This window comes from Agrobacterium sp. rho-13.3, assembly GCF_033957765.2.
GTDB lineage: Bacteria > Pseudomonadota > Alphaproteobacteria > Rhizobiales > Rhizobiaceae > Agrobacterium.
The window spans coordinates 731368-787601 of the sequence record NZ_CP192774.1; the positions used below are offsets into that span (position 1 = coordinate 731368).

The following is a 56234-nucleotide window of genomic DNA, read 5'->3' on the forward strand; positions in this document are numbered from 1 at the left end:
GCGGGCGGCATCATTTGCCTTGGCGGCGCATCGCTTATTCTGTTTGGCCCAAGAGGATAGGGACATGTGCGGACGCTTTGTTTTGAATGCATCGCCGGAAGAGATCGCCGATTATCTGGATCTGATTGGCCTCGAGGATTTTCCGGGGCGTTTCAACATTGCGCCCACGCAGCCCATTCTCATCGTGGTGGAGGGGACGAAGCCTGAGCCGGGCAGCAACCTGCCCAACCGGCAGGCCATGCTGGTGCGCTGGGGTTTCATGCCCGGCTGGGTCAAAGACCCAAAGGAATTTCCGCTGCTCATCAATGCCCGGTCGGAAACGGCCATCGGCAAGGCCTCGTTTCGCGCCGCGATGCGCCACCGCCGCATTCTCATTCCGGCAACCGGGTTTTACGAGTGGCGCAGACCGCCGAAAGACGAGGGCGGCAAGCCACAAGCCTATTACATCAAACCGAAAAACGGCGGCATCGTCGCCTTTGCCGGGTTGATGGAAACATGGTCATCCGCGGATGGTTCTGAGGTCGATACGGGCGCAATCCTCACCACCTCTGCGAACCGTTCCATCGCGCGCATTCACGACCGTATGCCGGTGGTGATTTCGCCTGAGGATTTCACGCGTTGGCTGGATTGCAAAACGCAGGAACCGCGTGAGGTTATCGACCTCATGAAAGCGGCGGACGAGGATTTTTTCGAGATGATCCCCGTGTCGGATAAGGTCAATAAGGTCGCGAATACGGGGGCGGACCTGATTGAGCCAGTGGCGCAGAGGCTGGAGCCTGCGGCAAAGGTGGTCAAAAAAGACGATGGGCAGATGTCGTTGTTTTGATGGGGTGAGACAACCTTAAAACTCGTTTTCCGTCATGCCGGGCTTGACCCGGCATCCAGTCGCAGCGCGTCTGCGCTGCGGAAAGAGTCTTTTGCGATCAAGGACTTGATCGAGCTGGATCCCGGATCAAGTCCGGGATGACGGAGTGATTTGAACAGTCAAATCAAGCCGTCTTCGGCTCCTTTGGCTTGCGCGTCAGCATCATCGCTGCGGCGGCCACGGCCTTCAGGCCGAGTGGGCGGTAATGGCTGTTGAGATCAGGCTTTGCCGGTGCCTCGGTGGTCTTTGTTTCCGTCATTTTCAGTCTCCGAAATTCCCCTTGAAGCCGTCGACTCGACGGCGTTCTTGACAGTCTCTCTCCTGGGAAATCGTGACAAATTCGAGGCGAATTTGATCAATTAAAAATTGCGTTCTGCGACATTTCGTGTGCGGTGAACGCCATCAAACAGCCGTAATGAAGCTGGCGGTTGCCTTGACCTCAAATCCCGCGATCCAGTCCATCACCATGGTCATCTTCAATGGTCAACGTGCCATAGCGCTTGTGCCACAGGCGGGCGCTGAACGGCAGGAAGATGAGATACACGACAACGGTTGAAACCAGCACTTCCCAGGTGAAGCTCATCAACAGCGCGACATAAAGCACAACGGCCAAAATGGCGGGCAGTACCAAGTCGCGACGGATGCGGCTTTCGGATTTGCCAGACCAGACCGGCAGACGGCTGATGAGGAGGTAACCAATCAACACCGTATAAGCGCTGCCGATATAGGCGAAGGTTTTGGTGGGTTCGATGCCGAGAAAACCGAGATAGACCGGCAGAAGCACCAGCATGGCACCCATGGGGGCGGGCACACCGACGAAGAACTCGTTTTGCCATGGCGCTTTGACTTCACGTTCAATCATGACGTTGAAGCGGGCGAGGCGAAGACCTGCGGCGATGACATAGATCAGCGCAGCGATCCATCCGAAGGACGGGGTGTGATCCAGCAGATAGGCGTAGACCACCAAAGCCGGCGCCACACCAAAATTGACGATATCGGCCAGCGAATCCATCTGTGCGCCGAACTTCGATGTCGCCTTCATCATGCGGGCCAGCCGCCCATCGACGCCATCAAGGAAAGCCGCCAGCAGCACCATGCCGACAGCCAGTTCAAACCGGCCTTCGAAGGCAAGCCGAACGCCGCTGAGGCCCGCGCAGATGGCGAGGACAGTGACGAGATTGGGAATGACGAGACGGAGTGGAATTTCCCGCAGGCGAGGACCGCGCCCGCTGTCATTGCTGATCTCGTGTTTGCCGTTCGTGCTTGGCTGAGGCGTCGGCGTTTCCATGGCGTGCTTCCCCTTATTCAGTATCAGCCGCGGCGGCTGACGACCGCGCCCTTGGCTGAACCGAATTCTGCCAGAACGGTTTCACCGGCAATGGCAGTCTGGCCCACGGAAACGCGCGGCTGGAAGCCTGCTGGCAGGAAGATATCGAGACGCGAACCAAAGCGGATCAGGCCGAAACGCTCACCGGCATCCACCGGCTCGTTCGGCTTGACCCAGCACACGATGCGACGGGCAACCATGCCGGCGATCTGCACGACGCCGACCTTGCCATGCGCTGTTTCGATGACAAGGCCGTTGCGCTCGTTGTCTTCGGATGCCTTGTCCACCTCTGCGTTGAGGAAGAGGCCGGGGCGGTAAGCCACGTTGATGATGCGGCCACGCACGGGGGCGCGGTTCACATGGCAGTTGAACACGTTCATGAAGACCGAGATGCGAACCATCGGCTCTTTGCCGAGTTCCAGTTCCAGCGGCGGAATAACGCTCTGAATGGCGGAGACCTTGCCATCGGCAGGGCTGATGACGAGATCGTCGTCCTGCGGGGTCACACGTTCCGGATCACGGAAGAAATAGGCGCACCAGGCGGTCAGAACCAGACCCACCCAGAACAGCGGTTCGGCTATCCAGCCAAGCACCAAGGAAGCCACGAAGAAGGCTGCGACGAAAACATAACCTTCCTTATGGACGGGAACGATGGTGTTGCGAATTGTGTCGAACAGGCTCATTGATCTTTCTTCTCCGAATTTATCTTATCGCTTGCCTATATAGTCGCTGCGCGACGATATACATGTCCTGACGCGACAAAACACGCATTGGTGACTACAGGCAAATAGTCTCATGGGCAATGTGTTGCAGCGCTTGAGGGCGGGTTATACCCGTCAATGCGCTGGTTCACCGCGATCCACGACACCCAGATCGTCCTTCTCACGCACTTCGCGCAACCGCTCTTCGGCCTGAATGGCCTCCCGCTGGCGGCTCCACATGGACGCGTAAAGCCCACCCGCCGCAATCAGCGAGACATGCGTGCCGCGCTCGGCAATGGTGCCATCCTTCAAAACGATGATTTCATCCGCGCTGATGACCGTCGAAAGCCGGTGCGCGATGACCAGCGTGGTGCGATTTTTGGACACGACATCCAGCGCGCTCTGGATTTCCTGTTCCGTGTGCGTGTCGAGCGCCGATGTCGCCTCATCGAGAATGAGAATGGGCGGGGCTTTCAAAATCGTGCGGGCAATGGCAACGCGCTGCTTCTCTCCGCCGGACAGCTTCAAGCCGCGTTCGCCCACCATGGTCTGAAAACCGTGCGGCAGTTTATCGATGAACCCGCTGATTTGGGCGGCTCTGGCCGCGGCAATCACTTCGGCGTCCGTCGCACTGGGCCGTCCGTAGCGGATGTTATAGGCCAGCGTATCATTGAACAGCACTGTATCCTGCGGAACCATGCCGATGACGGCGCGCAGGCTCTTTTGCGTCAGATCCCGTATATCCTGCCCGTCGATGGTAATCGCGCCGTCCTGAATATCGTAGAAGCGATAGAGGAGGCGGGAGAGGGTGGATTTTCCAGCGCCGGAAGGGCCGACGATGGCCACGGTTTTGCCTGCGGGAACGTCAAAAGAAATGCCCTTGAGGATGGGGCGTTCCGCATCATAGGCGAAATGCACGTCGCGAAAACAGAGTGCGCCAGCGCCGATTTGCAGTGGTTTGGCATGGGGCGCATCCACCACTTCGGCTTCCACTTCCAGCAGATCGAACATCTCTTCGATATCCGTCAGGCCCTGGCGAATTTCACGATAGACGAAGCCGATGAAGTTGAGCGGAACGGAAAGCTGCAACAGCAGCGCATTGATGAACACGAAGTCACCGATGCTCTGTTCGCCGCGCTGCACGGCCATGGCCGACATCACCATCATGACGGTCGAACCAATGCCGAAGATCACGCCTTGGCCGAAGTTCAGCCAGCCGAGCGATGTCCAGATCGCGGTCGCGGATTTTTCGTACTTCGCCATGGAGCTATCGAAGCGGCGGGCCTCCATATCCTCATTGCCGAAATATTTGACGGTTTCGAAATTCAACAGCGAATCGATGGCCTTGGTGTTGGCGTCCGTGTCGCTGTCATTCATGGAACGGCGTATGGAGATGCGCCAATTGCTGGCCTTCACCGTAAACCAGATATAGGCCCAGACCGTGACTGTGGTGATCGCCACGTACCAGAACCCGTAGGACAGCCAGAAGATTACGGCGGTCAGCAGGAATTCGATGAAGGTTGGGGCGGTGTTGAGAATGGTGAAGCGGACGATGGTTTCGATACCCTTCGTGCCGCGCTCTATGATGCGCGACAGCCCGCCCGTCTTGCGTTCCAGATGAAAGCGCAGAGAAAGCTTGTGCATATGCACGAAGGTTCTGTAGGCCAGTTGGCGCACCGCATGTTGACCCACGCTGGCAAACAGACTGTCGCGCAACTGGTTCAAGCCCACCTGAATAAGCCGCGTCAGATTATAAGCGATGACCAGTGCAACGGCACCCAGCAGGAAAACCGGAACGAGGCCTGCAATATCCATTTTGCCGTTCAGCGCATCCGTTGCCCATTTGAAGAAATAGGGAACGGAAATCAGCACCAGCTTTGCAAGGATGAGAAAGGCGGTTGCCCAGATCACACGCATCTTCAGGTCTGGCCTGCCGTCTGGCCACATATAGGGCCAAAGATTGCGAAGCGTCTGGGTCGGATTGCTGGAATCCGCTGAAATCGTCTTTTTGTTATTGCTCATGCTTTGCTCCGGCGTCTGCGGGGAATGCAGACAGCAAGACGGCGGCCCACATGTGTGCCGCCGTCTTTTACGTTAGATAATATTCGCACATCGCCTTTGCAATGCCGCGCAGGTTGAGATCACTGTCCGGTCAGGCGCTTGCGGTGCAGTTCTTCCGCATTCGGCAAGGCATTTTCAGGCACACCGAAAATCTGGCCGGGTTCGATCAGGTCCGGATTTTTGATCTGGTCCTGATTGGCGAGATAGATGGTGGTGTAACGCACACCCTGACCATAAACGCGGCGCGAAATCTGCCACAGCGTGTCACCACGGCGAATGATGACCGCACTGTCGCTGTGGGCCAACGGTGCCTGTTCGAAGGTTTTTGGACCTGTCGTGGTCTGCGCCGAGATCGGTTCGGCCGTGGCCGGTAGCGCAGCATTCAGCTCTGCAAAGCGACCGGTGAGGCCAGCAATCTGCTTGCCAATCGCGGCAACATCATTCGGCAATCCATCGATGACCGACAGCAAGGCGCGGGCCTTGGCAGCAATATCCCCCACGAAGGCCGTGAAGGCAGCATCTGCCGTTGCCGCGGTGCGGAACTCAGACAGCGAGCGAAGTGCAATCGATGTTGCGGATTTCGCAGCGGCAACCTCATCCAGCGCCGGTGTTTTGCCATCCTTGTAGAGACCGGAAAGAATGGAAAACGCCTTCGTCACTTCAACCCGCAAAGCTTCGAACGCCGTGCGGTCGCTGACAACGCCGGGAACGGATGGCGCGTTTGTCGCGGGTGCGGACGGCGCCTGTTGCATGGCAACGGTTGCCTGATCCGTGACGGGGCGTACAAATGGCACGCGAACGCGCATGGTCACATTACCAGCCGCATCCAGCGCCTCAGCCGTCACGATGTGGTTGCCGACGGTGAGATCGACATTGCCTTCGATCACGAAGCTGCCGGAGGCTTCGGCCTTGGCACTGCCAAGCGGCTTGTCATCGACCAGAACGCGGACATTGGTGCTTGCAGGCGCGGAACCGGCAACGAAGATTTTCGAGCCTTCAAACTCCACTGCGACAACGCGGATGGACGGAACCTCCGCCTGCACGGGTGCGGCAGATGGTGCCGTTTCGGCGGGTGCAGCGGCTGCCGTCTGAGGCTGTGTCGCTGAATTTTGCGCAGGAACCGTAGCCGGGGCCGGGGTCGCGGCTTGCGGCTGTAGCGCTGGCGGTGCCGCTTCCGGCATGGTCAGCACGCGGCTTGCCTTGCCCGGTGTGGTCACCATGGCAAGAAGTTCACCGCTTTTCTGTGCAGGCACGGAAACCGTTGCGATTTCCTGAGACTGTGCAGCCTGACCATCCTTGCCCGTGGCGCGAAGAATGATTTCATGGTCGCCGGCAGGAAGAGGATTTTCGAGCACGGCAGCAAAATCGCCGCTGCCTTGAACCGTCGTCTGCGCAATCACCTGACCATTGTTGACGATTTCCAGCTTCGATCCCGGTGCAGCCTTGCCCGCGATGACAGCGGAGCCATCCGGCTCGACGCGAAGAACATCGAATGTGGGGACTTGCGCAGCGTTGGTGGGCGCAGGTGTTGGGGCTGTTGCGGCAGCAGGCTGTTGCGGCAACACAGCACCATCGTCCGTTCCCGTGAATACACCGGCAAGGCGGCGTACCTGAGCCGCAGCGGCCGTTGCATCTGTCGGCAGGCCGCGCAGGAAGGCGATCGTTCTTTCCGCCGCCGTGCGGGCCGTGGTAATCAGGCGCGAGGTTGTTTCATCGAGAGAGTCCGGAATATCGACGTTTTCCAGCTCCTTCAAAGAGTCCTCGACCTTTTTGCGGTCGGCAGCAAACTCTTCATTGGTGGGAACCTTGTTGTCTGCAAACCGGCCCGTCATGTCCTTGATGGACTGGGTGGCCGATGCAGCCAAGCGACCGACCTTGTCGGCAATATTGGCGGTGTCCTTGGCGGCATCCGACAGCAGATCGCCCGCTTTTTCGCTACCCATTTCCACGCTGTTCTTGACTGCGTTTCCGGCCTGATTGATGGCATCACCAATCGGCTTGTCGTCGCTGGACAGACGTGGAAGAACGAAGAAGACCATCAGCAGCGTCGCGACGCCAAGCACGATAAGCGCCAGCAGTCCGGCCCTTTTGTTGTTCATCATCAATCTCCGGGTAACTTTCCTGTTTATAAGTTGCGATAGCTAACGTTTAAGTCGTGCGCGCACAAGCGGCAGCCCCGCAAAAGCAGCGTTTCCAGCCTATGATCCACCCAAATTTTCTTTGCCGCCATTTTTTAGGCAGCCAAATTTCTTGACGAATTGCTCTGCCCATAGTTCCTTCCCTTCATGACTGAAGAAAATACAACGATTCGATCCATCTGCGTCTATTGCGGTTCCCAACCCGGACGTGACCCTGCCTACATGGACGCTGGCCGCGCGCTTGGAAAATCCATCGCCGAAAATGGCATTCGCCTCGTTTACGGCGGCGGTACCAAAGGCATCATGGGCGCTGTTGCCAGCGGTGTTTTGGCCAATGGCGGCGAAGTCACGGGCATCATACCGGAATTTCTGGTTGATATGGAGGCCACACGCCATTCTCTCGGACAATTGAACGAGCTGATCATCACCCAGGACATGCATGAGCGTAAGCACATGATGTTTGAGCGGTCTGATGCATTCGTCACCTTGCCGGGCGGCATCGGCACGCTGGAAGAGATCGTCGAGATCATGACCTGGGCGCAGCTCGGACGTCACGCCAAGCCGATGGTCTTTGCCAATATCAATGGTTTCTGGGATCCGATGCTGGAACTGATCCGCCACATGCGCGATCAGGGCTTCATCCACCGCGCCCACCTGCTCAACCCGCTGGTGATCGATGATGTGACGAATATCGTGCCTGCGATCATCGAGCGCGCCGCGTCACAGCAAAACCCCGAAGGCGACCCCTCGGTGATTTCACAGCTTTAAACGATCGAGCGTGGCGAAGTCGGCTTTCGGCCTACTTCGCCACCTTGTTTCGCATCAGGCTCGGTGCCGTATAGATCACCAGTGCTGACCAGATCATGATGAAGGCAATCAGCCGCACCGTGTCGAACTGCTCCTTGAAGACGAAGATCGCGATGATGAAGATGATCGACGGGGCGATGTATTGCATGATGCCGATGGTGGAGAGTTTCAGCAGTTTTGCACCATTGCCGTAAAAGATGAGCGGGGTGGCGGTGACAATGCCGCTGGCCGCCAGGAGCCATGTATCGACTGTGCTTTCAGACAGGAAGTGCGCTTGCCCGCTGAGGCCCAGATACAGAATATAGGCCAGCGCGATTGGCGACAGCAGCAGCACTTCCAGCAGAAACCCTTGAGTGGGGCCAATCGGCAGGGTTTTGCGGAAGAAGGCGTAAAAACCCCATGAAACGGTTAGCGCAATTGCCACCCATGGCACAGTGCCAGCGTGCCAGGTGAGCAGCGCCACGGCCAGCACCACAAGCGAAATGGCCGCCAATTGTATGCGGGAGAGTTTTTCTTTCAGCAGCACGGCGCCCATAAAAATGCTGAAAAGCGGGTTGATGAAATACCCCAAGGCAGCGTCCAGCGCATGGCCGGAGCCAATGGCCCAGATATAGACACCCCAATTGAGGCTGATCAGCGTTGCCGTGAGGCACGCCATGGCCAACATGCGTGGCGAGGTCAGCGCCTGCTTCACTTCAGCCGTACGACCAAGCGCAATCAGCACACATGCGGCAATTGGCACAGACCAAATGACGCGGTGCGCAATGACCTCAAATGGCGAGACATGCGCGACGGCCTTCATATAAAGCGGCAGAAAACCCCACAGGATATAGGCGGTGAGCGCATAGGCGAAGCCGTGCAGGCTATCGCGAGACTGCGGGGCCGGAATTGTCTGGTTCATTGCCATGGAAAACTGCCAATCTGACTGGAATTGCCCCGGACTATTCCTCTTTGCGGTTATACACCAATTCATTTCAGTGAAGCTTGTGATGAAAAAAGCTTCATTTGCTGAAAAAATGACTACGCCGCCTGAATCAAAATATCAGGCGGCGCACCGAAAGCATTGAAAAGGCGCCTTTTATTTCCCGGCAAAACGGTCCGTCGCACGAATGAGCTGGTCGAGAATGCCCGGTTCGCTCATCGCGTGACCCGCCGCCTCGACAATCTGCAAATCGGCCTTCGGCCACGCCTTTGAAAGCTGCCAGGCATATTTCAGCGGGCAGGGCATGTCGTACCTTCCATGCACGATAACGCCGGGAATATCCTTCAGTCTATAGGCATCGCGTTGCAGCTGACCCTCTTCAAACCAACCGGCATTGACGAAGAAATGGGTTTCGATGCGCGCAAAAGCGATGGCATATTGCTCCTCGCCAAAATCATCCACGCGGCTCTGGTCCGTCACAAGCGCAATCGTCGCACCTTCCCACTGGCTCCACGCCTTGGCGCATTCCAGCTTCTTTTTCTGGTCCGTGCCGGTCAGATAGCGGTTATAGGCCACCATCATCTCGCCGCGCTCTGCCTCAGGAATGGGTGCGATAAAGGTTTCCCAGCGATCGGGGTACATTTCCGAAACGCCGAACTGGTAGTACCAGTCCAGCTCCGGCTTCGTCAGCGTATAGATGCCGCGCAGCACCAGTTCACTGACGCGCTCCGGGTGCGTTTGTGCATAGGCCAAAGCCAGTGTCGAACCCCAGGAGCCACCAAAGACCTGCCACTTGTCAAAGCCGAATTTCTCGCGCAGTTTTTCGATATCCGCCACCAGGTGCCATGTGGTGTTGGCTTCCAGATGCGCGTGCGGCGTGGAGCGGCCACAGCCGCGCTGGTCAAACAGGATCACATCATAAAGCGCAGGATCGAAAACGCGCCTCTGTGTCGGGTTGACGCCACCACCGGGACCGCCATGCAGGAAGACCGCAGGCTTGCCACCCTTGGTGCCGACGCGCTCCCAATAAATCACATGCCCATCACCCACATCCAGCATCCCGGTCTCGAAGGGTTCGATCTCCGGATAAAAGCTGCGCAATTCTTCACTCATGCTGTCTTTTCCTGTGGTGGCCAATGCTGTGTATCATGGTCTGGATGCTGGCGGTTTTTGACGGTCTGGCCCGCGCCATCCGCCGGTTCCGGCTCAACGGACAAAGTATCGAGATGAGAAAACCAGCTCATCTTGTTGGAAAGATTCGATTGTGCCTGCGGCAACACGCTCTGTGGCTCATCCAGTGAACCAAGCGTGACATTGATGAAATCCAAGCCGGGACTATCATAAAACAGGGGCGTGCCGCATGAGGCGCAGAAGCCGCGCCTGATATGGTCGGACGATTGAAACCAGTTGGGCTCGCCGCGTGTCAGCGTAAAGCGGTCACGACTGCTCGCGCCCAGCGGCAGGAAATAATTGCCGGATGCCTTCTGGCACATGCGGCAGTGGCAGACATGCGGATACCGAAGATCTCCGTCGATCCTGTAACGCACCGCCCCGCATTGGCATCCGCCGGAAAATGCCTTTGCACTCATTGGTTCACATTGTCTTCAGGCGGCCAGACGTGCGTATCGTGATCCGGGTGCTGGTAGGAGAGGATGCTTGCCGGATCGACGCTTTGTTCTATTAAAGGCTTCTCAAACAATGTCTTGATCCACGGCAATTGCAGATGCGCATTGACCTGAACCTGCGGCTCGATCTGTTCGGGATGGTCGAATGCACCGATGGCAATCTCCACGCCGCCGGGGTGATGATAGGTCAGCGGCGTGCCGCATTTGTTGCAAAAACCGCGATGGATTTTGGCCGAAGAGCGGAACAGGCTCGGCTGGCCGCGTGTCCATGTCAGATGCGCCTGATCGGCTGTGACCAGCGCGCCGAAGAAATTGCCGAAATGTTTTTGGCACATGCGGCAATGGCAGATGGAAGGGCGGCCAAGCTTGCCCGCATGAAACCGCACCGCGCCACACTGGCAACCGCCGGAATAACCTGCATCGCTCATTGATTCTTCTCCTGGGGCCAACTGTCCGTATCGTGATCCGGGTGCTGATAAGACACAAGATCGGCCAGATAGTCCACCGACGTCAAATCCTCTTCCGTTGCTACTGCGGGTAGGGTGTGCAGACTGTCCACAAAGCCGATCTTCTTTTCAACACCCCACTGCATGACCGGCGGCAAAGCGGACGGATCATCAAATGCGCCCGCAGCAATCGCCATGCCATCTGGTGCTTCATAGGTCAGCGGCGTGCCGCAATCTGCGCAGAAACCCCGTTGCACCACACTGGAAGATTGAAAACGCTTAGGCTCCCCTCGCGTCCATTTGAAATCCGTCCCGCGCACGGAAACCAGCGGGGCATAATAGGCACCAAATGCCTTCTGGCACATGCGGCAGTGGCAAATAGAACTGTCTTCCAGCTCAGCCTCGACCCGAAACCGCACAGCACCGCACTGGCATCCGCCGGTGTGAATTGTCATGGTTGGTCCTCCTCTATGACCCGCAGAATATGGAGGCAAACATTGTCGATGTCTTTGAGAATGTCATCGTTCCAGAAGCGGATAACGGTCCAGCCATGTTGCTGAAGATTGGCGGTTCTTTGACGATCATAATTCATGGCAGTTTCGTCCGCATGTTGAAAACCATCGAGTTCGACAACCAGCTTATGCGAGGGACAAGCGAAATCAACGATATATCCGAGAATAGGCAATTGTCGCCTGAAGCTTAGTCCTTCAAGCCTGTGGGCTCGAAGCGCATTCCACAATTTTACCTCCGCATCCGTCATGCTCTTTCGCATCTTACGTGCGTTTGTGCGATGCTGCGGCTTTACATCTGTGTGGGGCATGAACGGCTCGCCGGTTTGGGTTGTAACGAGAAGTTCTTACACGAGCGCACAAAGCGCAACAGGGAGATTGCGGCAAGGCACCCCCCTCTGTCCTGCCGGACATCTCCCCCTCAAGGGGGGAGATCGATATGCGGCTGCGTTCCTGCCCAACTCGACTGTCGCAAATGAAGCGCGGTGCGTGCGTCTTGCTAATCTCCCCCCTTGAGGGGGAGATGCCCGGCAGGGCAGAGGGGGGCGAGCTTGCTCCGGCGTTAAAGTGCAGGATGCTGAAGGAATGTGATCGAAGTTTACCGCTTCAACTCCCAAGTCGTAACCCGCTCGCCGCTATCCTTGTCCTTGCCGTCCTTCAGCTGAATGCCCTTGGCGGAAAGATCGTCGCGAATGCGGTCGGCCTCGGCAAAATTCTTGGCTTTCAGCATTTCCAGACGCATAGCAACCAGCGCATCCACTGCCGCGACAATCGCCTCATCCATCTCCGCCTTTTTTGGCAGAACGCCAAGAAGCGCGGCGCTGGCAGCGAAGCTTGGTAGTTGTTCCGGGTCGGCATTGGCGGTCTGTGCCAACGCATGAAGCGCTTGCACTGCGGCAACCGTGTTCAGGTCATCGGAAAGCGCATCCAGAACCGTTTGATCCGGCTCTGCATCGCCAATGTCAGCCGCAGGCCACTTTGCCAGCAGACGCTCTGCCTCTTCCAACCGCTTGACCGAAAAATCAATCGGCTCGCGATAATGCGTCATCAACATAGCCAGCCGCAGCACGTCGCCCGGCCATTGGCGACCGCCGAATTTATCCGTGTGCAGCAGCTCATAAATGGTGATGAAGTTGCCGTCGGACTTCGACATCTTGCGGCCTTCGACCTGCACGAAACCATTGTGCATCCACACATTGGCCATGACGTGCGTGCCATGGGCGCAACGGGATTGGGCGATCTCATTTTCGTGGTGGGGGAAGATCAGATCCAGCCCGCCGCCGTGAATATCGAAGGTCTCGCCAACATAACGCCCGGCCATGGCAGAGCATTCGATATGCCAGCCGGGACGACCAAGGCCCCAAGGGCTTTCCCAGCCCGGCTCGTTATGGCTCGACAATTTCCACAGCACGAAATCCTGCGCGTTCTTCTTGTGCACATCGACGGCGATGCGCGCACCCGCCTGCTGCTCATCCAGCGGGCGCTTGGAAAGCTGGCCGTAATCGCTCATCGATTTGGTGTCGAACAACACTTCGCCGCTGGCGACATAGGCGTGTCCGCGCGCAATCAGCTTTTCGATGATCTCGATCATTTGGGCGATGTTGTCGGTGGCGCGGGGCTCAATGGTCGGCTCAAGGCAGCCGAGTGAGGCCACATCTGCGTGAAACTGCTGTGCCGTCTTTTCCGTCACGGCGTGAATGGCATCGTTCAAAGGCAGGTGGGGGTAATCCCGCAGCGCACGCGCATTGATCTTGTCGTCAACGTCGGTGATGTTGCGCGCATACGTAACCTGCGCATCGCCATAAACATGGCGCAGCAGGCGGTACAGCACGTCAAAAACGATGACCGGGCGCGCATTGCCAATGTGGGCAAAATCATAAACCGTGGGGCCGCAGACATACATGCGCACATTGTCGGCATCGATCGGCTGAAAGTCAGCTTTTTCGCGGGTCAGTGTATTGTGGAGTTTCAGGCGCAAGGACATGCGGAATTTCCTTCGGGAGATAAGTTTCCCCAACCGGAGCGTTTGTCTGCTTTTGACCTTTCGGGAGACGAAAACGATCTGGCCGGATGTTAGACCAGCAAAATTAGTTTCAGCAACAGGTGCAGATCGTCATTCTCATATCTTGCCTTATGGCGCGGCGCGCAATTTTGGTCAAGAGCGCTGCGCCATGAGGATGCATGGAGCGTGGCGTTATTCCGGTGCGCGGTAACTGACGAATTTCTGGTCCCGAACCACGTAAATCTTGCCTGTTTCCGTCAGCTCCGGTGAAGCCAGCGGCAGCAGGGCTGCGGCAATTGAGGACGGATGGGGCAGGGTGTCCGGGTCTTCGCCGGGCATGGCCTGCGCGCGCATGGCCGTGCGGGTAGCGCCGGGGTTGATGCTGTTGACCCGAAGCGCGGTCTGTTCGGTTTCCGCAGCCCACGTGCGGGCGAGCGCTTCAACGGCGGCTTTCGAGGTGGAGTATGCACCCCAGAATGGACGACAGGAATGCGGTGCGCCAGAGGAAAGAATAAGCGCACGCCCGGCATCGGATTTTAGCAAAAGCGGTTCGACCGAGCGGATCAGCCGCCAGGTGGCGGTGACATTGATGGTCATGACCTTTTCGAATACCTTGGCTTCGATGTGTCCAACCGGGGAGATGACGCCGAGAACACCAGCATTGGCAACCAGAATGTCCAGCTTGCCCCAGCGCTCGTTGATGGACGCGCCCAGCGCATCGATGGCATTCATATCCGCCAGATCGAACGGCACCAAAGTTGCCGTGCCGCCCGCAGCTTTGATCGCATCGTCCAGATCTTCGAGGCCGCCGACCGTGCGCGCGCAGGCAATCACATGCGCCCCCGCCTTTGCCAGTTCCAATGCGGTGAAATAACCGATGCCGCGCGATGCGCCGGTCACGAGTGCGATGCGGCCTTTAAGGTCTGTCGTCATTTTCCCCCCGAGAATGATTTGGTCATGCGTCTGCCGTCTTATGAAGCGGCGGAAGATACAGCAATGGGCCAGAAGGTCGCATGAAATATGCGCAAAGAAAAAGCCCGCACGGTGATGTGCGGGCTGTGTAAGATATCAGCCGTTGCTGGCCAGCATGGAAATCTTGTTGCCCATCGCTTCGCCGTTCTTGTCGAGAAGGCGGGTCGGGTATTCACCGGTGAAATAGTGGTCGGTGAACTGCGGACGTGCCGGGTTGCGGTCAACGCCGCCAACGGCGCGGTAAAGCCCGTTGATGGAGAGGAAAGCCAGCGAATCCACGCCGATAAATTTCGCCATGTCGTTGACGTCGGCATACTGGTTTGCCAGCAGCTTGTCGGCATCCGGTGTGTCGATGCCGTAGAAATCCGGGTGGAAGATCATCGGGCTGGCAACGCGGATATGAACTTCCTTGGCACCCGCTTCGCGGATCATCTGCACGATTTTCACAGACGTGGTGCCACGGACGATGGAATCGTCAACGAGAACAACACGCTTGCCTTCGATCATGGCGCGGTTGGCAGAATGCTTCAGCTTCACGCCGAACGCACGAATGGACTGGGTGGGCTCGATGAAGGTACGACCAACATAATGGTTGCGGATGATGCCGTATTCGAACGGAATGCCGCTTTCCTGCGCAAAGCCGAGTGCGGCGGGCGTGCCGCCATCCGGTACAGGCACAACCACATCCGCTTCAAGCGGCGCTTCCTTGGCGAGATTGATGCCCATGTTTTTGCGGGTCGTATAAACGCTACGTCCGCCGACAACGGAATCGGGACGGGCGAAGTAAACATATTCGAACAGGCAGAGGCGTTCAGGCTGTGGCTTCACAGGCTTGCGCGCATCGATGCTGATCGAACCGTCCGGCTGGATTTCGCAAATGATGACTTCGCCATTCTCCACGTCACGGACGAACTTCGCACCGATGATGTCCAGCGCACAGGTTTCCGAGCAGAAGATCGGCTTGCCGTCGAGGTCGCCCATCACCAGCGGGCGGATGCCCGTGGGGTCGCGGGCAGCAATCAGCTTGGTGCGGGTCATCGCCAGCATCGAATAACCGCCTTCCATCTGGCGGATCGCGTCGATGAAGCGGTCTGCTGTGGAGGAGTGGCGGGAGCGGGCGATGAGGTGAAGAACGACTTCCGTGTCCGAGGTGGACTGACAGATGGCGCCGGTGGCAATAATCTGGCGGCGCAGCGTCAGGCCGTTGGTGAAGTTACCATTATGGGCAACGGCAATGCCGCCGTCTTCCAGTTCGGCAAACAGTGGCTGCACGTTGCGCATCGCCACTTCGCCGGTGGTGGAATAACGTGTGTGGCCGATGGTGATGCTGCCGGGCAGGCGGGCAAGGGTTGCCGGATTGGTGTAATGGTCGCCAACGAGGCCCATATGGCGTTCCTGATAGAAACGCTTGCCATCGAAGGACACCATGCCGGCAGCTTCCTGCCCGCGATGTTGCAGGGCGTGCAGACCAAGCGCCGTCAGTGCCGCCGCATCCGGGTGGCCAAGAATGCCGAACACGCCGCATTCTTCATGCAAGGTATCGCCATCTAGGACTTCGTTGAAACTGGAATGCGAAAGCGGCTCATTCATCTGGCTTGCCTTTGCTTATTGCCAAAAACAAAAACCGAACCGGCGAGTTTTCCGCCAGTTTGGTCTGTCTGCTGCCTATATTGAATATTTAGCACAAATAGCGCGCCTTGCATGTATTGCAAGGCGCGTCTTGACATCAATTTGTTGTCGCCGGTGGATTTGTTGCCGGAGCATCGTCCGCAGGCGTCTGATCCGTGGTGCCCTCAGCCGGTTTGCCGAGGATGCGCGCCCGGATTTGCGGCTCGATATTATCTGGCAGCGCCGCTTCCAGCTTGGCAACGAGGCCATCGAGGAATGGCTTGGATTTCGCCTGCGTGACCCAGGTTGGCTGTGTCTTGACGTCCACCAGCCAGTTCCAGAACGCAACCGCGACGACCAGAAGCAGAATGCCGCGTGCCGCACCGAACAGGAAGCCCAGGGTGCGATCCAGCGCGCCGATGCGGCTGTCGATAATAAAATCGGCAATGCGCGATGTTATGAAGGAAATGATGATGAGCGCGACGAGAAAGATGACACCGGCGGAACCGGCAATGGCGATCTTGTCGTCATCCGTGTAGTTGCGCGCATAGGGCAACAGGACCGGATAAAGATAATAAGCGGCGGCGACGGAACCGCCCCAGCTTGCGATGGACAGAATTTCACGCGAAAACCCCCGCACCATGGCGAGAACAGCGGAGAACAGGACAACGGCGAGAACGATGCCGTCGAAAATCGTAATGGGCATTTACCAACTCCGGGGGCGCAGCACTTCATACAAGGGCCACTGTGCCAATTTGCGATCCTCATACACTAGCCGCTTAGCCAGCGAAAGGATCATTATTCATCTTCAACCTGTCTGAACCGGCTAGCCGAACCCGCAATACGCGAGACGAGGTCCGGCAGGCTCTCGATTTCCGTCCAGCGCCCTTTTGCACCTTTCGGCAGTTCCGCAGAAGCCGAAGGCAAAAATGCGGCAGAAAACCCAAGTTTTTCAGCCTCTTTCAAACGCTGTCCCGTGTGCGAGACCGTTCTGACAGCGCCTGACAGGCTGACCTCGCCGAAATAGACGCAATCGGCAGGCAGTGCAACACCGGCAAGCGATGAAACCAGTGCAGAGGCGATGGCCATGTCCGCCGCCGGTTCAGAAATGCGATACCCGCCCGCCACATTGAGATAAACATCGTGGCTTCCAAGCTTCACGCCGCAATGCGCCTCCAGCACGGCGAGAATCATGGCAAGCCGGGACGAATCCCAACCGACGACGGCGCGGCGCGGCGTGCCGAGCGAGGTGGGGGCGACAAGCGCCTGCACTTCCACCAGCACGGGCCGCGTGCCCTCCATGCCTGCGAAGACGGCGGCACCCGGTGATTTTTCGTTGCGTTCGCCCAGAAACAGTTCCGAAGGGTTGGAAACCTCGCGCAAACCCTTGTCGGACATTTCGAATACGCCGATTTCATCGGTGGGTCCGAAACGGTTTTTCACGGTGCGCAGAATTCGGTAGTGATGGCCCCGGTCGCCTTCGAAATAAAGAACCGCATCCACCATGTGTTCCACCACGCGAGGCCCGGCTATCTGACCATCCTTCGTCACGTGGCCCACCAGAACCATGGTGGCACCCGTCTGTTTGGCAAAACGGATCATCGCCTGAACGCCGGTGCGAACCTGCGTCACCGTTCCGGGGGCAGAATCAGCCGTATCGCTCCACAGCGTCTGGATGGAGTCGATGATGATCAGATCAGGCCGTTTGCCTTCGGAAATCGTCGCCAGAATGTCTTCGACATTGGTTTCCGCCGCCAGCAGAACATCGGTATCTGCGGCACCCAGACGTTGCGCACGAAGCCGAACCTGCGCCACCGCTTCTTCGCCGGAGACATAAACAATGCGATGCCCTCGCCGCGAAAGTGCTGCCGCCGCCTGCATCAGCAGCGTGGATTTACCAATGCCCGGATCACCACCGATCAACACCGCCGAACCGCGCACGAAACCACCGCCGGTTGCCCGGTCCAGCTCGCTCATGCCGGTCGGAATACGTGGGGCTTCTTCGATTTCACCGGACAGCGAGGTGAGGGTGACGGGTCTGCCCTTTTTCGGCGTCTTGCCGGGGCCGGAGCCGATACCACCCATCGGGTCTTCTTCGACGATGGTATTCCACTCGCCGCAGCCCTCGCACTTCCCCGCCCAGCGATTGTGTACCGTGCCGCAGTTCTGGCAAATGAATTGTGTCTTGGCTTTGGCCATTGATGTCAGTTTTCTTCTTGTTCGAAATTTTTTGCAGAAATGTCTTGGTGGCCGTGCAAAATACGCACCACAATGAGTTCTTGGTCGTTGATCAGGAAAACGATTATCCGTTCGCGGTATGCGAAGCTTCGCAGGCCGGTGCCTAGCTCATCGCGTTTTATGCCGGTTAAGCCGCCATGAGAGAAAGACCTGACTTTCTCGTCGATATCGAAAACGAATCTGTCAGCGGCCGCCGGATTAGCTCGGGCAATATAGATATAGTCTTCCAGAAGGTCTTCGCTTGCGGTCGTCGTCCACACAGGTTCACGCGTTTTAATGGCCTGTCCCCGTCTTCATTTGGCGTTCTTTTGCCATGCGCTTGATGTCATTCAGGAATTCATCTGCTGAGCCATATCGATGAACACGTCCTGCTTCGACATCATCCAGTCCTTCCTGAATAAGCCGCTGAAGCTCTACCAATTTTCCTTCTTCGCTGCCCAACAACCGCAAACCGGCTGCCACGACATCGTCGGCGCTCCTGTAGATGCCAGCACTTACCTGCTCATCAATAAACGCACGATCCTGCTCGCTAAGATGGATTTCGGCCATTTCGATCTCCTTTTGTTCTCGTATAGCACAGGTCGATCCGGCTTTCCAAGAGCCAAAAAACAAGCGTCACTCGTCGTCGATCAGATATTGCCGCTCATAGCGAAGTCCAAGGCCGGTCAGCATTTCGTAACCAATGGTGCCTGCGGCGCGTGCCGCTTCATCCACCGGCACATTGGGGCCGAAGAGTTCGATGTAATCGCCAGCGCGAATGGCGTTGGCCGGAACGTCGGTGACGTCGAAGATGGTGAGGTCCATCGTCACGCGGCCTGCAACCGGCACTTCGTAACCGTTGATGAAACCGTAAGCGCCGCCATAGCCCATTTCGCGCAACGGAATGCCGGAACCGGACAGCGAACGGTGGTAGCCATCGGCATAACCAACGGCGGCAATCGCCAGACGGCTGGCGCGTTTCAGAAGGAACGTGCCGCCATAGCTCACCGTCTGGCCTTCGCCAGCCTCGCGAATCTGGATAATGCGCGCTTCAGCTTTTGCCACGGGCCGCATCGGGTTTGCCATCTCGTTGACGGCTTCACCGCCATAGAGTGTGATGCCGGGGCGGGTGAGATCGAAGTGATAGTCGGGCCCGAGGAAAATTCCGGCAGACGCTGAAAGGCTTGATTCGATGCCTTCGAAAGCCTCGCTAACCCTGCGGAATGATTCAAGCTGCACCCTGTTCATGGGCGAAGACGGGGTATCGGCGCAGGCGAGGTGGGAGAGGACCAGAACAGGATCGAAGCTGGCGGGACGGGTAGGATCATCGGCGAGGTAAAGCGCGTCGTCCAGCGGCAGTCCGAGCCGGTTGAAGCCGGTGTCCACATGCAGCGCGAAAGGATGCTCGCCCCGGTCGGCAAGCGTTCCCATCCAGAACGAAAGCTGCTCTTCCGAAGCGATAACCGGCACCAGATCATTGTTGAAAATCTGGCGTTCCTGACCGGGCCAGATGCCGGATAGAACGAAAATACGGGCTTCCGGCGCGTGCGGGCGAAGCGTGACGCCTTCCGCAGCGGTCGCCACGAAAAAGTCCCGTGCGCCCGCGTGATAAAGCGTCGAACCGCAATCCTCGATGCCCAGGCCATAAGCATCTGCCTTCACCACCGCACTGGCGCGGGCTTTGCCGGAGCGCGTGTTCATGCCGCGCCAATTGTCGGCCAGTGCGCCCAGGTCCACGCTCAGGCGAAGCGAAGCAGCCTCAAATGCGTCCATGTCCGCGTCGGGCAGGGTGTCGTCGAATTCATCAGTCATCGTCGTGCGTCCGGTGAGGGGGATTGATAGTGCTGTATCACTTTTGTTCAAGACGGTAATGTCCGTTTGGACTAAACTGCCGCCATGCACAATGTTTCGCAGGAACAGGCCATCGACTTCATGCCGCTTGCCGCGGCAGAAACCACGCGTTTCTGGCGCGACGGGCGTTTTGATGGCATGGAATGCCTGAGCGCGACATTTCTGACGCATGAATATTCCCCGCACGCACACGAGACATTTTCCATCGGTGCCATCGAGAGCGGTTCGCAAATATCGACCATTCAGGGTGCAACTGAACAGACCGGGCCGGGTCATCTTTATCTCATCAACCCAGATGAAATTCATGATGGTGCGCCGGGTGGTGGCGGGTATCGCTACCGCATGATTTATCCCGGCGTTGCTCTATTGCGTGATGTGCTGGAGGATGTGACGGGCCGTGCATTCCACGGCACGCCGTCCTTTCCGCGTTTCCTGCCGCACGATCCGCAGATGGCAACGGCGTTTCAGATGGCCCATCGGCGTATGGAAATGAAGGCAGGCGCGCTGGAAACGGATGAGGGCATGTATTCCGTCATGGCCGAACTGTTTCGCCGTTATGGCAGCACCATTATTCTTCCGTTGGAAAAGAGAGAAAAAACGGCGGTTCATACCACGCGGGATTATCTGAACGACAATTTCGATACGGATATCGGGCTGGAGGAATTGGCGAAGATAGCAGGCCTCAGCCGCGCCCATCTCATTCGGGCATTCCGCAAGGAGTTTCACATCACGCCGCACGCCTATCTGACCGATGTGCGTATCCGCAAAGCCAAAAAGCTTCTGCGCACGGGCGAGCCACTGGCAGATATCGCGGCATTGTGCGGTTTTGCAGATCAAGCCCACTTCAACCGCCATTTCAAGGCGCGCATGGGCATTACGCCGGGTCAATTTCGCGCGGCATGATCTGGATGTCATTTTCGTTCAAGACGACCATGCAAACCACACGTTAAGCGCATCTCCAGAACAGGAGACTGCCATGCCACGGACCATAGAGAGTGCCGAATTTACCGCCGGGTTAAAAGCCGCAGCCCCTTTGCTTGTCGCAATGGTGCCGATTGGCGTGGTGTTCGGCGCGGTTGCCGTGGCCAAGGGCTTGTCGCCACTCGAAGCCTGTCTCATGTCGCTTCTGGTTTTTGCGGGCGGGGCGCAATTTGTCGCCATGGACCTGTGGACACACCCGGCGAGCTGGACGGCGCTGGGCTTTGCCGCGCTTCTGGTCAACCTGCGCCATGTGTTGATGAGCGCGTCGATTGCCGGAAAGATGCAGGGCTTCAAGGAATGGCAGAAATTCGCCGCCATGCCTGTGCTCACGGATGAATCCTGGGCCTTGTCTGAATTCCGCGTCATGCGCGCCCATTTGACACCCGCCTTTTTCGCCGCCGCCGCCCTGTCGATTTATGCACTGTGGAACGTCTCCACGCTGGCGGGCGCTTTGCTGGGCTCGGTCATGGGGGATACGGCCGTCATCGGTCTGGATTTCGCCTTTCCAGCGGTCTTCATCGTGTTGTTGATGGGGTTCTGGAAAGGCAGTGAAACTGGCCTCGTGCTGCTGGCGAGCGCCACCGCGTCCTATCTGACGCACACCTATATTGCTGGTGCTTGGTACATCGCCGCCGGTGCGCTGGCCGGTCTTCTGGTGGCTGCATTCGGCAGGCAAAAAACGGAGCAGCCAGCATGACCCTTGATGCGAACACCCTGTTTGCCATTCTCGCCATGGCGGCGGCAACCATCGCCACCCGCATGGGCGGGTTGCTGCTTGTTCGATATGTGGAGTTCACGGGCCGCACGAAAAAAGCGCTGACGGCTGTTCCACCCGCCGTTCTGATGGCGGTGGTCACGCCCACGGCCATTTCCACCGGCATTGCCGAAACCATTGCCTGCGGTGTGACGGCGCTTGCGGCCACGCGCCTGTCGTTGCTGCCCGCTGCTGCAACGGGCGTGGTGACGGTGGCTGTGCTGCGCGGAATCGGTTTGTAAACCGATATCGCCAAGCGCTTGAAAAGATTCAGCCCCGCAACTTTCGTGGCAGGGCTGAATCGGAGATCAATGTTCTTCGTATTGCGTAAAGGATGGGTCGGCCAGATCCGCAAAGCGGGTGAATTCCGCCTGGAACGCCAGCTTCACCGTGCCCGTCGGTCCGTGACGCTGCTTGGCGATGATGACATCAGCCGTGCCTTTGACCTTGTCGAACAATGCTTCCCACTCGGCATATTTCGGGTCGGAAATATCGCGCGGTTCCATGTTCTTGACGTAATATTCCTCACGAAACACGAACAGCACCACGTCCGCGTCCTGCTCGATAGAACCGGATTCACGAAGGTCGGAGAGCTGCGGGCGCTTGTCTTCACGGCTTTCCACCTGACGGGAGAGCTGTGAGAGCGCGATGATCGGAACGTTGAGTTCTTTGCCCAGTGCCTTCAGGCCGGTGGTGATCTGGGTGATTTCCTGCACACGGTTTTCACCGCTTTTGCCAGAACCCGTCATCAGCTGAATATAGTCCACCACAAGGCAATCAAGGCCGCGCTGGCGCTTGAGGCGTCGGGCGCGGGCAGAAAGCTGGGCGATGGAGATACCACCCGTCTGGTCGATATAAAGCGGCACTTTCTGCATCATCTGGCTGCACGCCACCAGCTTTTCAAAATCGGCCTCGGTAATTTCACCACGGCGGATTTTGGAAGAGGACACTTCCGTCTGCTCGGAAATGATACGCGTTGCCAGCTGTTCCGACGACATTTCGAGCGAGTAGAAACCGACAACGCCGCCGTTTTTCGCCTTGTAGGAACCGTCCGGCTGAATTTCCTGCTCATAGGACGCAGCAATATTATAAGCGATGTTGGTGGCAAGCGAGGTCTTGCCCATGCCCGGACGTCCCGCGAGCACGATCAAGTCAGACCGTTGCAAGCCACCCATGCGGCCATCCAGAGAATGGATGCCGGTGGAAATGCCCGAGAGGTTGCCGTCGCGTTCAAAGGCAGCCCCCGCCATGTCGATGGCAAGCGATACGGCGTCGTTGAAGGACTGGAAACCGCCGTCATAACGGCCCGTTTCGGCCAATTCGAACAGGCGGCGCTCGGTGTCTTCGATTTGGCTTTGCGGCGGCATGTCCAGCGGTGCGTCGTAAGCGATGTTGACGACGTCCTCACCGATCTGGATCAGCGCACGGCGAAGTGCCAGATCGTAAATGGCACGGCCATAATCTTCCGCGTTGATGATCGATACCGCTTCGGAAGCCAATCGGGCGAGGTATTGCGCAACCGTCAGGTCGCCAACCTTGCCGTCTGCGGGCAGGAAGGTCTTGATCGTCACCGGGTTGGCGGTCTTGCCCATACGAATGATATCACCAGCGACTTCGAAAATCTTGCGGTGCAGCGGCTCGTAGAGGTGCACGGGCTTCAGGAAGTCCGATACGCGATAATAGGCGTCGTTGTTGACGAGAATAGCGCCCAGCAACGCCTGCTCGGCTTCAATATTGTTCGGTGCCTCGCGGTACAGCGGTTCGGCAGCCGGGGCGGGGGTGATCTTCCTCACAGCGTCATTCATGGTTTGTGTGATCTCCCTTGAGCCTTCTTGATCTTGCAAGTCTGCCGGTTTGAAGCGTGCCATGGCGGCAGTCAATGACATTGCGGCAACAGTGTCGCCAGCATTGCGGGATTGGCGACAAGTGGCATCACAAAGCACGTTGTCCCCACTAATCCACAGGGTGATTCGCACTCCTGTGAGCAGCGAAAACGAATCACTCGTGCCGTGCCATGATTCTACGGCATGGCTGCCATCCGGGCAAAGCATCTTGCGTTTTCTCGAAATCGAAAATAAATAGGCATAAAATAGATAGCGTGCTAATTATAAGGTGTGATTACATTGTCTCGGGCAACTGAAAAAGAGCAGCTTTTTGATGAGATGGCGGCTTTCAACCGAAAGCTCCGGTCTTTCTTCGATGCGCGTGTGGCTGAGAAGGGGCTGACCCTTGCGCGGGCCAGAATGCTGTTTGCCCTGTCGCGCCGTGGTCCGCTGACGCAAAAGGAACTGGCCGAGGAGCTGGAAATCGAAACGCCGACTTTGGTGCGTGTGCTTGATGCCATGGAGAAACAAAGTCTCATAGAGCGGCGTTCTGACGAAGTGGACCGGCGCGCAAAGCGCATACACATGACGCCGGAAGGTGTTAGTGTATTTGGAGACGTGGATATGCAGGCAAAGGCCATGCGCGCAGAGATCGCCGCCGATATTTCGACGGATAATATCCGCGCCGCATTGGAGGTGGTTCGCCGCCTCTCGGCCAACCTGCAAAATCTCGCTGGGGAAAAGGTGCAGCCGTGAGCAATGCTGTTTCAGATATGCGCGACGTGCCGGAAGAGGAAACTGCCAAACCAGCGGCAGTGGAGGCCACAGCTGCGCCCGCGCAGCCAGCGGAAAAATCCTTTTGGATGAAGCTGCTCTATATTGCCTCCGGCATGTGTTTTTTCATCACGCAGGGCATGGGCATGAACATCGTCATGGCCAATCTTTACCAGTTGCAGGGTGAATTCTCGGCCACTGTTGCAGAGGTCGCGTGGCTTTCAGCAGCCTATATGGCCCCTTATGCCACGCTCTCCATCGCGCTGTTCAAAATACGGTCTCAATATGGACTTCGCCCGTTCGCTGAAATCAGCATCATCATGTTTGTCTTTGCGTCCTGTCTGAACCTCTTTGTGACGGACCTGCATTCGGCCATCGTTGTGCGCTTCGTCAGCGGCATGGCGGCAGCACCACTATCTTCGCTTGGCTTTCTTTATATTCTGGAAGCCTTCCCGGCTCATCGCAAACTGACGGTGGGCCTCAGCATCGCGCTCACAGGCACACTCTTGTCATCGCCAATTGCCCGCATCGTGTCGCCATCGCTGCTGCAAATAGATGGTTGGCAGGCGCTTTACAGCATGGAGGTGGGACTTGCGCTTGCGGTTCTGCCCATCATTTACCTGCTGCCACTTACGGCACCCCCACGCGTCAAGGTCATAGAGCGCATCGATATCTTGAGTTATCTGCTGTTTGCCGGTGGTCTGGGCTGTCTGGCGGTGTTCCTCACGCTCGGGCGCTTCTACTGGTGGTTCGAAACGTGGTGGCTTGGCGTGTTGCTGGCAACATCTGTCGGCCTTTTGACCGTGATGACCTTGATCGAGCTGCCGCGAAAGAACCCGATGCTGGATTTTCGCTGGATATTTTCCCGCACCAATCTGCATATGATCGCGGTCCTGCTGATCTACCGTGCCGTATCGTCTGAACAGGCATCAACGGCAGTCGGTCTCTACCAGCAGCTTGGTCTGTTGAACGATCAGACGACCAGTCTCTACACGCTCATCATTGTGGCCACCCTGCTTGGCGGCGCGGCATGTGCGTTGCTGATGATGACGAAATATGTCGATACGGCGCATGTGATCTCTCTGTCCTTGATTGCGCTTGGCGCTTTCATGGATAGCGATTTGACCAATCTGGTCAGACCCGAGCAAATGTATCTGAGCCAGGCGATGATTGCCTTCGGTGCCGCCATGTTCCTGCCGCCGGTCATGGCGAAGGGGTTTGGTGCGGCCCTTGCCAAAGGCGCGCCTTATCTCGTCAACTTCATCACCATCTTCCTGTTCACGCAGATTACGGGATCGATGCTGACATCCGGCCTTCTCGGCAGCTTTGTGACGTTGCGCGAAAAATTCCATTCCAATATTCTGACGGAAAGCATTCTCTTGCAAAACCCGCAGGTCGCGCAGCGTGTCAGCCAACTTTCGGCAGCATATAGCCACGTCATCAACGATCCGTTGTTGTTAAAGGCGGAAGGTCTCTCCCTGCTTGGCCAGCAGGTGACACGCGAAGCTTACATACTGGCGTATAATGACACGTTTTTGCTCATCTCCGTCTGCGCCGCTGCTGCTCTTGTCATGCTTCTCATTCATCTTGCGTGGTTGCGTATCAAGCCTTTGCTGCAAAGCGGGCAGGATGCTATCGCCACTCCTCAGTCCTGATTATCCAGAGATATAAAAATGCTGAAGAAAATATTCACTCCCCTTACTCTCATCGTGCTCATGGGTGGCGTTGCAGGTGTTGCACTGGTGCTTTACGCCTGGCGCCTGCCCCCGTTTTCCAGCTCCGTGGAAACGACCGATAACGCCTATGTGCGCGGTTACGTCACCACACTCAGCCCGCAAATCAGCGGTTATGTCATGGATGTTCCGGTGAAGGATTATCAGGAGGTCAAACAGGGCGACCTTCTGGCCAAGGTCGATGACCGCATTTTCCGCCAGAAACTGGCGCAGGCCGACGCCTCACTCGACAGCCAGAAAGCGGCTTTCGACAATTCGCGCCAGCAGGAAATTGCCGCAAATGCCAACATCGCTTCCGGCCAGGCAGCAATCGATGGCGCGCAAGCCTCGCTGAAACAGGCGCAGCTTGCCGCAGATCGTCAGGACAATTTGATCCGCAGCGGTGTCGGCACCTCCAGCTTGCAGGAAGAGGCACAAGCCAGCCTCGACAAAGCCCGGGCCGGTCTTTCACAGGCCAAGGCCGCACTCGAAGTGGCACGGCAGGATTTGCAGACCATCATCATCAATCGCGGCTCGTTGCAGGCCGCAGTCGCCAACGCCGAAGCGGCAGTGGAACTGGCAAAGATCGATCTTCAAAACACCGAAATCCGCACTCCGATAGATGGCAAATTGGGTGAAGTCGGCGTTCGCATCGGCCAGTACGTTACGGCGGGAACGCAACTGATGGCGGTTGTTCCGCATGACATCTGGGTCGTTGCCAATTTCAAGGAAACCCAGCTCGCCGGCATGGAAGCCGGACAAGTCGTATCGATCTCCGTGGATGCCCTGCACCGCAGAAAACTGACAGGAAAAGTGGAGCGCTTCTCCCCCGCCGCCGGCTCCGAATTCGCCGTCATCAAACCAGACAACGCCACCGGCAACTTCGTAAAAATTGCCCAACGCCTCGGCGTGCGGATCTCCATCGATGCCGATCAACCGCTGGCGGCAGAGCTTTCACCGGGCATGTCGGTTGAGGTGCGGGTGGATAAAAGCAAGGCACCGCAAGGTGGAGAGACTGCTGCGAAATAAACGCAAACCGCCGCGGGCAGGGCGCTGTTCCTGTCCGCGACTACACTGCGTTCCAATCTGCCGGCAGGCAGAAGATGTCGCGAAAGCCCCTATCGCCTAAAGGCGTGATCCGCAGTGCCCGGCTGTCCGGGCGCCTAGCGATCCACCCCAATTCCAGCGTCCGATCCAGAAGGGCGGCACCCACGCGCCCTGCAATGTGGTGACGGCGCTCGCTCCAATCCAGACATACCAGGCACAGTGGTCGCTTCGAGCGTGTGCCATCGTCAAGATCGATCCCGAAATCCTTCAAGAATCCCTTGCCGTCATCGGTTACGAGCGCGCCTTCGTCTGACAGAATGATGCGTCCGCTTGTCGAAAGACTATCGGCCATGGCGACGGCCAGCCTGCCTGCGATATGGTCGTAACAGCTACGGGCGGTGCGCATGTCCTTTTCTTTCGGACCGACGGGATGGTGTCGCTTCGGTCCATCGGCGGCGATGTTCATCAAGGCATCGATGCCATGCGCCACTTGGCGGGAGGCCAGACGGTAATAGCGATGCCGCCCCTGTTTCACGGTCGAGAGAAGATTGGCGTCCACCATCTTTGCCAGATGGCCACTGCCGGTTTGCGCGGTTATACCGGCCTGCCGGGAAAGCTCTCCAGCGGTCAGGGCCTGTCCGCCCATCAATGCGCAGAGCATATTGGCACGGGTGGTATCACCGATGAGATGTGCGATGGCGGCGATTGTGTTGGGCGAAGCGATATTGGTCATTTCAGAAAGTTAGCACCAAAGCGCGTGGCCGTCAGCGGGGCATTGTTCGGTCGCTGCCGAAGCATCCGGGCTGCCAACATCGCTATAGGGATGAGCCTATGCGTGATTTAAGGAAGAAATGAATGACTGGAAAATTCGGGCTGCTTCGGGAACTCGGCCTGCTGGTTCTCCTGGGGTGCCTCTGGGGCAGCTCCTACACATTTATCAAGATCGGTATCGAGACCATACCGCCAATCACGTTGATTGCGGCGCGAACCGCGATTGCGGGAGGTATCCTGCTGGCCATCATCCTTTTGCGAGGACTGAGCCTGCCGAAAGACCTTGATCTCTGGAAGCGCTTCGCCATTCAGGCGCTTCTCAACAGCGTGCTGCCATTCACGCTGATCGCTTGGGCAGAGCACTATATCGACGCCGGGCTGGCGGTGATCCTCAATTCACTGACGCCGGTTTTCACTTTTCTCCTGACGCTTCTCATCACGCGTCATGAGACGTTGAGCGGTCGCAAACTGTTCGGCGTTATGATCGGTCTGGTCGGCACGGTGGTGATGATCGGCATTCAGGCTCTCGATGGCTTGGGAAATGTCGTGCTCGCCCAGCTTGCCGTTATTCTGGCAACGGTCTTTTATGCAGGCGCTGCGATCTTCGGAAAGAATTTCAAAGGCATCGATTCGATGATACCTGCTGCCGCCTCGCTGATGTGCGGCGCGGTCATTCTTATTCCGCTCAGCGCAGTCGTAGACCGTCCATGGGAGCTTGCACCATCGGCCAGATCGATCATGGCGTTGCTGGGCCTATCGGTGTTTTCCACGGCGCTCGCCTTCACCATCTACTTCCGGCTTGTCCACACGCTGGGGTCTTTGGGAACAACCGCGCAGGCCTATGTGAGAGTGCCCGTGGGTGTTGCCATCGGCGTCGTGTTTCTGGGGGAGCAACTCCATGCCACGACGATGATTGGCCTCGTCTGCATCTTGGCGGGTGTCATCGCCATGACGATGCCATCGCGGGCTCTGAGCTTTGGACGGCGATCGGTTGCTGCAAAGCAGGATGCTTAGGCATCTTCAAATCGCCTATAGACACGCAAAAACCCCGGATGTCTCCATCCGGGGTTTCTGTGTTCAGCCGTAAAGGCTGAAAACGATTACTCGTCGTCGCCGTTGAATTCTGCGTCTGGATCAAAGAAGTCTTCTGGGCGAAGAGCGTCTTCGTCAACGCCGTAGATGGCGTCAGCAGATGTGAGGCTTTCACCCTTGGACTGACGCTCGGCTTCTTCACCAGAACGAGCAACGTTCAGTTCAACAGACAGTTCAACTTCGGAGTGAAGGTGAAGCGTAACGTTGTGCAAACCGATGGTCTTGATCGGTGTGTTGAGTTCGACCTGGTTGCGGCCGATGTTGAAGCCTTCAGCGCCGAGGATTTCAACAACGTCACGGGCAGCAACAGAGCCGTACAGCTGGCCGGTTTCGCCAGCGGAACGAACAACGATGAAGCTCTTGCCTGCGAGGGCGTCGGCAACAGTCTGTGCTTCGGACTTGCGCTCAAGGTTACGAGCTTCGAGCGTTGCGCGCTCAGCTTCGAAACGGTTCTTGTTGGCAGCGTTGGCGCGAAGAGCCTTGCCCTGTGGCAGCAGGAAGTTACGTGCGTAGCCGTCACGAACCTTTACGGTTTCGCCCATCTGGCCAAGCTTTGCGATGCGTTCGAGAAGGATGACTTGCATCTTCTTGATCCTTTCTAGTTTTTGGTTTCGTTTGTGTTGTCGGTGTTCCGCACCGGGGTGAGGGAGATTGTGCTGCGCACGTCCCTCAAACCCAGTACAAGAATGATGAGCAGCGGAAATACAAAGATCGCTGAAAGATAGGCAAGAACGAGAACCGGCAAACGCCAGTCCTTGCCCTTGGAACGGTGGTGCAGCGAGGCATAGCCCGCCATCAGGAAGCCAGCGCCGAACGTGCCGCAGATGACTGCGCCAACCATCGATGCCACGCCTCCGAAGAATGTCAGCACGATGCCGCCGAGGAAGATGAAGATTGCATTGCGGTGCATACGCAGCGCTGCTGAAATATCTTCACGCGGACGCAGACCCTTGCCGAAGGAGCGCACCATACGGCTGGCAAAATAATAGGCGGCGAAAAGGATGATGACCCAAAGCCCGCCCTGAACCATGGGCAACATCAGCACCAGCAGGGACTTGGTTTGCCCCAGCGCTGCGGCGTCAGGTGTGAAGGATGGCTCGCGCGTCTGAACAGACGTCATCATCAAATCGACCATCTGCGAAACGAGATCCGGGCCGTAGCCGATCATCGTGCCGAGAATGATGACGGAGATGGTGATCAATCCACAGAGATGCAGAACGATGCCGGAAAGCGGATACCAGGCGATCAGATCGTCAGGGCCGCCGATTTCGGAGGCAGGACGTGCAAGATTGGCAAGGTGGGAGAGCCAGCCAGCCGGGACCAGCGTAAAAATCGAGATCGTCACGGCAAACAGCGGCGAAACCGCAAGCGCGCCAAGGAAGGCAGCGGACAGCACGGCGACGATGGCAGAGGCATTGCCCCAACCCAGACCGGCAACCAGCACGGGCATGGCGGACGCAGCATACAGCAGGAAAGACATGGACGACTGTGCCGTTGCGCCGAGCGTGAGAAACGCTGCGCATATGCCGGCAAGGATGCCGGAGATCAGCACTGTCTGGTTCAGTTTTGGCACTTCGCTGTCCTGCTTAACGTTTGTAGCAGTTAGAGGATGGTTCGATGAACCTGATCCCCAACATGGGTTTTCATTTCAAGATCGATCCGCGCCCAACGCGGAAGGAAACGAGGCCGCGCTAACAAGCGCAGCCTCGTCAAGTCAATTAAGACAGAACGTAAGGCAGCAGGCCGAGGAAACGAGCGCGCTTGATCGCCTGAGCGAGTTCGCGCTGCTTCTTCTGGGAAACAGCTGTGATACGGGAAGGAACGATCTTGCCACGCTCAGAAATGTAGCGCTGCAAAAGACGTACATCCTTGTAGTCGATCTTCGGTGCGTTTGCGCCGGAGAAAGGGCACGTCTTGCGACGGCGGTGGAACGGGCGGCGTGCCTGAGAAGAAGATGCGTCAGCCATTATATATGCTCCTTATGCACGGTCTTCGCGCGGACGGCGCGGACGGTCTTCACGGTCGCCGAAGCCACCTTCGCGTGGTGGACGAGGACCACGATCGAAGCCGCCTTCACGCGGGCCACGGTCAGGACGGTCGCCATCGCGGCGCGGACGGTCATCACGGTCGCGCTTCTGCATCATTGCAGATGGGCCTTCTTCGTGGGCTTCCACGGAGATGGTCATGTAGCGAAGAACGTCTTCGTTGATGCGCATCTGACGCTCAACTTCGTGAACAGCCGCTGCAGGAGCGTCGATGTCCAGAAGAGCGTAGTGAGCCTTGCGGTTCTTCTTGATGCGGTATGTCAGGGACTTGAGGCCCCAGTTTTCGACGCGTCCGACTTTACCGCCGAACGATTCGATAACGCCCTTGTACTGCTCGACAAGTGCGTCAACCTGCTGGGCAGTGATATCCTGCCGGGCAAGGAAGATGTGTTCGTAAAGAGCCATTGTAGCTTTTGCCTTTCTTGCGTTTATCAAACAACCCGGCAACGGCGCTAAGCCTCAACGACTGCTCCTGAACGGCCAAAAGCCGTAGGCAAGAAAAGTGTTGTTCGAGACGGTCGAGAGCGGAGACACGGGAGGCCGGAAAAACCTTATGGTTCCTGCTGTTCCGTTTCCGAAACCAGCCCTCCGTTCAGCCACCAGCCATAAGACCGGGTGTTGTGAACAGCGCGCTTATACGGATTTCTGGCAGGAATGCAAGTGTTCCATAGAAAAGCGCGCTGAGGATCCTTCAATTAGATCGGCATTGGATACTGGCGGTGAATATCGGCAATGGCCTTCAAGACTTCATCCGAGAGCTTCACATCAGCCGAACCAATATCGACCTTCAACTGCTCGACGCTGGTTGCGCCGATGATGGAGGAGGCGAGGAAGGGGCGGGTGAGGGTGAAGGCGATGGCGAGTTGGGCCGGGTCGATTTCGTGTTTGTTCGCCAGTTCCAGATAGGCCTTGACCGGCGCTTCCTGCAAGGGTTGCAGACGTCCGCCGATATCCTTGTTGATGCTGCCGCGTGACCCTTCTGGCCGTCCGCCGTTCTGGTACTTGCCGGTCAGAATGCCGCCAGCCAGTGGCGAATAGGCCAGCAGGCCGACATTTTCGTGGTGTGCCACCTCTGACAGATCGAGATCGAAGGCGCGGTAGAGCAGGTTATATTCGTTCTGGATGGAGGCGACGCGCGGCAGGCCCTTGGCCTCTGCAATATCAATGTATTTCTGCGTGCCCCATGCGCTTTCATTGGAAAGGCCGATGGCGCGAATCTTTCCGGCCTTCACCAGTTCGCCCAGCGTTTCCAGCTTTTCATTGATTTCGGACAGGGTCTTTTGTGTATCCTGACCGGAAGCATCAAAGCCCCATGCGCCACGGAAGTGGTAGGTGCCACGGTTTGGCCAATGGATCTGGTAAAGATCGATATAATCGGTTTTCAGCCGCGTCAGACTGGTTTCAACAGCTTCGCGAATAGAAGCCGCGTCGATATCGCGACCGCCGCGAATGTAATCACGTCCCGAACCGGCAACCTTGGTGGCAAGAACGACATCCTTGCGCTTGCCGGATTTCTGGAACCATGTGCCGATATATTCTTCGGTGCGGCCCTGCGTTTCGGGAGACACCGGCGTTGTGGGATAAAGTTCAGCCGTATCGAAAAAATTGACGCCATGTTCGATGGCGTAATCCATCTGGGCATGGGCTTCCGCTTCGCTGTTCTGGGTGCCCCATGTCATCGTGCCAAGGCAGATTTCGGACACGGAGATATCCGTGCGGCCCAAGATATTTTGTTTCATGGAAATGTCTCGCTAATGGGAAGGTGGCATGAAGGTAGTGCGGAATTGTCGTGGCGCAAGAAAAAATATTCCAAAGCATATTTCGCAAAAGTGTGCAGCGGTTTTGCGATGAAGACATGCGCCAGAACAAATGAATCTCTGTGGAGTAGATGGGTGAAAACCCGCTCCAATGAGCCTCAAAAGTCGTAAAGCCTTGACTCTGCGGGCGGGAATGTGAATGGAAAACCCAATAATGATAGGGACGGCCAGAAGAGAAGGACCATATCCCATGGCTATCGCATTTACATTTCCAGGTCAGGGCAGCCAGGCTGTCGGCATGGGCAAGGAACTTGCTGAAAACTTTGCGGAGGCCCGCGCGGTCTTTGAAGAGGTCGATGAGGCGCTGGGCCAGAAGCTTTCCGACGTTCTGTGGAATGGCCCGGAAGAAACATTGACGCTGACGGCAAATGCCCAGCCAGCGCTGATGGCTGTTTCCGTTGCCGTCATCCGTGTGCTGGAAGCGCGTGGCTTGAACCTCGCTGACAAGGTCTCCTATGTCGCCGGTCATTCGCTTGGCGAATATTCGGCGCTCTGTGCTGCCGGAACCTTCTCGCTTGCTGATACAGCCCGTCTGCTGCGCATTCGTGGCAATGCCATGCAGGCTGCAGTGCCGGTGGGTCAGGGCGCGATGGCCGCCATTATTGGTCTTGAGCATGGCGATGTCGAAGCCATCTGCAAGGAAGCCGCTGCGGACGGCATTTGCCAGATTGCCAACGACAATGGCGGCGGACAGCTGGTTATTTCCGGTGCGAAGGCTCCTGTTGAAAAAGCAGCGGCGCTAGCCTCTGAAAAAGGTGCAAAGCGCGCCATCATGCTGCCGGTTTCTGCGCCCTTCCATTCGGCGCTCATGGCCCCTGCGGCAGACGCGATGCGCGAAGCACTGGCAGGTGTAACAAAGCATAGCCCCATCGTTCCTTTGATCGCCAACGTGCGTGCTGCTCCAGTGACGGATGCAAGCGAAATCGCAAAGCTGCTGGTAGAGCAGGTCACGGGTCAGGTTCGCTGGCGCGAAACCGTGGAGTGGTTTGCGGCAAACGATGTTACGACGCTGTATGAAATCGGCTCCGGTAAGGTGCTGACGGGTCTTGCCCGCCGCATCGACAAGACGGTGAACGGCATTGCCGTCAACACGCCTGCCGATATCGACGCCGCCCTGCAAACTCTTCTCGGCTGAGACCAAGATATAACAAAGGATAAACACCATGTTTGATCTGACCGGCCGCAAGGCTCTTATTACCGGTGCTACCGGCGGCATTGGCGAAGAAATTGCCCGCACGCTGCATGCACAGGGTGCAATCGTTGGCCTGCACGGCACCCGCGTTGAAAAGCTGGAAGCGCTGGCTTCCGAGCTTGGCGAACGCGTCAAGATTTTCCCGGCAAACCTTGCCGACCGCGCTGAAGTGAAGGCGCTGGGCGAAAAGGCTGAAGCCGATCTGGAAGGTGTGGACATTCTCGTCAACAATGCCGGCATCACCAAGGACGGTCTTTTTGTTCGCATGAGCGATGAGGACTGGGACAATGTGATCGAGGTCAATCTGACATCGATGTTCCGCCTGACGCGCGAACTGACACATCCGATGATGCGCCGCCGTTTTGGCCGCATCATCAACATCACATCCATCGTTGGCGTCACCGGCAATCCGGGACAGGCAAACTATTGCGCGTCCAAGGCTGGCATGATTGGCCTGTCCAAGTCGCTGGCGCAGGAAATCGCCACCCGCAACGTGACGGTCAACTGTGTTGCCCCCGGTTTCATTGAAAGCGCGATGACCGGTAAGCTGAACGACAAGCAGAAAGATGCCATCATGGGCGCCATTCCCATGAAGCGTATGGGCACAGGTGCGGAAATTGCATCTGCTGTTCTCTATCTCGCATCCAACGAAGCGAGCTATATGACGGGCCAGACGCTGCACGTTAACGGCGGTATGGCGATGATTTAACAATCTCGTGCGCGGCGCGGTGCGGGAAAAATGCCTGTAGAGCAAGATGGTTAGCACTATTTTAAGGCTTTTTTCCCGCAGAAAACCGTGTTAAGCGGGCGAAGACTGTGAACAGTCGTCCCGGAAACAAAAGCGACCGTTGCGATTTCTCGCGGCGATGTTTAGCTTGAACCGGGTTGAACGGGTTTGCCCACGGTGCCTTCCTTGAAAGGCGCTTGGGGGTTGTAACAGGGCAGGGTGTCTGAAGAGGGCATTCCTTTCAAAATAAAGGTCGAGGAAACCGACATGAGCGATATCGCAGAACGCGTAAAGAAAATTGTAGTTGATCATCTTGGCGTTGACGCCGAAAAAGTCGTTGAGGGCGCAAGCTTTATCGACGATCTGGGCGCCGACTCGCTCGACACCGTTGAACTGGTTATGGCGTTCGAAGAAGAATTCGGCGTTGAAATCCCGGACGACGCAGCTGACTCGATCCTGACTGTGGGCGACGCTGTCAAGTTCATCGAAAAGGCTCAGGCCTAATCGCTTGAAAAGCCAAGGGAAGGCATCTGCCTTCCCGATATGGCCCGGCCAGTCCGGGCCAATATTTTATCCTGCGGCACTCGGCATCGCGCGAGTGTTGTAAATAGCATAGCGATGAATGGGTAAGGGCGGAGCATTGGCGATGAGACGTGTCGTTATCACCGGTACCGGCATGGTATCTCCTCTTGGATGCGGAACGGAAATCACCTGGGAACGGCTTTTGGCCGGACACAATGGTGCGCGTCTCGTAACCGAGTTTGAGGTCGAAGATCTTCCTGCAAAAATTGCATGCCGCATCCCCGTCGGCGATGGTTCCAATGGAACGTTCAATGCCGATGACTGGATGGAGCCCAAAGAGCAGCGCAAGGTCGATCCCTTCATTGTTTATGGCATGGCAGCCGCCGAAATGGCGCTGATCGATGCCGACTGGCACCCTTCCAAGGGAACCGACGAAGACCAGATCATGACCGGCGTTCTGATCGGCTCCGGCATTGGTGGTCTGGATGGTATTGTCGAGGCTGGCTATACGCTGCGCGACAAGGGCCCACGCCGCATCTCTCCATTTTTCATTCCCGGCCGTCTGATCAACCTCATTTCCGGACAGGTTTCCATTCGCCACAAGCTGCGCGGACCGAACCATTCCGTCGTGACTGCCTGCTCCACCGGCGCGCACGCCATTGGCGATGCAGCCCGTCTCATCATGCTTGGTGATGCCGATGTGATGGTGGCCGGCGGGGCAGAATCGCCCGTCTGCCGCATTTCGCTTGCCGGTTTTGCCGCCTGCAAGGCGCTGTCCACCCAGCATAATGACGACCCGCAAAAGGCATCGCGCCCCTATGACAAGGACCGTGACGGTTTCGTCATGGGTGAGGGTGCCGGTATTGTCGTGCTGGAAGAGCTGGAACACGCCAAGGCACGCGGCGCAAAGATTTATGCAGAAGTCGTCGGCTACGGCCTTTCCGGCGATGCGTTCCACATCACCGCTCCATCCGAAGATGGCGACGGCGCTTACCGCTGCATGGCGATGGCGCTGAAGCGCGCTGGACTGACGCCTGCCGACATCGACTACATTAACGCGCATGGCACATCCACCATGGCTGATACGATCGAGCTTGGTGCGGTCGAGCGTCTGGTTGGCGATTCGGCATCGAAGATTTCCATGTCGTCCACCAAGTCCGCGACAGGCCATTTGCTGGGTGCAGCCGGTGCCATCGAAGCGATTTTCGCAACGCTTGCCATTCGCGACAACATCGTTCCGCCGACGCTCAACCTCGATAATCCCGATGTTGAAACGCAGATCGATCTGGTGCCGCACAAGGCGCGCAAGCGTCAGGTCAATGTGGCGCTGTCCAACTCCTTCGGTTTTGGTGGCACCAACGCATCTTTGGTTCTGCGCCGTTACGAAGCGTAAATCCAAACGGCCCTTGCCGTTTTGTCAGGAATCACCGAAAAACAGATAGTCAAATCTCCCGGCGTAACCGCCGGGATGTTTTTATGCGCTGTGTGGCTTGAAGTTTTTCGAGTATGAACCAGCCTCGCGAAACAAAAACACTGCTCTGTTTCAAACAGAAATGTGTTCGATGTTTCCATTTATACCGAGTGCAGAATAGCCTGCCGAACCTGTTTTTGCCGCATTGCCTGCTCACATAAGCCGCTGTAATGCCGAACTGAAAAGGACCGCCGGTGAGCGATACGAGAGATAACAACCAAGCTCCCAATGGCCGCGACGGCCTGAACGAAAGCAAGGGCGGACCGATCATTCCGAAATCGCCGACCGAGGCGTTGCGGCCAGAGAGAGTTCCTGCCCCGCCAAAGCGTTCGCGCAAGGCGCACAGCCAAGTGGTTATCTTCCTGAATTTTCTGATGACGCTTGTGGTGGCTGTGTGTGTGATCGGCGTTGCCGGTTTCTACTACATGATCAACACGTTCCATGAGCCGGGTCCGTTGGAAACCAACACGACCATTCCTGTGCGCAATGGTGCTGGTCTGGCAGAAATCGCCAACAATCTGGAGCGCAGTGGCGCGATTTCCAACGCCCGCATCTTCCGCCTGATGGCTGACCGTTACATGACGGCAGGGCAATCCCCCAAGCCCGGTGAATACGAGATCAAGGCCCGCACCTCGATGAAGGATATTCTGGCTTTGCTGGAATCGGGCAAGTCCATTCTCTACACGGTTTCGATGCCAGAAGGCCTGACGGTCAAGCAGATGTTTGCGCGCCTTGCCGCCGACACCGTGCTGGAAGGCGACCTTCCCGCCGAGCTGCCAAAGGAAGGCAGCCTTCGCCCTGATACCTATCCTTACACACGCGGTACGAAGCGTGAAGAGATCGTCAGCCAGATGCGTGCGGCGCAGACCAAACTCATTCAAATGATCTGGGAGCGCCGTGATGCCGATCTGCCGCTCAAGACCATCGAGGAATTTGTGACCTTCGCCTCGATCGTGGAAAAAGAAACCGGCAAGGACGACGAACGCGGCCATGTCGCGTCGGTGTTCTACAACCGCATCAAAAAGAACATGCGTCTGCAATCTGATCCGACGATCATTTACGGCTTGTTCGGTGGGGAAGGTAAGCCGTCCGACAGACCGATCTACCAGTCGGATTTGCAGAAGGAGACGCCTTTTAACACCTATATCATTCGCGGCCTGCCGCCGCATCCGATTGCCAATCCGGGCCGGGCGGCACTGGAGGCCACAGCCAACCCCTGGCGCACGGATGACCTTTATTTCGTGGCAGACGGAACCGGTGGCCACACCTTTGCCAAGACGCTGGAGGAGCACAACAGCAATGTTCGCCGTTGGCGCAAAATAGAGGCTGAGAAGGCTGCGACCAGTGGGGCGCCGGAAACAGCCGTCGACGGACAGCCGGGCGGCACGCAGGCGGAAAAGCCATCCAATAATTAAAGGACGCCATGGCCGCGCTCTTCAGGGGCCGCAGCCATCGCTTTTTGTGGGGTTATTTCATGACATTGCAATCTATGACCGGCTTTGCGCGCAGCGAAGGCTCAAGCGGGCGCTACCGCTGGGCGTGGGAGCTTCGCTCCGTCAATGGCAAGGGGTTGGACCTGCGTTTGCGTCTGCCCACAGGCTTGGAAGCACTGGAAACAGAGTTGCGGGATATTGCTGCCAGGAACCTCTCCCGTGGCAACATACAGGCGGGCCTGAGCCTCTCTGCCTCCGAAGCCAAGCTTGAAGCCGTCGTCAATCGCGATGCGCTGGATGCCGTCCTTTTGCTGAAGCGGGATTTGGGTGATGCGGTCAGCGATGCGCCCTTGAGTTTCGATACGCTGCTCTCCGTGCGCGGGCTGGTGGAATTTCGCGAGCCGGAAGAAGGTACGGATGCGCAGGATGCACGCAACAGCGATATTACCGCAGGTTTTGTGGCGGCGATTGCCAGCCTGAAAACCATGCGCGAGCGCGAGGGTGCCTCGCTATTTGCCATTCTTTCCGGTCACATCGACAAGATAGAGCAGCTGACCCACATCATTGAAGCCGACCCTTCGCGCCAGCCGGACCAGATCCGTGCGCGCCTTACAGCCCAGATTGCGTTGATCTCAGATGGCAATAGCGGGCTGGACCGTGACCGCCTGCACGCCGAAGCGGTGTTGCTGGCCACCAAGGCGGATTTGCGCGAAGAGATCGACCGTTTGAACGGCCATGTGGTTGCGGCGAGAGAGCTTTTGGGAAGCGGCGTGCCGGTTGGCCGCAAGTTGGATTTTCTTGCACAGGAATTTAACCGGGAGTCGAATACAATCTGTTCCAAATCCAATGCCAGTGCTGTAACCGCTGCTGGTATCGAATTGAAAGTCGTGATCGATCAATTCCGCGAACAGGTCCAAAATCTGGAGTAGACCCCATGGCGTCAGCCAGCATTCCTCCCGTCCATATCGCCCGCAGAGGCTTGATGCTGGTCATTTCTTCGCCATCGGGTGCGGGCAAGTCTACCATTGCCCGTAATCTGCTGGAGAAGGACAAGAACATCAGCCTGTCCGTCAGCGTCACCACGCGCCCGCGCCGCCAAAGTGAGATCGAAGGTATTCATTACCACTTCATTTCCAAGCGCGAATTCGAGGTTATGCGTGACAGCGAGTCGCTGCTGGAATGGGCTGAGGTGCATGGCAATTACTACGGCACGCCGCGTGAACCCGTCGAAACTGCGATGACCGAAGGCAAGGACATGCTGTTCGACATCGACTGGCAGGGTGCCGAGCAGCTTCAGGACAAGATGAAGGCCGACGTCGTGTCGATCTTCATCCTGCCGCCCACCATGACCGAACTGCAATCGCGCCTGCATCGCCGCGCCGAAGACACGGAAGAGGTCATCCAGACGCGCCTGCTCAACTCACGCTCTGAAATCGAGCACTGGCGCGATTATGACTACGTCATCCTCAACGATGACCTGCAAGCCGCGTTCGAAGCCATAGAAGCCATCGTCAAAGCCGAACGCGTCCGCCGCGACCGCCGCCACGGCATGTTCGATTTCGTGCGCGAGCTTTTGCAGGAAGAGCCGAAGTTGCAGGTTCGGTGATAGGGTTCTGACCCATATCTTGAATTTCAGGCAAAGCTGGAGTACGTATATGCCAATTGGATATACGAGGTTTTGCTATGACGACGTCAACGGTTTTTCTTAGTAATCGCAGCCAGGCTGTGAGACTTCCCAAGGCTGTGGCTTTTCCAGACGATGTACATCAGGTGGACATCCTCAAAATTGGCGGCAGCCGCGTTATCGTGCCTCACGGTAAGCGGTGGGACGATTTGTTTGCGGCTGGGCCGCTTGCCAGTGAGGACTTCTTGTCTAATCGCGATCAGCCGATGGGTGAAGAGCGCGAGTCTTTTTAATGCTGACCTACATGCTCGATACCAACATTTGCATTTACGTCATGAAGACATATCCGCCAGAGCTTCGCGACAAGTTTAATGTATTGGCGGATCAACTGTGCATATCCAGCATAACCCTTGGTGAACTTTGTTACGGTGCCGAGAAATCCGCCCGCCGCACGGAAAATCTAAACGCCATCGAAAATTTCGTCGCGAGGCTGGATGTGCTGCCGTTTGCCGACAAGGCCGCGGCTCATTATGGGCAAATCAGAGCCGAACTTGCGCGGGCGGGAACGCCTTGCGGCGTACACGACATGCAAATTGGTGGCCATGCACGCAGCGAGGGGCTGATCGTCGTTACCAATAATATGCGGGAATTTATCAGAATGCCGGGCTTGAGAGTGGAAAACTGGGTGTAGCCACCCAGTCTTCCTGACCCTATCCAAGCATATTCGCCAGCCGCACGAACTCTTCCACGGATAGTGTTTCGGCTCGTCGTGTCGGGTCTATGCCGGCCTTTTCCAGAAGCGCTTCGCCACCAATCGATTTCACGCTTTGGCGCAGCATTTTGCGGCGTTGGCCGAAGGCGGCTTCGGTGACTTTTTCCAGATTGGAGACGTCGCAGGGAAACGGCTTGTCTTTTGGAAGCAGATGCACAACCGTTGAGGTGACTTTCGGCGGCGGGCTGAAGGCCTGTGCTGGCACATCGAAGGCCATTTCCGGCACGGTGCGCCAACCGGTGAGCACACCGAGGCGACCATAATGATTGTCGCCTTCTTCCGCCACGATGCGCTGGCCGACTTCCTTCTGGAACATCAGCGTCATCGACAGCCAGAAGGGTGGCCATGCCTTCGGCAACAGCCAGTTTATCAGCAACTGCGTACCGACGTTGTAAGGGAGGTTTGCGATGATGCGAACCGGCTCTCCCTTTGGCACCAGCGTTTCGAAATCCACCTTCAGCGCATCGCCATCGATGATGTCCAAACGTCCTGGATAATGATCCGAGATTTCTGCAAGGGCTGGCAGACAGCGGCTATCCCGCTCGACGGCAATCACTTTTTTGGCGCCGAGCGACAGGATGGCGCGCGTCAGGCCACCGGGGCCGGGGCCAACTTCGAACACGGTCACGCCCTCAAGCGGACCCGCCGTGCGGGCGATCTTTTGCGTCAGATTCAAATCCAGCAAAAAATTCTGGCCGAGCGATTTCTTCGCATCCAGCCCGTGGCGCTGAATGACATCGCGCAGGGGCGGTAGACCATCGATTGCTGCCATTATGCTGTTACCTGTCGTGCTGCAATATCGGCAGCCATTTTTAGAGCGGCGACAAGGCTCGATTCGTTGGCGATGCCCTGACCGGCAATGCCGAAAGCGGTGCCGTGATCAGGCGATGTACGGATGAAGGGCAGACCCAGCGTGACATTGACGGAATCGTCGAAGCCCAGCGCCTTTGCAGGGATCAGCGCCTGATCATGATACATGCAGACAGCCACATCGTAACGTTTGCGCGCAGCATCGTGGAACATCGTGTCAGCGGGTAGCGGGCCAAAGGCGTCGATACCATCCTTACGAAGCTGGATAGTTGCTGGATGAATGATGTCGCGGTCCTCGGTGCCAATGGCGCCATCTTCACCCGCATGTGGGTTCAGACCGGCAACGGCGAGGCGAGGGGCGGCGATACCGAACTTCTGTGTGAGATCAGCCGCGATGATGCGGCAGGTTTCGATGACCAGCTCTTCAGTCAACGCGCCCGGAACATCTTTTACCGGAATGTGGATCGTCACCGGAACGACGCGGAGTTTCGGTCCTGCAATCATCATCACGGGCGTGACGTTTTGCCCTGTAAATTTGGTGGCGAGATCCGCCAGAAATTCGGTGTGTCCGGGAAAGCCAAAGCCTGCTTCGTACAACACCGATTTTGCAATCGGGTTGGTCACGACCGCAGACACTCTTTTTTCCAGGGTGAGCGAGACTGCCGTTTCAATCGCCTTGATTGTCGAAAGCGCTGCGCCGACATGCGGCTGCCCGGCCTGCACGTCAAAGCCGACAGGAATGGCGAGAACGGGCAGAGCGTCTGGAAAGACCGATGCCGCCTGCTCGGGTTCGCAGACCTTTACCTCGACAGGAATGCCGAGCAAATTGGCGCGTGCGAGAAGAACGTCGGGATCGCCAATAAAGATGAAGGGAGGCAGCCCCAATTCATGACGTTTCGACCAGGCGGTCACGGTAATATCCGGGCCAATCCCGGCAGGGTCGCCCTGTGTGAGAGCGAGAGGCAGTTGCGGCAGGGTCACAAATTGGGCTTTCACATCAGGTGCTGGTGATCTGGGCTTTCTTCCGCAGCTCTTCCAGATATTTCTTATCGTTCGGGTTTTCACCCTTTTCGGCCTTCATCAAATCCTCGGCGCGGAACACGACCTCCGCCGCGTAGTCATCCGACACTTGCTGCTTTTTGCAGACCGCCAGATATTCCACGCCCTTTTCGGTGACGCGCGTGCCGGTGGTGCCACCTTCCGCTGTCTTCTCTACCAGTGGCTTCCACTCTGTCGGCAGTTCCGGCTCAAGAATGCGACCGAGATCCTTGATCGATACATCCAGCATCGTTGCTGCAAAGGTCTTTGCCTGCTCACAACCGGGATAACGCTTGCGCGATACTTCCGCCTCTGCCGTGCGCTTGCCGGTGATCGTCTTGCGCTTCGCTTCCGGGATGACGAAGATGATCTGCTGCAAAAAATATTCGCTCGTTACAGGCTTTGCACCGCGCTCTTTGAGCTTTGTGACGAAATCCTGCGTGGACATTTTATTGCGACCGCCATAGCGGGCATTCACCAGACGTGGCCAGCTCATTTGCACGGCGATGAACGACTTGAAGTGTTCTGCGCCCACGCCAGCCTGAGCCAGAACCTTGGTCAGCTGGTCGGTGCTCATCTTGTTGGTGGCAGCGAAACGCGCAAAGGACGCATCCACATCAGCGGTGCTGACGGACATTTTGACGCGACCGATTTCTTCACGTTTCAGCGCTTCGTCAATCAGTTGCTCACGGGCTTTATCATTGAGGTTGCCAGACTGACGTTGCAGCTTCAGGAAGGCGACACGCCTCGCAATATCATCGGTGGTGATGGGTGTCTTGTTGACCACGACCTTAACCGCGCTGGCAGCAAAGGCTTGATGAGCCTGCGGCGCGATGATCATGGGAGCTGCGAAAATCGCAAAGGCGAATGCTACACTGCGCAACGCCGTCTTTCCGAATTCCATCCTGTTCTCTCCCTGTCGACAAGCCGTTTGAACAACCGTCACGACTTTGTTTTTTTAAAACATTTCACCTTATCGGATGAAGCGGATACTTCCGCTCGTCAACCTATAAAGTGACGTTTTGTTGCAGTTTTAACTTGAACGCGCCCGTATATATCATCGGAACAAATAAAACAGCAATCATTTGCGTGGGCGAACAGTGCAGATATCTTGCGGCAAAACGGTGGCGCAGCTGAAACTCTGCCAATCACAGTCGGTAAAATAAAAACGGCGGAGTTTTCACTCCGCCGTCATTTGAGAATTAGAAATTGTTGGGCTTCCAGCCAATCTCGGCGTCGTCCCAATCCGTTCCAGCCGAACCGACGCTGATATCACCCAGCGTTCTGAAGGCGAGGCGGGCGTTGATCGACCAGTCATTCGCAGATTCACGGACAGAGTTGATATTACCCTCATCCGAGTAGCTGACGGTAAAGATCGTGCACTCATCCTGATAAAGAATGCCGACGCGACGCTCGCTGGAGAACTTGTTGTTGATGTCATAGTTGATGGCACCAAACAGCGACCAGTTATCATCCAGACGCAGTTTTCCAGACGCCTGTACGATATCGCGCTTTCTGTCATAGCCATATTCCGGCTGTGCCTCGACCTGAGTGTAGCTGACTTTGCCGGAAACGCGGTTGTCGGTATAGGCAACCGCCGTTTCAGAGCGGTTGACCTCTAGATTGTCCTTGTCGAAGCGGAAACTGGACGACAGTGACAGGCCGATCGGCGCGTCGATGGCAGCCATTGCCACGTAATCCGAGCGATCTGTTTCCAGGCCGGAATCGGCGCCGACATTCACGAGATCGTTGGAGGCAAAGGAGTTTTCGCCGGCAAGATGGAACGACTGACCTGCAATGGCGCGAACGCCATATCCATTATCGAACGTGCCGTTGTAGCGGAAGCCGAGATTGGCGCGGGTGCCGCCTTCGATACGGTCGAAGCCAGAGAACTTGTCACGCTCGAACAGGTTGGTGGCATCGAACACGAATGCCTCTGCATCTTCGTTGGGCAGCCGGCCCGCATAGGATTCGTTCGGGCGAACAAAGATTTGCGCGATGGGTTCGATCACATGGTTGCTATGGAGCGCAGTGAAGAGAACGGGATATCGTGCTTCAAGACCGAACGTTGCCATGCCGCGAAGCGTCGCATCGTTATTGATGGTGCCATCATAGCTTGATGTACCAAACGAGTTTGCGGACATGTCGGTCCACAACGCATCACTGCGGGCGGCCAGAAGTGGTGTGAGCTGCAAGCCGCTATCGAATGTTACGGTCCGCTTCCATTCCGCTTCCGTGGAAAGGCGCGTGTAGTTTCCTTCAAGCCCGTTGTAACGCGTGGAGGAACCAAGTGCATATGCATCCTGACTTTGCCGTGTCAGACTTGTGAAGTTAGTGGTCAGCGAAAGTTCGCCACCATAAACCGGGTCCGGGAAGAAATAACGATAGTCGATTGCCGGATGGACAATCGCCTGTTTGCGCTCTTGTGTTTCCGAATCGTCCTTGTCCTGAACGTTGAAATAGTAGGCGTTCGCATCAAAAAAGTTACGTTCGCCAACACCCGTCAGATGCAGCCTATTGGTCTGAACTTCTTCCTTGTAGTCCTTGAGACCGTAAGTGCGCGAGAAGTTATTGTCGCTCTGCACCATCGCATCCCAGCCGAATGACCAGCGTGGGTTGATTTGGAATTCACCCTTCGACGCGATCATGGCGCGTGTATCGTTGAGCGAATCACTGGTGCCCGCATCGAAATCCTTCGAGTTCAGCTGGTCGATGCCGGCCGCGCGTAGCGTGTGCGTTCCCATTTCGAAACGCTGGCGCACTTCGCCCTCGAGCAGCAAGCCCTGCGAGGAATAATAGGTGGGTGTCACAGTGAAATCAGACGTATCGGACATCACATAGAAATAAGGAACGCCGACACCGAAGCCTAGATTGTCGGTAATGCTCATGCGCGGGAACAAAAAGCCCGATTTGCGCTTTACCGTGTTATCAGGAACCGTGATGAACGGGAGGTAGGCGATCGATTTTCCGAAAAGCTCGAAACGGGCTTTCTCCAGACGGACCGTGTGGGTCTTGCCGTCTTGAATAACGCGCTCTGCTTTCACCTGCCACAACGGCGCCTTTTCGGGGCGCTCGGCGCAGGGAAGACATGCGGTGTAAACGCCATTGTTCAGGACCATGACGTCTTCGGAAAGACGTTCCGCGCTTTCGCCGATGATGCGTGTGTTGTCGGTGGTCTCAACGCGAAGTGCGTTGATGAAGCCTTGACCGAAATCGTCTGTGACATCCAGCTCATCCGCATAGATGCGGTTGCCGCCGGGTTCGATCAATTCGATGTTGCCGCGTGCAAGCACGCGACCTGTCGACTGATTATATTCGACGCGCTGGGATACCATGCGATATCCCGAATAATGCATGCGCACGCCACCCGTCGCGATAACGCGCTCCGAGTCACGATTATAGGTCAGTTCATTCGCTGTAAGCAGGAGTTTTGATTGGTCTTGTGGGTCGCCCACGATGACACCGTCTTCAGCGAAAACGCTGGAAGCGGTGGCAACATATGCGCACACAGCAGCCCCAGTCAGAAGGGCTGTCGCAAGCCGTCTGATATTCCCGCGGTCAAATACCGCCACTAGCCGTCCTCCTGATGAAGCAGAATGGTTGCCCCCAATGCCAACGCTACGACGACTGGAACCCAGACCGCAACGATGGGAGGGAAAACGCCGCTACTCCCAAATGCCCTTACGAGCACGGTTACTACATAAAGCACGAAGCCGGAAACGATTCCACCCAGAATCACTGAACGAGACTGTGCAAAACGGCTGAACTTTAATGAAACAGTCGCAGCAATCAAGGTCATCGCCACGAGAAGAAAAGGCATGGACAGCAGGAAATGGTACTGCGTCTCAAGCGCCTTCGAAGAGATGCCGAAAGACTGGGCAACATCTATTTTGTGAGAAAGATCAAAGAAAGCAACGGTTTCCGGCTGAGTCATCCGCTCCTGAACGAATTCCCGTCTCAAATTGGTACTGATTCTGGTGGTCGCTTCCCGGACTGGAACATGTCCGGGGCGGATCTCCGAAACGTTGTTAAGAAGCCAGTAACCATCTTCCAACTTAGCCGACTGTGCATCCTGTCGCAGAAGGATGTTACCGTCTTTATCGAGATGGATCAGCACCACGTCGTGAAGGAGGGTGCCGTTGTCTTCGAAGCTCTTGGCACCGATGATCGTGTCTTGCCCGCCGCTGCTCTGGCGCAGCCATGGAAGAACCTGTTGCTGGCGTGACGATCCGCCGTCCTCGCGCCATCCGGCTTCGACGGAAAGCGCCTTGCTTTCCCCCCAGGCGGCGACGGGATTGAGAACGGTGACCGACAGAAGGCCAAGTACCAAAGCTCCGCCCACGAAGGGGAGAATAAATTGCCACGCGGAAATGCCCGCGGCCCGCGTCACCACCAGCTCATAACGGCGGTTGAGCGAGATGAGCGTCGTCATTCCCACGAAGAGGGCGACGAAAGGAATCGTCTGTTGCAGGATCAGCGGCATACGCAAAGCCGTCAGGCCGAGCGCTGCCGGCACGGAATATCCCGGCAGACCGGACATGCGCCTTGCCGTCTCACTGAAATCGGCAAGAAAAATGATCGCGGACACGCCAAGCAGAAACCAGACCGTCGTAATGGCATAGCGCGTGAGGAAATAGCGGGCGAGGGTGCCGAACATCATGCCTTTTGCCCTCCTGAACCCGGTGCCTTTGGCGGCGACAGCCGCTTTTGAATATTTTGCAGGGCATTGCCGAAGGCCACCGGCATTCGCAGCTTTTGGCCCGTGACCAGCAGGAACGTGGCAATGCCGCCGCTGACGACAGGCACCGCGTAGACCAGCGGAATGAAGGCGGCATTCTGCTTGACCTGGTTGGTGAAATAGAAACCGAGCCAGCGCAGCATGAAGGCGGTAATCAATGCAGCCACCATCGGGTGCAGCCGCGCTTCACGGTGGGAGCGGGCATCTCCGGCAACCACCAGCGAAATCAGCGCGAAGACGAACGGGAACATCCAGTCGACAAGACGACGATGCAGTTCCGAGCGGAATCCGCCCGGTGCCTTTCTGTAGCTTTCCACCGTGGGGTCCGGCATCAGAAGGAATGACAGGCTGGCGTCGCTGGACGATATCGACGGTTCGCTGTCTGCCTTTTCGGACATGGTCGACAGGTCAAACGCGTAGGACAGGAATTTCACCACGGAAACCTTGCCGTCCGGTGTCTTCTGCTGCACTTCGCCGTCGCGCATGGTCAGCGATGTACCGCTTTCGTCGATCATGCCTTCCTTGGCGTAATAGATGAGATCGTAATTGGGATCGCGCCGGTCGGCGACGAAAAGCCCGCGCAGAATTCGGCCCTGACGCTGGGCAATCTGGACGTAAAGACCATCCTGAATGGTGCGGAACGTCTTTTCTTCGATCACAGACGACAACAGATCGGCATAGGCTGCGGCCACCATCTGCCGCGCGGCGGTGCGGGCGGGCGGCTCTGCAAAATTGGTGATTCCAAAGGAAACGAGGCTCAAAACCGCGCCAAGAATGAGGATGGGCTTGTAGATGATCGAGCGTGATGCGCCGGATGCATCGATGATCGCCAGTTCCGAATCGGTGTTCATCGCTGTCAGCGTCTGGGTAATCGCGATGACGAGTGCGAATGGCAGAACGACCGGAATGAGGGTTGGCAACAGCATGGTCGCCAGCGTGACGAACGAGCCCATGGACTGGCCGGTGTCCGTAACGAGATTGATTCTTTGGAGAACCTGAATCGTCCAGATAATCGCCAGAACAGGCAGCAACGCGACCAGAAACATCTGCGTCGTGCGTCGCAATATGTATCGTTCAAGAAGCGCCATTCGGTCCCTGGTGACGTATGTTTATGCCAGTTCCCCCTGTGGGAACCGCCACTATCTAGCTGCAACAATCGCGAATTGCGACTCCGCACCGCACACAAATCTGTTTTCTATGGCAATTTTTATTCAAGCTGTGTCTTTTGTTAAGGGTAAATTTTCTGACGCCTGCATGGCGTGATTCACAAAAATGCCATCGCAACATTGGATTGCAGGGTTGCGCCGGAGCAGGAAAACGCCATGATCCGGCCCACCCTGAAATGTATTTATGAGCGAGAACATGTCCGCCAAATTCGATATCTCCTTTTCAAATTCCGCCACCCTTGATCATGCCAGCGTATTTCTGCTTCAGGCGTCCGGTGAAAACGCCCCCGCTGGTCAGGCGCAGGTTGATCCCGCTGGCATACTCGCCAAGGCGGCGAAAGTTGCGGGTTTTTCCGCCAAATCGACAAGCGTGCTGGATGTGCTGGCCCCGCAAGGATCTGACGCAGACAGGATCGTCGTCATCGGTCTGGGCAAGGCTGCGAAGCTGACGGCGCATGACTGGCTGCGGGCTGGCGGCACGGCGGCGGCCAATTTCAAGAAGGCGGAAAAGGTCGTCATCTATCTGGACGCGCTTGGCGTTGATGTAACCGGCAAGGCGGCTGCGGATTTCGCGCTGGGCCTGCTGCTGCGCGCTTACAGCTTCGATACCTACAAGACGAAAAAGAAGTCCGACGACGACAAAACGCCAAAGAGCGTGGACGTCACGATCGTAACGGCGGTTCATGCCGAGGCAAAAGAAGCCTTCGAAACAGCTGAAGCTGAGGCGCACGGCGTGATTCTGGCGCGTGATCTGGTCAACCTGCCGCCAAACGTGCTTGGTCCCGTGGAGTTTGCCGAAAAGGCCGAAGAGCTGAAAAAGCTCGGTGTCGAGGTCGAAATCCTTGGCGAAAAGGAACTGAAAAAGCTTGGCATGGGCGCGCTTCTGGGCGTTGCGCAGGGTTCTGTTCGTCCGCCACGGCTGGCCATCATGCAGTGGAAGGGCGGTTCCAAGAAAGATGAGCCGATTGCCTTCGTCGGCAAGGGCGTTGTGTTTGACACCGGCGGCATTTCGCTGAAGCCCGGTGCGGGCATGGAAGACATGAAGGGTGACATGGGTGGCGCTGCCGCCGTGACCGGCCTCATGCACACGCTTGCAGCCCGCAAGGCGAAGGCCAATGTCATTGGCGTTATCGGTCTTGTGGAAAACATGCCGGATGGCAATGCGCAGCGTCCGGGCGATATCGTCACCTCCATGTCTGGCCAGACTATCGAAATCATCAACACGGATGCGGAAGGTCGCCTCGTGCTGGCGGATGCGTTGTGGTACACCAACGACCGCTTCAAGCCGAAGTTCATCATCAATCTGGCAACCTTGACCGGCGCGATCACCGTTGCACTGGGCAACCTTCAGGCTGGCCTGTTTTCGAACGATGATGAGTTGGCTGAGCGTCTGTTCAAGGCGGGCGAAACCACTCAGGAAAAGCTGTGGCGTATGCCGTTGGGCAAGGACTATGACAAGATCATCGATTCCAAATTCGCGGATATGAAGAACAGCTCTGGCCGTCTTGCTGGCTCTGTTACCGCCGCGCAGTTCCTCAAGCGTTTTGTGGGCGATACGCCTTGGGCGCATCTGGATATTGCCGGAACAGCGATGGGTTCACCGCTGACCGAAATCAACCAGTCCTGGGGTTCGGGTTATGGTGTTCGCCTGCTGAACGAGCTTGTCCGCGCCCATTATGAGGATTGAGGATTGACCGGCAAATGGCTACGGCCAGTCCTATGACAGAGATACTGTTTTACCATCTGACAGAATCAAAGCTGGAGGATGCCTTGCCGCCGCTTCTGGAAAAGTCACTGGAGCGCGGCTGGAAAGTCGCGGTCCAGACGACAGGTGAGGAACGGCGCGATGCACTGGATGTTCATCTGTGGACGTTTCGCGACGACAGTTTCCTCGCCCATGGCACGGATGCTTCGGAGCGTGCCTCCGATCAACCCATCGTGCTGACTGCGACCGGCGAAAACGCCAACGCCGCCAATGTTCGTTTCATCGTGGATGGTGCGGAACCACCCGCCATCGATACCTATGAGCGCATCGTCTTCATGTTTGACGGCTATGATGCGGGGCAATTGGAAGGTGCGAGGGCGCAGTGGAAAAAGCTGAAAGGCGAAGGTCATGCACTGACCTACTGGCAGCAATCACCCGAAGGGCGCTGGCAGAAGAAGGCGTGATGCCGAGTTTTGTCCGTTAAGCGTCTTGCGTAAAAAAGCAATTACGCCAGATGCTTTAACCGATTGTTTTTGTGCCCAACAGCAAACATCACTCCATAAAAAATGGCCGGGTCATACCCGGCCATTTTCATTTTCAAAGCAGATTGCGACGTCTTACTTCTGTCCCGGCAAAGCGTAAGCGATGACGTAATCGCCGCGATCCGGGGACTGGCGTGCGCCACCGGCGGAGATCACCACGTATTGCTTGCCGGTCTTTGGCGACTTGTAGCTCATTGGGCCGCCTTGGCTGCCAACGGGCAGGCGGGCTTTCCAGACTTCTTCGCCAGTCGCCGTGCTAAAGGCGCGCAGGTAATAATCCTGTGTGCCAGCGATGAACACGAGACCGCCCTGTGTGGCGAGCGTGCCGCCAAGTGTCGGCATGCCAATGGGGATCGGCAGGCCCATCTTGAAGCCCAGCGGTCCGGTGTCTTCGACCGTGCCGACTGGCACCTGCCACTTGATCTTCTGCGTCTTCATGTCGATGGCAGTCATCGAACCGAACGGTGGTTCCTGGCACGGAATGCCGAGTTCAGACAGGAACCGGTTCTTGTTGACCGCGTAAGGTGTGCCCTTCATCGGCACGACGCCCATCACCGTGTTGGTGGCTTCCGAACCGCTGTTGACGGCCGTTGTCGGTGCCGCTTCCTGCATCTGGATCCACAGACCAAGGCGCATGTCGTTGACGAAGATGGTGTCGGTCGTCGGGTCGGTGGAGATACCGCCCCAGTTCATGCCACCAAGCGAGCCGGGAAAGTTGAGCGCCAGATCGGTGCCGGGCACAGTGTAGACGCCGTCATAACGCATGCCCTTGAAGGCCACGCGGCATAGAAGCTGGTCAAACGGGGTTGCGCCCCACATGTCGCTTTCTGTCAGCGTCTGAGCGCCGATCTGCGGCATACCGACGGAGAGTGGCTGTGTTGGTGCGTATTTCTCTTTCGCGATATTGCCCGGCTTGACGGGAACGTCCTTAACGTCGGTCAGGGGCTTTCCGGTTGCGCGATCAAGCACATAGAGCTGGCCAGCCTTGGTGCCGAACACCAGTGCCGGAACTGTCGAGCCGTCTGCCTTGGGGAAGTCGATGAACGATGGCTGCATCGGTACGTCGAAATCCCACAGATCGTTATGCACGGTCTGATAGACCCACTTTTCGCGACCGGTGGAGGCGTCCAGCGCCAGCATGGATGCGCCGTATTTATGATCGAGGTCCGTGCGGGTTGCCCCGTAGAGATCGACCGACGGGCTGCCCACCGGCATGAACACGGTGTTGGAAGCCGCGTCATAGGACATGGACGCCCACACATTTGGTGTGGAGCGTGTATAGGTCTGGCCCGGAGGCGGCAGCAGTGTGATGTCCGGATTGCCCGGATCAAACGCCCAGCGCAGCTGACCGGTGATGACGTCGAAGCCACGCATGACACCGCCCGGCATGTCCACCTGCACGTTGTCGGCAATACGGCCGCCAATAACGACGGTGGTGCCGGCAAGCGTTGGGGCCGAAGTCAGCACATAGCTCGGGTCCGGTGCATTGCCGAGGCCTTCCTTCAGATCAACGCGACCATTGGTGCCGAAATCCGGGCAAAATGCGCCGGTGTCGGCGTCCAGAGCGATCAGCTCGGCGGTGATGGTGTTCATCAGAATGCGGCGCTGGCAAAGAGCGCCTTCGGCAACGGTTGCTGCCGTCACAGGCGTGGAGCCGGGAACGCTTGGCTGATCGACTGGACGGGTGGCATCGAAATAGGCCAGACCACGGCAGCGCATCCATACGGAAGACTTGGCGTTGATCTCGTTCTTCCAGATTTCCTTGCCGGTATCGGCATCCAGCGCGATGACGTTGTTGTGCGGTGTGCACAGGAACACGCGGTCGCCGACCTGAAGAGGCGTCTGCTGGTCTTCGGCACCGCCGCCGCCGGGGCTTATGGGCGTATCACCGGTGTGGTAGGTCCACGCGACTTCGAGATTGGCAACGGTATCACGGTTGATTTCGTCAAGCGCAACGAAGCGGCTGCCGCCCGACGTATTGCCGTAGTGTTCCCAGTTCTTCTGCTCTGTCTCTGCGGTCACAGGTGTCAGAGCCGGAATATTGCCGCTTGCTGTCACCGTGGGATGTGGCACGAACATGCCAGCCATACCGGCAGCCGAAGCGACGGCGAGAAGCAATGCGAGAGCAAACGAGCCGCGATAGGCTGGTGTCTTTCCAGCTGAGCGACGCAGCAATGGCACGGAAAGAGCAACAACCGTCGCGCCGACCGTCAGCGCCAGAAGGCGTGATATCAGCGGCCAGTAATCAAACCCGGCGTCCCAGATGGACCATACGAGCGTGCCGATGAAGACGAGGCCGAAAAGCAGGCCACCGGCGGGTTTGCGAAGTGCAATCAGCAGTCCGCCAATAAGGAGGCCAACACCAGAAATGACAAAATAAAGGCTGCCGCCAAGCATCACGAGCTTGCCGCCAAAATAGACAAAGAAAATGCCCGCAGCGACAAGGACGAGGCCGAGAAATGCCAGCCATATCTTTGAAAGTGCGGATAGGGGTTTTGGTTGATCAACCATCAAGAGTTCCTGACTGTTTAAATTAGGCAGTCAGACGAAAAGCCGTTGTGCTTTTGCTGAGCAGAAAGGATTCCGTGCTGACAAATGGCACGGGATCTTGAGCCACGGTGGGACTGGTGGCTGGGGAAACAAGCCAGGCTGCGCAACGTTAACGTCCGAAACATGGTGTGCATAATAGCTTTCCACATTGGGAAATATCGAAGGTCCAAAAAGCTGTTTGACAGCTCAAAAGACAATAGATCCCATCAAGATCCGAGTTCCCCTCGCAACCCCACTCCTCCAACGGATTGGTTCGGGCGATTGGTTTTCACCAACCGACTGTGTGAATACGCCTCAGTTGCAGCGTAAACAAGCTTGAAAACACGCAGTGTTCTCTCAAAACTCGACGGTAAGGGATTCTTTGCGCTTACTTTATTCGAATCTCACTTTTTTTTGAACAGGGATATGAGCGTTGCGGGAAACACCCAATCCGAAATACCTAGAGACTTGATAATGATTAGCAGGCGTCAACGAAACGTGGTTTGGCGCTGCGTCGATTCTTGCATCTGATGTAGTGCATTGCCAAAAATGCTGTATGTAACATTGCTTGAGGGGCGCATTGGAAGACAGTTGAGGAAAAACATATGGGTCAATCCGCTCCATGGCCAAACAACGAAACCGAGCGCCTTGTCGCAGTACGGTCCATCCTTTCCCTAGGCTCAGGCCCAACACCGGAATTGGCTGCTCTCTCGGAGCTTGCCCAAGGTGTGTTTGATATGCCGCGTGCTGCGGTGCATGTGCTGGATGAGGATTGGCTGCATATCGCACATCAGGCCGGTATTCAGGTCGACGAATGTTCTCGCGACATTTCCATTTGTACGCGGGTTGTTCTGTCCAATGATGTGCTGATCGTTCCGGATCTCGGTGCTCATCCCGAACTGAGCTTTTTACCCTATGTGCAAGGCGCGCCGCAGTTTCGCTTTTATGCCGGTGCGCCGATCGAGCTAGAGCCGGGTCTGGCTGTGGGCGCTTTCTGTATTCTGGATACGTCGCCCCGGCAGCTGGAGCCGGGCGAGGTGGATAGTCTGCGGCGTTTTGCCGTGCTGGCCGGTGCGCTGCTGCGTCTTCAAAAAGCAAATTTCACCATGAGTCTTGCGGAAACCGCGCTGCGCGATGCGGCGATGACCGACCCGCTGACCGGTTTTTACAATCGCCATGCGCTCAGCGTGCTGGTGGACCGGCAGATGCACACGGCCTTGCAGTCCAACGAAACGTTTGGTGCACTCTATCTGGATATGGATGGCTTCAAGCAGATCAACGACACGTTTGGGCACGGTGTTGGTGATCGGGTTCTTTATGAAGCAGCAGCGCGCATTCGCAATGTCATACGTGCTGAGGACATTGCTGTGCGTATGGGGGGAGACGAGTTTGCCGTATTCGTTCCACGGCCTGCCGGATCAGACGTGCTTGCAGGGATGGCAAACCGATTGCTGGAAGCGTTCCGTGAGCCCTTCGATATCGATGGTCAATCCGTGCGCGCGCTTCTCAGCATCGGCGGCGCCATTGCCCCGCAGGCTGGCATTGACCGCATCTCATTGCTTCGCAGTGTGGATGAAGCACTTTATCAGGCCAAAAAAGATGGGCGCGACCGTTTCGTCAGTCGCGCCATATAGGTCAAGCGCAGATCAGTCGTAGAACGAATCCACGAACTTGTGGCGGCCGAGCAGGAATGCGTCGGCCACATGCATCAGCGGCGCGAGGTCCACGTCAGAGGTCTTGGCCTTGATGATTTCAGCGAAGCGTTCGTAAAGGGCAGGGTATTCGCGCTCTGGTTCGGACAGCTTCAGCTCGCCATTGATGGCAAGTTTCGCGCCGCCTTCGGACAGAACGAGCTGACCGGCTTCTGTCTCAGCGACGATATCCCAGCTCTGCTTGCCCGTCTGGCGCCAATCGAATTCGGCGTGAACCGGCACTTTCGTCACGTCCGAGAAGTGGATATCAGCGGCAATCGGCGCGTCGCGGTTTTCCGGGAACTCCAGCGTTGCCTTGGTGATGAACAATGCGCGCGGCAGAATGTGGGTGATGATCGACAGGGCGTTGATGCCCGGATCAAACACGCCAAGACCGCCAGCCTGCCATATCCACTCCTGATTCGGATGCCACTGGCGCACGTCTTCTTTCCAGATGATGTGGACGCTGTTGATCTTGGTGGATGCGAGGAAACTCTTCGCGGCTTCAACGGCAGGGGCGTAGCGCGAATGCCAGCTGGCAAACAGCGACAGTCCCTTGGAATCGGCAAGGCGCACCAGATCCTGCACTTCGGAAAGCGTCGCACCCGGTGGCTTTTCAAGGAAAACATGTTTGCCAGCATTCAGCGCTGCATAGGCGGCCGTGTAACGGTACTGCGGCGGCATGCAGAGCGATACGGCCTGCACCTCTGGCACGGCCTCAAGCAGCGCTTCGATGGTGCCGTAAGACGGCACGCCATCCACGGTGCCGTGGCGGCTTGCGGTGGCGATCAGATCGAAATCCGGATTGGCTGCAATGGCTGGAAGATGCTGATCGCGAACGATTTTACCGACGCCGACGATGGCAAGTTTAGTGGCTGACATGAAAGAAAAACCCGTCTGAATGTTTCACTCGAATAATAGTATTTTATCGAGTTCTAGCAGAAACGAAGACGTCGGCAAGAGTTCGTATTGTTCAGTCCAGCGATGCAACGACCAGCGGCTTGTGGGCCGGTTTTTTATAAACCAGATGCACGACCTTATAGCCTTCCGCCTTCAGCTGGGTCAGCAGCGCGGGCAGCATTGAGGCCGTTCGCTTGTGGATATCATGCATGAGAATAATGCCGCTGCCGCGATGGTGAAGGGCCGACATGGTGCGTGACGCGACAACCGCAGGCGAATCGGTGAAGTAATCCTTCGAATCGATCTGGACATCCATGATGACCATGCCACGATCTGTCACCATGTGGCGCAGGCGGCCATTATCCGCCAGATAAGGGAAGCGGAAGAAGGACGCATCCGTGTCGGTTGCCTTGGCAACGGCATTCGAGCCCTTGGAAACCTCGGCCAGAGCGCGGTCGAACGACAGGCCGCGCAGATTGGGATGGCTGAACGTGTGGCTGCCGATGC

At 57.0% G+C, this 56234-nt stretch carries 57 protein-coding genes (2 of these 57 only partly in view); 22 read left to right on the forward strand and 35 right to left on the reverse strand.

Features of this window, described 5'->3' with window-relative positions:
• Positions 1-60, forward strand: the final stretch of a protein-coding gene (locus RMR16_RS03635) for a YnfA family protein (RefSeq protein WP_320199368.1). 264 nt of this gene lie to the left of the window's left edge; 60 of the gene's 324 nt are visible here — the last part of the coding sequence; its start codon lies beyond the left edge, outside the window; its stop codon occupies positions 58-60.
• Positions 61-64: 4 nt separating this feature from the next.
• A complete protein-coding gene (locus RMR16_RS03640) occupies positions 65-826 on the forward strand; it encodes an SOS response-associated peptidase (protein WP_320199369.1) in 762 nt (253 codons plus the stop codon).
• Between the two features lie 163 nt (positions 827-989).
• Here RMR16_RS03640 and RMR16_RS03645 read toward each other — a convergent pair whose 3' ends face one another.
• From RMR16_RS03645 to RMR16_RS03665, 5 genes are all read right to left on the reverse strand, one after another.
• Entirely contained in the window at positions 990-1124 is a 135-nt protein-coding gene (locus RMR16_RS03645) for a hypothetical protein (RefSeq protein WP_320199370.1), read from the reverse strand.
• A gap of 180 nt (positions 1125-1304) precedes the next feature.
• Positions 1305-2153: a CDP-diacylglycerol--serine O-phosphatidyltransferase gene (gene pssA, locus RMR16_RS03650; protein WP_320199371.1), complete on the reverse strand. Its 849-nt coding sequence runs from the start codon at positions 2151-2153 to the stop codon at positions 1305-1307.
• A 23-nt stretch (positions 2154-2176) separates the two neighbouring features.
• Positions 2177-2875, reverse strand: a complete 699-nt coding sequence (locus tag RMR16_RS03655) for a phosphatidylserine decarboxylase (protein WP_320199372.1) — start codon at positions 2873-2875, stop codon at positions 2177-2179.
• 153 nt (positions 2876-3028) lie between these two features.
• A complete protein-coding gene (locus RMR16_RS03660; RefSeq protein ID WP_320199373.1) occupies positions 3029-4915 on the reverse strand; it encodes an ABCB family ABC transporter ATP-binding protein/permease in 1887 nt (628 codons plus the stop codon).
• Positions 4916-5034: 119 nt separating this feature from the next.
• Positions 5035-7053: a LysM peptidoglycan-binding domain-containing protein gene (locus tag RMR16_RS03665; RefSeq protein WP_320199374.1), complete on the reverse strand. Its 2019-nt coding sequence runs from the start codon at positions 7051-7053 to the stop codon at positions 5035-5037.
• Positions 7054-7239: 186 nt separating this feature from the next.
• Here RMR16_RS03665 and RMR16_RS03670 point away from each other — a divergent pair, with 186 nt between their 5' ends.
• Entirely contained in the window at positions 7240-7860 is a 621-nt protein-coding gene (locus tag RMR16_RS03670) for a TIGR00730 family Rossman fold protein (RefSeq protein WP_320199375.1), read from the forward strand.
• Between the two features lie 31 nt (positions 7861-7891).
• On the opposite strand, the gene rarD is transcribed toward RMR16_RS03670, so the two are convergent.
• The 14 genes from rarD to alr form a co-directional block, all read right to left on the reverse strand.
• The gene (rarD, locus tag RMR16_RS03675; RefSeq protein ID WP_320199376.1) at positions 7892-8806 is read right to left on the reverse strand and encodes an EamA family transporter RarD; all 915 of its coding nucleotides are present in this window, start codon (positions 8804-8806) and stop codon (positions 7892-7894) included.
• A gap of 171 nt (positions 8807-8977) precedes the next feature.
• On the reverse strand, positions 8978-9934 hold the full coding sequence (gene pip, locus RMR16_RS03680; RefSeq protein WP_320199377.1) for a prolyl aminopeptidase: 957 nt from the start codon (positions 9932-9934) through the stop codon (positions 8978-8980).
• Positions 9931-10410: a GFA family protein gene (locus RMR16_RS03685; protein ID WP_320199378.1), complete on the reverse strand. Its 480-nt coding sequence runs from the start codon at positions 10408-10410 to the stop codon at positions 9931-9933. The genes pip and RMR16_RS03685 overlap by 4 nt, the downstream gene beginning before the upstream one ends.
• Positions 10407-10874 (reverse strand): GFA family protein, encoded by a 468-nt coding sequence (locus RMR16_RS03690; protein WP_320199379.1) that lies wholly within the window; start codon positions 10872-10874, stop codon positions 10407-10409. The genes RMR16_RS03685 and RMR16_RS03690 overlap by 4 nt, the downstream gene beginning before the upstream one ends.
• Entirely contained in the window at positions 10871-11347 is a 477-nt protein-coding gene (locus RMR16_RS03695; RefSeq protein WP_320199380.1) for a GFA family protein, read from the reverse strand. The genes RMR16_RS03690 and RMR16_RS03695 overlap by 4 nt, the downstream gene beginning before the upstream one ends.
• Positions 11344-11712 carry an endonuclease domain-containing protein gene (locus RMR16_RS03700; RefSeq protein WP_320199381.1) on the reverse strand — a complete coding sequence of 123 codons (369 nt, stop codon included), beginning with the start codon at positions 11710-11712 and terminating at the stop codon, positions 11344-11346. The genes RMR16_RS03695 and RMR16_RS03700 overlap by 4 nt, the downstream gene beginning before the upstream one ends.
• A 287-nt stretch (positions 11713-11999) precedes the next feature.
• Complete coding sequence (gene cysS, locus RMR16_RS03705) at positions 12000-13385, reverse strand: cysteine--tRNA ligase (RefSeq protein WP_320199382.1); 1386 nt, start codon at positions 13383-13385, stop codon at positions 12000-12002.
• A 210-nt stretch (positions 13386-13595) separates the two neighbouring features.
• Positions 13596-14336: an SDR family NAD(P)-dependent oxidoreductase gene (locus RMR16_RS03710; protein WP_320199383.1), complete on the reverse strand. Its 741-nt coding sequence runs from the start codon at positions 14334-14336 to the stop codon at positions 13596-13598.
• Positions 14337-14471: 135 nt separating this feature from the next.
• Entirely contained in the window at positions 14472-15965 is a 1494-nt protein-coding gene (gene purF, locus RMR16_RS03715; RefSeq protein ID WP_320199384.1) for an amidophosphoribosyltransferase, read from the reverse strand.
• A 136-nt stretch (positions 15966-16101) separates the two neighbouring features.
• Positions 16102-16689, reverse strand: a complete 588-nt coding sequence (locus tag RMR16_RS03720; RefSeq protein WP_320199385.1) for a CvpA family protein — start codon at positions 16687-16689, stop codon at positions 16102-16104.
• 92 nt (positions 16690-16781) lie between these two features.
• The gene (radA, locus tag RMR16_RS03725; protein WP_320199386.1) at positions 16782-18182 is read right to left on the reverse strand and encodes a DNA repair protein RadA; all 1401 of its coding nucleotides are present in this window, start codon (positions 18180-18182) and stop codon (positions 16782-16784) included.
• A 5-nt stretch (positions 18183-18187) separates the two neighbouring features.
• Complete coding sequence (locus RMR16_RS03730; RefSeq protein WP_320199387.1) at positions 18188-18481, reverse strand: type II toxin-antitoxin system RelE/ParE family toxin; 294 nt, start codon at positions 18479-18481, stop codon at positions 18188-18190.
• Between the two features lie 13 nt (positions 18482-18494).
• Complete coding sequence (locus RMR16_RS03735; protein ID WP_320199388.1) at positions 18495-18770, reverse strand: type II toxin-antitoxin system ParD family antitoxin; 276 nt, start codon at positions 18768-18770, stop codon at positions 18495-18497.
• 66 nt (positions 18771-18836) lie between these two features.
• Positions 18837-20012, reverse strand: coding sequence for an alanine racemase (alr, locus tag RMR16_RS03740; protein WP_320199389.1), 1176 nt, complete (start codon positions 20010-20012; stop codon positions 18837-18839).
• 84 nt (positions 20013-20096) lie between these two features.
• Between alr and RMR16_RS03745 the strand changes: the two genes are divergently transcribed.
• The 3 genes from RMR16_RS03745 to RMR16_RS03755 all read left to right on the forward strand — a co-directional run bounded on the left by RMR16_RS03745 (position 20097) and on the right by RMR16_RS03755 (position 22028).
• Positions 20097-20954, forward strand: a complete 858-nt coding sequence (locus RMR16_RS03745; RefSeq protein ID WP_320199390.1) for an AraC family transcriptional regulator — start codon at positions 20097-20099, stop codon at positions 20952-20954.
• Between the two features lie 73 nt (positions 20955-21027).
• Positions 21028-21729, forward strand: a complete 702-nt coding sequence (locus RMR16_RS03750) for an AzlC family ABC transporter permease (protein ID WP_320199391.1) — start codon at positions 21028-21030, stop codon at positions 21727-21729.
• On the forward strand, positions 21726-22028 hold the full coding sequence (locus RMR16_RS03755) for an AzlD family protein (protein ID WP_320199392.1): 303 nt from the start codon (positions 21726-21728) through the stop codon (positions 22026-22028). Before RMR16_RS03750 ends, RMR16_RS03755 begins: the two co-directional genes overlap by 4 nt.
• Positions 22029-22094: 66 nt before the next feature.
• Here RMR16_RS03755 and RMR16_RS03760 read toward each other — a convergent pair whose 3' ends face one another.
• Positions 22095-23591 (reverse strand): replicative DNA helicase, encoded by a 1497-nt coding sequence (locus RMR16_RS03760; RefSeq protein ID WP_320199393.1) that lies wholly within the window; start codon positions 23589-23591, stop codon positions 22095-22097.
• A gap of 318 nt (positions 23592-23909) precedes the next feature.
• Here RMR16_RS03760 and RMR16_RS03765 point away from each other — a divergent pair, with 318 nt between their 5' ends.
• Genes RMR16_RS03765 through RMR16_RS03775 form a run of 3 tightly spaced genes read left to right on the forward strand, consistent with a single transcriptional unit; the run spans position 23910 to position 27124 of the window.
• Entirely contained in the window at positions 23910-24365 is a 456-nt protein-coding gene (locus RMR16_RS03765) for a MarR family winged helix-turn-helix transcriptional regulator (RefSeq protein ID WP_320199394.1), read from the forward strand.
• Between the two features lie 17 nt (positions 24366-24382).
• Positions 24383-26038, forward strand: a complete 1656-nt coding sequence (locus RMR16_RS03770; RefSeq protein WP_320199509.1) for an MFS transporter — start codon at positions 24383-24385, stop codon at positions 26036-26038.
• A gap of 18 nt (positions 26039-26056) precedes the next feature.
• Positions 26057-27124: an HlyD family secretion protein gene (locus tag RMR16_RS03775; RefSeq protein ID WP_320199395.1), complete on the forward strand. Its 1068-nt coding sequence runs from the start codon at positions 26057-26059 to the stop codon at positions 27122-27124.
• A 40-nt stretch (positions 27125-27164) separates the two neighbouring features.
• Here RMR16_RS03775 and RMR16_RS03780 read toward each other — a convergent pair whose 3' ends face one another.
• Positions 27165-27875 carry an ArsR/SmtB family transcription factor gene (locus tag RMR16_RS03780; RefSeq protein WP_320199396.1) on the reverse strand — a complete coding sequence of 237 codons (711 nt, stop codon included), beginning with the start codon at positions 27873-27875 and terminating at the stop codon, positions 27165-27167.
• Between the two features lie 122 nt (positions 27876-27997).
• Between RMR16_RS03780 and RMR16_RS03785 the strand changes: the two genes are divergently transcribed.
• Positions 27998-28927 carry a DMT family transporter gene (locus RMR16_RS03785; RefSeq protein WP_320199397.1) on the forward strand — a complete coding sequence of 310 codons (930 nt, stop codon included), beginning with the start codon at positions 27998-28000 and terminating at the stop codon, positions 28925-28927.
• Between the two features lie 86 nt (positions 28928-29013).
• On the opposite strand, the gene rplI is transcribed toward RMR16_RS03785, so the two are convergent.
• The 5 genes from rplI to RMR16_RS03810 form a co-directional block, all read right to left on the reverse strand.
• Positions 29014-29589, reverse strand: a complete 576-nt coding sequence (gene rplI, locus RMR16_RS03790) for a 50S ribosomal protein L9 (protein ID WP_320199398.1) — start codon at positions 29587-29589, stop codon at positions 29014-29016.
• A 14-nt stretch (positions 29590-29603) separates the two neighbouring features.
• Complete coding sequence (locus tag RMR16_RS03795) at positions 29604-30578, reverse strand: DUF2232 domain-containing protein (protein WP_320199399.1); 975 nt, start codon at positions 30576-30578, stop codon at positions 29604-29606.
• 145 nt (positions 30579-30723) lie between these two features.
• Positions 30724-30972 (reverse strand): 30S ribosomal protein S18, encoded by a 249-nt coding sequence (gene rpsR, locus RMR16_RS03800; RefSeq protein WP_042618600.1) that lies wholly within the window; start codon positions 30970-30972, stop codon positions 30724-30726.
• 12 nt (positions 30973-30984) lie between these two features.
• On the reverse strand, positions 30985-31455 hold the full coding sequence (gene rpsF, locus RMR16_RS03805; RefSeq protein ID WP_320199400.1) for a 30S ribosomal protein S6: 471 nt from the start codon (positions 31453-31455) through the stop codon (positions 30985-30987).
• A 290-nt stretch (positions 31456-31745) separates the two neighbouring features.
• Positions 31746-32789, reverse strand: coding sequence for an aldo/keto reductase (locus tag RMR16_RS03810; protein WP_320199401.1), 1044 nt, complete (start codon positions 32787-32789; stop codon positions 31746-31748).
• 268 nt (positions 32790-33057) lie between these two features.
• On the opposite strand from RMR16_RS03810, the gene fabD reads away from it, so the two are divergent.
• The 9 genes from fabD to vapC all read left to right on the forward strand — a co-directional run bounded on the left by fabD (position 33058) and on the right by vapC (position 40527).
• On the forward strand, positions 33058-34002 hold the full coding sequence (gene fabD / locus RMR16_RS03815; protein ID WP_320199402.1) for an ACP S-malonyltransferase: 945 nt from the start codon (positions 33058-33060) through the stop codon (positions 34000-34002).
• Between the two features lie 28 nt (positions 34003-34030).
• Positions 34031-34768 carry a 3-oxoacyl-[acyl-carrier-protein] reductase gene (gene fabG / locus RMR16_RS03820; RefSeq protein ID WP_320199403.1) on the forward strand — a complete coding sequence of 246 codons (738 nt, stop codon included), beginning with the start codon at positions 34031-34033 and terminating at the stop codon, positions 34766-34768.
• Positions 34769-35053: 285 nt separating this feature from the next.
• The gene (locus RMR16_RS03825) at positions 35054-35290 is read left to right on the forward strand and encodes an acyl carrier protein (RefSeq protein ID WP_006727438.1); all 237 of its coding nucleotides are present in this window, start codon (positions 35054-35056) and stop codon (positions 35288-35290) included.
• Between the two features lie 142 nt (positions 35291-35432).
• Complete coding sequence (gene fabF, locus RMR16_RS03830; RefSeq protein WP_320199404.1) at positions 35433-36701, forward strand: beta-ketoacyl-ACP synthase II; 1269 nt, start codon at positions 35433-35435, stop codon at positions 36699-36701.
• A gap of 272 nt (positions 36702-36973) precedes the next feature.
• Complete coding sequence (mltG, locus tag RMR16_RS03835; RefSeq protein ID WP_320199405.1) at positions 36974-38194, forward strand: endolytic transglycosylase MltG; 1221 nt, start codon at positions 36974-36976, stop codon at positions 38192-38194.
• Positions 38195-38253: 59 nt separating this feature from the next.
• On the forward strand, positions 38254-39141 hold the full coding sequence (locus RMR16_RS03840) for a YicC/YloC family endoribonuclease (protein WP_320199406.1): 888 nt from the start codon (positions 38254-38256) through the stop codon (positions 39139-39141).
• A gap of 5 nt (positions 39142-39146) precedes the next feature.
• Complete coding sequence (gene gmk, locus RMR16_RS03845; RefSeq protein WP_320199407.1) at positions 39147-39818, forward strand: guanylate kinase; 672 nt, start codon at positions 39147-39149, stop codon at positions 39816-39818.
• Between the two features lie 77 nt (positions 39819-39895).
• Positions 39896-40129 (forward strand): type II toxin-antitoxin system VapB family antitoxin, encoded by a 234-nt coding sequence (gene vapB / locus RMR16_RS03850; protein WP_320199408.1) that lies wholly within the window; start codon positions 39896-39898, stop codon positions 40127-40129.
• Entirely contained in the window at positions 40129-40527 is a 399-nt protein-coding gene (gene vapC, locus RMR16_RS03855) for a type II toxin-antitoxin system tRNA(fMet)-specific endonuclease VapC (RefSeq protein ID WP_320199409.1), read from the forward strand. The genes vapB and vapC overlap by 1 nt, the downstream gene beginning before the upstream one ends.
• Positions 40528-40546: 19 nt before the next feature.
• On the opposite strand, the gene rsmA is transcribed toward vapC, so the two are convergent.
• The 6 genes from rsmA to lptF all read right to left on the reverse strand — a co-directional run bounded on the left by rsmA (position 40547) and on the right by lptF (position 48282).
• On the reverse strand, positions 40547-41380 hold the full coding sequence (gene rsmA / locus RMR16_RS03860) for a 16S rRNA (adenine(1518)-N(6)/adenine(1519)-N(6))-dimethyltransferase RsmA (protein WP_320199410.1): 834 nt from the start codon (positions 41378-41380) through the stop codon (positions 40547-40549).
• Positions 41380-42399 carry a 4-hydroxythreonine-4-phosphate dehydrogenase PdxA gene (gene pdxA, locus RMR16_RS03865; protein WP_320199510.1) on the reverse strand — a complete coding sequence of 340 codons (1020 nt, stop codon included), beginning with the start codon at positions 42397-42399 and terminating at the stop codon, positions 41380-41382. The genes rsmA and pdxA overlap by 1 nt, the downstream gene beginning before the upstream one ends.
• A 16-nt stretch (positions 42400-42415) precedes the next feature.
• Complete coding sequence (locus RMR16_RS03870) at positions 42416-43360, reverse strand: peptidylprolyl isomerase (RefSeq protein WP_320199411.1); 945 nt, start codon at positions 43358-43360, stop codon at positions 42416-42418.
• 298 nt (positions 43361-43658) lie between these two features.
• Entirely contained in the window at positions 43659-46028 is a 2370-nt protein-coding gene (locus tag RMR16_RS03875) for an LPS-assembly protein LptD (RefSeq protein ID WP_320199412.1), read from the reverse strand.
• The gene (gene lptG, locus RMR16_RS03880; protein WP_320199413.1) at positions 46028-47116 is read right to left on the reverse strand and encodes an LPS export ABC transporter permease LptG; all 1089 of its coding nucleotides are present in this window, start codon (positions 47114-47116) and stop codon (positions 46028-46030) included. Before lptG ends, RMR16_RS03875 begins: the two co-directional genes overlap by 1 nt.
• Entirely contained in the window at positions 47113-48282 is a 1170-nt protein-coding gene (lptF, locus tag RMR16_RS03885; RefSeq protein ID WP_320199414.1) for an LPS export ABC transporter permease LptF, read from the reverse strand. Before lptF ends, lptG begins: the two co-directional genes overlap by 4 nt.
• Positions 48283-48556: 274 nt before the next feature.
• Between lptF and RMR16_RS03890 the strand changes: the two genes are divergently transcribed.
• Complete coding sequence (locus RMR16_RS03890) at positions 48557-50047, forward strand: leucyl aminopeptidase (protein WP_320199415.1); 1491 nt, start codon at positions 48557-48559, stop codon at positions 50045-50047.
• Positions 50048-50079: 32 nt separating this feature from the next.
• Positions 50080-50529, forward strand: a complete 450-nt coding sequence (locus RMR16_RS03895; RefSeq protein ID WP_320199511.1) for a DNA polymerase III subunit chi — start codon at positions 50080-50082, stop codon at positions 50527-50529.
• A gap of 153 nt (positions 50530-50682) precedes the next feature.
• Here RMR16_RS03895 and RMR16_RS03900 read toward each other — a convergent pair whose 3' ends face one another.
• Entirely contained in the window at positions 50683-53118 is a 2436-nt protein-coding gene (locus RMR16_RS03900) for a glucose/quinate/shikimate family membrane-bound PQQ-dependent dehydrogenase (RefSeq protein ID WP_320199416.1), read from the reverse strand.
• A 623-nt stretch (positions 53119-53741) separates the two neighbouring features.
• On the opposite strand from RMR16_RS03900, the gene RMR16_RS03905 reads away from it, so the two are divergent.
• Entirely contained in the window at positions 53742-54770 is a 1029-nt protein-coding gene (locus RMR16_RS03905) for a sensor domain-containing diguanylate cyclase (RefSeq protein WP_320199417.1), read from the forward strand.
• Between the two features lie 12 nt (positions 54771-54782).
• Here the strand turns inward: RMR16_RS03905 and RMR16_RS03910 are convergent, their stop codons facing one another.
• On the reverse strand, positions 54783-55709 hold the full coding sequence (locus RMR16_RS03910; RefSeq protein ID WP_320199418.1) for a Gfo/Idh/MocA family protein: 927 nt from the start codon (positions 55707-55709) through the stop codon (positions 54783-54785).
• A 91-nt stretch (positions 55710-55800) separates the two neighbouring features.
• Positions 55801-56234, reverse strand: the 3' portion of a protein-coding gene (locus RMR16_RS03915) for a polysaccharide deacetylase family protein (protein ID WP_320199419.1). 409 nt of this gene lie beyond the right edge of the window; 434 of the gene's 843 nt are visible here — the last part of the coding sequence; its start codon lies beyond the right edge, outside the window; its stop codon occupies positions 55801-55803.

Excerpts from the sequence above, each read along its gene's own strand:
- RMR16_RS03640 (WP_320199369.1), top strand. The coding sequence starts at position 65 with ATGTGCGGACGCTTTGTTTTGAATGCATCGCCGGAAGAGATCGCCGAT.
- RMR16_RS03645 (WP_320199370.1), bottom strand. The coding sequence starts at position 1,124 with ATGACGGAAACAAAGACCACCGAGGCACCGGCAAAGCCTGATCTCAAC.
- pssA (WP_320199371.1), bottom strand. The coding sequence starts at position 2,153 with ATGGAAACGCCGACGCCTCAGCCAAGCACGAACGGCAAACACGAGATC.
- RMR16_RS03655 (WP_320199372.1), bottom strand. The coding sequence starts at position 2,875 with ATGAGCCTGTTCGACACAATTCGCAACACCATCGTTCCCGTCCATAAG.
- RMR16_RS03660 (WP_320199373.1), bottom strand. The coding sequence starts at position 4,915 with ATGAGCAATAACAAAAAGACGATTTCAGCGGATTCCAGCAATCCGACC.
- RMR16_RS03665 (WP_320199374.1), bottom strand. The coding sequence starts at position 7,053 with ATGAACAACAAAAGGGCCGGACTGCTGGCGCTTATCGTGCTTGGCGTC.
- RMR16_RS03670 (WP_320199375.1), top strand. The coding sequence starts at position 7,240 with ATGACTGAAGAAAATACAACGATTCGATCCATCTGCGTCTATTGCGGT.
- rarD (WP_320199376.1), bottom strand. The coding sequence starts at position 8,806 with ATGGCAATGAACCAGACAATTCCGGCCCCGCAGTCTCGCGATAGCCTG.
- pip (WP_320199377.1), bottom strand. The coding sequence starts at position 9,934 with ATGAGTGAAGAATTGCGCAGCTTTTATCCGGAGATCGAACCCTTCGAG.
- RMR16_RS03685 (WP_320199378.1), bottom strand. The coding sequence starts at position 10,410 with ATGAGTGCAAAGGCATTTTCCGGCGGATGCCAATGCGGGGCGGTGCGT.
- RMR16_RS03690 (WP_320199379.1), bottom strand. The coding sequence starts at position 10,874 with ATGAGCGATGCAGGTTATTCCGGCGGTTGCCAGTGTGGCGCGGTGCGG.
- RMR16_RS03695 (WP_320199380.1), bottom strand. The coding sequence starts at position 11,347 with ATGACAATTCACACCGGCGGATGCCAGTGCGGTGCTGTGCGGTTTCGG.
- RMR16_RS03700 (WP_320199381.1), bottom strand. The coding sequence starts at position 11,712 with ATGCCCCACACAGATGTAAAGCCGCAGCATCGCACAAACGCACGTAAG.
- cysS (WP_320199382.1), bottom strand. The coding sequence starts at position 13,385 with ATGTCCTTGCGCCTGAAACTCCACAATACACTGACCCGCGAAAAAGCT.
- RMR16_RS03710 (WP_320199383.1), bottom strand. The coding sequence starts at position 14,336 with ATGACGACAGACCTTAAAGGCCGCATCGCACTCGTGACCGGCGCATCG.
- purF (WP_320199384.1), bottom strand. The coding sequence starts at position 15,965 with ATGAATGAGCCGCTTTCGCATTCCAGTTTCAACGAAGTCCTAGATGGC.
- RMR16_RS03720 (WP_320199385.1), bottom strand. The coding sequence starts at position 16,689 with ATGCCCATTACGATTTTCGACGGCATCGTTCTCGCCGTTGTCCTGTTC.
- radA (WP_320199386.1), bottom strand. The coding sequence starts at position 18,182 with ATGGCCAAAGCCAAGACACAATTCATTTGCCAGAACTGCGGCACGGTA.
- RMR16_RS03735 (WP_320199388.1), bottom strand. The coding sequence starts at position 18,770 with ATGGCCGAAATCCATCTTAGCGAGCAGGATCGTGCGTTTATTGATGAG.
- alr (WP_320199389.1), bottom strand. The coding sequence starts at position 20,012 with ATGACTGATGAATTCGACGACACCCTGCCCGACGCGGACATGGACGCA.
- RMR16_RS03745 (WP_320199390.1), top strand. The coding sequence starts at position 20,097 with ATGCACAATGTTTCGCAGGAACAGGCCATCGACTTCATGCCGCTTGCC.
- RMR16_RS03750 (WP_320199391.1), top strand. The coding sequence starts at position 21,028 with ATGCCACGGACCATAGAGAGTGCCGAATTTACCGCCGGGTTAAAAGCC.
- RMR16_RS03755 (WP_320199392.1), top strand. The coding sequence starts at position 21,726 with ATGACCCTTGATGCGAACACCCTGTTTGCCATTCTCGCCATGGCGGCG.
- RMR16_RS03760 (WP_320199393.1), bottom strand. The coding sequence starts at position 23,591 with ATGAATGACGCTGTGAGGAAGATCACCCCCGCCCCGGCTGCCGAACCG.
- RMR16_RS03770 (WP_320199509.1), top strand. The coding sequence starts at position 24,383 with ATGCGCGACGTGCCGGAAGAGGAAACTGCCAAACCAGCGGCAGTGGAG.
- RMR16_RS03775 (WP_320199395.1), top strand. The coding sequence starts at position 26,057 with ATGCTGAAGAAAATATTCACTCCCCTTACTCTCATCGTGCTCATGGGT.
- RMR16_RS03780 (WP_320199396.1), bottom strand. The coding sequence starts at position 27,875 with ATGACCAATATCGCTTCGCCCAACACAATCGCCGCCATCGCACATCTC.
- RMR16_RS03785 (WP_320199397.1), top strand. The coding sequence starts at position 27,998 with ATGACTGGAAAATTCGGGCTGCTTCGGGAACTCGGCCTGCTGGTTCTC.
- rplI (WP_320199398.1), bottom strand. The coding sequence starts at position 29,589 with ATGCAAGTCATCCTTCTCGAACGCATCGCAAAGCTTGGCCAGATGGGC.
- rpsR (WP_042618600.1), bottom strand. The coding sequence starts at position 30,972 with ATGGCTGACGCATCTTCTTCTCAGGCACGCCGCCCGTTCCACCGCCGT.
- rpsF (WP_320199400.1), bottom strand. The coding sequence starts at position 31,455 with ATGGCTCTTTACGAACACATCTTCCTTGCCCGGCAGGATATCACTGCC.
- RMR16_RS03810 (WP_320199401.1), bottom strand. The coding sequence starts at position 32,789 with ATGAAACAAAATATCTTGGGCCGCACGGATATCTCCGTGTCCGAAATC.
- fabD (WP_320199402.1), top strand. The coding sequence starts at position 33,058 with ATGGCTATCGCATTTACATTTCCAGGTCAGGGCAGCCAGGCTGTCGGC.
- fabG (WP_320199403.1), top strand. The coding sequence starts at position 34,031 with ATGTTTGATCTGACCGGCCGCAAGGCTCTTATTACCGGTGCTACCGGC.
- RMR16_RS03825 (WP_006727438.1), top strand. The coding sequence starts at position 35,054 with ATGAGCGATATCGCAGAACGCGTAAAGAAAATTGTAGTTGATCATCTT.
- fabF (WP_320199404.1), top strand. The coding sequence starts at position 35,433 with ATGAGACGTGTCGTTATCACCGGTACCGGCATGGTATCTCCTCTTGGA.
- RMR16_RS03840 (WP_320199406.1), top strand. The coding sequence starts at position 38,254 with ATGACATTGCAATCTATGACCGGCTTTGCGCGCAGCGAAGGCTCAAGC.
- gmk (WP_320199407.1), top strand. The coding sequence starts at position 39,147 with ATGGCGTCAGCCAGCATTCCTCCCGTCCATATCGCCCGCAGAGGCTTG.
- vapB (WP_320199408.1), top strand. The coding sequence starts at position 39,896 with ATGACGACGTCAACGGTTTTTCTTAGTAATCGCAGCCAGGCTGTGAGA.
- vapC (WP_320199409.1), top strand. The coding sequence starts at position 40,129 with ATGCTGACCTACATGCTCGATACCAACATTTGCATTTACGTCATGAAG.
- rsmA (WP_320199410.1), bottom strand. The coding sequence starts at position 41,380 with ATGGCAGCAATCGATGGTCTACCGCCCCTGCGCGATGTCATTCAGCGC.
- RMR16_RS03870 (WP_320199411.1), bottom strand. The coding sequence starts at position 43,360 with ATGGAATTCGGAAAGACGGCGTTGCGCAGTGTAGCATTCGCCTTTGCG.
- lptG (WP_320199413.1), bottom strand. The coding sequence starts at position 47,116 with ATGATGTTCGGCACCCTCGCCCGCTATTTCCTCACGCGCTATGCCATT.
- lptF (WP_320199414.1), bottom strand. The coding sequence starts at position 48,282 with ATGGCGCTTCTTGAACGATACATATTGCGACGCACGACGCAGATGTTT.
- RMR16_RS03890 (WP_320199415.1), top strand. The coding sequence starts at position 48,557 with ATGTCCGCCAAATTCGATATCTCCTTTTCAAATTCCGCCACCCTTGAT.
- RMR16_RS03895 (WP_320199511.1), top strand. The coding sequence starts at position 50,080 with ATGACAGAGATACTGTTTTACCATCTGACAGAATCAAAGCTGGAGGAT.
- RMR16_RS03900 (WP_320199416.1), bottom strand. The coding sequence starts at position 53,118 with ATGGTTGATCAACCAAAACCCCTATCCGCACTTTCAAAGATATGGCTG.
- RMR16_RS03905 (WP_320199417.1), top strand. The coding sequence starts at position 53,742 with ATGGGTCAATCCGCTCCATGGCCAAACAACGAAACCGAGCGCCTTGTC.
- RMR16_RS03910 (WP_320199418.1), bottom strand. The coding sequence starts at position 55,709 with ATGTCAGCCACTAAACTTGCCATCGTCGGCGTCGGTAAAATCGTTCGC.